The organism is Mycobacterium sp. 1274756.6 (assembly GCF_001668625.1).
Taxonomy (GTDB): Bacteria; Actinomycetota; Actinomycetes; order Mycobacteriales; family Mycobacteriaceae; genus Mycobacterium.
Genome location: NZ_LZLJ01000001.1, coordinates 1 through 57,448 on the forward strand (window position 1 = coordinate 1; position 57,448 = coordinate 57,448).

At 72.8% G+C, this 57,448-nt stretch carries 51 protein-coding genes, 1 tRNA gene, 2 pseudogenes and 2 riboswitches (1 of these 56 cut by a window edge); of the genes and pseudogenes, 15 read left to right on the top strand and 39 right to left on the bottom strand.

The window, feature by feature from the left end; genetic code table 11:
* The coding region (locus A5643_RS00005; protein WP_066850973.1) for a substrate-binding domain-containing protein at nt 1-1,798 on the top strand (1,798 nt) is incomplete at its 5' end.
* A 35-nt stretch (nt 1,799-1,833) separates the two neighbouring features.
* On the opposite strand, the gene gcvP is transcribed toward A5643_RS00005, so the two are convergent.
* The 12 genes from gcvP to A5643_RS00065 form a co-directional block, all read right to left on the bottom strand.
* Nucleotides 1,834-4,692, bottom strand: coding sequence for an aminomethyl-transferring glycine dehydrogenase (gene gcvP, locus A5643_RS00010; RefSeq protein WP_066850974.1), 2,859 nt, complete (start codon nt 4,690-4,692; stop codon nt 1,834-1,836).
* A gap of 37 nt (nt 4,693-4,729) precedes the next feature.
* Nucleotides 4,730-4,838: riboswitch (glycine riboswitch) on the bottom strand.
* 4 nt (nt 4,839-4,842) lie between these two features.
* Nucleotides 4,843-4,928: riboswitch (glycine riboswitch) on the bottom strand.
* Between the two features lie 33 nt (nt 4,929-4,961).
* Entirely contained in the window at nt 4,962-5,573 is a 612-nt protein-coding gene (locus A5643_RS00015) for a MerR family transcriptional regulator (protein WP_066850975.1), read from the bottom strand.
* 218 nt (nt 5,574-5,791) lie between these two features.
* Entirely contained in the window at nt 5,792-6,283 is a 492-nt protein-coding gene (locus A5643_RS00020; protein WP_066850976.1) for a bifunctional nuclease family protein, read from the bottom strand.
* Between the two features lie 58 nt (nt 6,284-6,341).
* Nucleotides 6,342-7,064 carry a transcriptional regulator FtsR gene (ftsR, locus tag A5643_RS00025; RefSeq protein WP_066850977.1) on the bottom strand — a complete coding sequence of 241 codons (723 nt, stop codon included), beginning with the start codon at nt 7,062-7,064 and terminating at the stop codon, nt 6,342-6,344.
* A complete protein-coding gene (garA, locus tag A5643_RS00030; RefSeq protein WP_066851019.1) occupies nt 7,065-7,535 on the bottom strand; it encodes a glycogen accumulation regulator GarA in 471 nt (156 codons plus the stop codon).
* A 196-nt stretch (nt 7,536-7,731) separates the two neighbouring features.
* The gene (gcvH, locus tag A5643_RS00035; protein WP_066850978.1) at nt 7,732-8,136 is read right to left on the bottom strand and encodes a glycine cleavage system protein GcvH; all 405 of its coding nucleotides are present in this window, start codon (nt 8,134-8,136) and stop codon (nt 7,732-7,734) included.
* Nucleotides 8,137-8,159: 23 nt separating this feature from the next.
* Entirely contained in the window at nt 8,160-8,918 is a 759-nt protein-coding gene (locus A5643_RS00040) for a DUF881 domain-containing protein (RefSeq protein WP_066850979.1), read from the bottom strand.
* Between the two features lie 7 nt (nt 8,919-8,925).
* Nucleotides 8,926-9,258 (bottom strand): small basic family protein, encoded by a 333-nt coding sequence (locus A5643_RS00045; protein ID WP_066850980.1) that lies wholly within the window; start codon nt 9,256-9,258, stop codon nt 8,926-8,928.
* Nucleotides 9,259-9,300: 42 nt separating this feature from the next.
* Nucleotides 9,301-10,200, bottom strand: a complete 900-nt coding sequence (locus A5643_RS00050; RefSeq protein WP_066850981.1) for a DUF881 domain-containing protein — start codon at nt 10,198-10,200, stop codon at nt 9,301-9,303.
* On the bottom strand, nt 10,193-10,780 hold the full coding sequence (locus A5643_RS00055) for a CDP-alcohol phosphatidyltransferase family protein (RefSeq protein ID WP_066850982.1): 588 nt from the start codon (nt 10,778-10,780) through the stop codon (nt 10,193-10,195). Before A5643_RS00055 ends, A5643_RS00050 begins: the two co-directional genes overlap by 8 nt.
* 11 nt (nt 10,781-10,791) lie before the next feature.
* Entirely contained in the window at nt 10,792-13,113 is a 2,322-nt protein-coding gene (gene secA2, locus A5643_RS00060) for an accessory Sec system translocase SecA2 (protein ID WP_066850983.1), read from the bottom strand.
* Nucleotides 13,114-13,163: 50 nt separating this feature from the next.
* Entirely contained in the window at nt 13,164-14,783 is a 1,620-nt protein-coding gene (locus A5643_RS00065) for an acetolactate synthase (RefSeq protein ID WP_066850984.1), read from the bottom strand.
* A 99-nt stretch (nt 14,784-14,882) separates the two neighbouring features.
* Between A5643_RS00065 and A5643_RS00070 the strand changes: the two genes are divergently transcribed.
* Nucleotides 14,883-16,796 carry an ABC transporter ATP-binding protein/permease gene (locus A5643_RS00070; protein WP_066850985.1) on the top strand — a complete coding sequence of 638 codons (1,914 nt, stop codon included), beginning with the start codon at nt 14,883-14,885 and terminating at the stop codon, nt 16,794-16,796.
* Nucleotides 16,797-16,802: 6 nt separating this feature from the next.
* On the opposite strand, the gene A5643_RS00075 is transcribed toward A5643_RS00070, so the two are convergent.
* The 5 genes and pseudogenes from A5643_RS00075 to A5643_RS00095 all read right to left on the bottom strand — a co-directional run bounded on the left by A5643_RS00075 (nt 16,803) and on the right by A5643_RS00095 (nt 21,657).
* On the bottom strand, nt 16,803-17,603 hold the full coding sequence (locus tag A5643_RS00075; protein WP_066850986.1) for a crotonase/enoyl-CoA hydratase family protein: 801 nt from the start codon (nt 17,601-17,603) through the stop codon (nt 16,803-16,805).
* A 12-nt stretch (nt 17,604-17,615) separates the two neighbouring features.
* Complete coding sequence (locus tag A5643_RS00080) at nt 17,616-19,073, bottom strand: FAD-binding protein (RefSeq protein WP_066850987.1); 1,458 nt, start codon at nt 19,071-19,073, stop codon at nt 17,616-17,618.
* Between the two features lie 98 nt (nt 19,074-19,171).
* Entirely contained in the window at nt 19,172-19,834 is a 663-nt protein-coding gene (locus A5643_RS00085; RefSeq protein ID WP_066851020.1) for an Rv1815 family serine proteinase, read from the bottom strand.
* Nucleotides 19,835-19,938: 104 nt separating this feature from the next.
* Nucleotides 19,939-20,813: pseudogene (locus A5643_RS00090) on the bottom strand (sterol desaturase family protein).
* 109 nt (nt 20,814-20,922) lie between these two features.
* The gene (locus tag A5643_RS00095) at nt 20,923-21,657 is read right to left on the bottom strand and encodes an MgtC/SapB family protein (RefSeq protein WP_066850988.1); all 735 of its coding nucleotides are present in this window, start codon (nt 21,655-21,657) and stop codon (nt 20,923-20,925) included.
* 132 nt (nt 21,658-21,789) lie between these two features.
* Here A5643_RS00095 and A5643_RS00100 point away from each other — a divergent pair, with 132 nt between their 5' ends.
* Nucleotides 21,790-22,209 carry a nuclear transport factor 2 family protein gene (locus tag A5643_RS00100; RefSeq protein ID WP_066850989.1) on the top strand — a complete coding sequence of 140 codons (420 nt, stop codon included), beginning with the start codon at nt 21,790-21,792 and terminating at the stop codon, nt 22,207-22,209.
* A 9-nt stretch (nt 22,210-22,218) separates the two neighbouring features.
* Here A5643_RS00100 and A5643_RS00105 read toward each other — a convergent pair whose 3' ends face one another.
* From A5643_RS00105 to A5643_RS00115, 3 genes are all read right to left on the bottom strand, one after another.
* Nucleotides 22,219-23,958 carry an ABC transporter ATP-binding protein gene (locus A5643_RS00105; protein ID WP_066851021.1) on the bottom strand — a complete coding sequence of 580 codons (1,740 nt, stop codon included), beginning with the start codon at nt 23,956-23,958 and terminating at the stop codon, nt 22,219-22,221.
* On the bottom strand, nt 23,955-26,561 hold the full coding sequence (locus tag A5643_RS00110) for an ABC transporter ATP-binding protein/permease (RefSeq protein WP_066850990.1): 2,607 nt from the start codon (nt 26,559-26,561) through the stop codon (nt 23,955-23,957). The genes A5643_RS00105 and A5643_RS00110 overlap by 4 nt, the downstream gene beginning before the upstream one ends.
* A 90-nt stretch (nt 26,562-26,651) precedes the next feature.
* A tRNA-Leu gene (locus tag A5643_RS00115) sits at nt 26,652-26,734 on the bottom strand.
* Between the two features lie 84 nt (nt 26,735-26,818).
* Between A5643_RS00115 and A5643_RS00120 the strand changes: the two genes are divergently transcribed.
* A complete protein-coding gene (locus A5643_RS00120) occupies nt 26,819-27,199 on the top strand; it encodes a hypothetical protein (protein WP_066850991.1) in 381 nt (126 codons plus the stop codon).
* Entirely contained in the window at nt 27,196-27,549 is a 354-nt protein-coding gene (locus tag A5643_RS00125; protein ID WP_066850992.1) for a DUF3817 domain-containing protein, read from the top strand. Before A5643_RS00120 ends, A5643_RS00125 begins: the two co-directional genes overlap by 4 nt.
* A gap of 11 nt (nt 27,550-27,560) precedes the next feature.
* On the opposite strand, the gene A5643_RS00130 is transcribed toward A5643_RS00125, so the two are convergent.
* The 11 genes from A5643_RS00130 to clpS form a co-directional block, all read right to left on the bottom strand.
* A complete protein-coding gene (locus A5643_RS00130) occupies nt 27,561-28,160 on the bottom strand; it encodes a non-canonical purine NTP pyrophosphatase (RefSeq protein ID WP_066850993.1) in 600 nt (199 codons plus the stop codon).
* Entirely contained in the window at nt 28,157-28,936 is a 780-nt protein-coding gene (gene rph / locus A5643_RS00135; protein ID WP_066850994.1) for a ribonuclease PH, read from the bottom strand. The genes A5643_RS00130 and rph overlap by 4 nt, the downstream gene beginning before the upstream one ends.
* Before the next feature lie 9 nt (nt 28,937-28,945).
* Complete coding sequence (locus A5643_RS00140; RefSeq protein ID WP_066850995.1) at nt 28,946-29,728, bottom strand: cyclic nucleotide-degrading phosphodiesterase; 783 nt, start codon at nt 29,726-29,728, stop codon at nt 28,946-28,948.
* Nucleotides 29,729-29,792: 64 nt separating this feature from the next.
* Nucleotides 29,793-30,623: a glutamate racemase gene (gene murI, locus A5643_RS00145; RefSeq protein ID WP_066850996.1), complete on the bottom strand. Its 831-nt coding sequence runs from the start codon at nt 30,621-30,623 to the stop codon at nt 29,793-29,795.
* Nucleotides 30,620-31,243 (bottom strand): rhomboid family intramembrane serine protease, encoded by a 624-nt coding sequence (locus A5643_RS00150; RefSeq protein ID WP_066850997.1) that lies wholly within the window; start codon nt 31,241-31,243, stop codon nt 30,620-30,622. The genes murI and A5643_RS00150 overlap by 4 nt, the downstream gene beginning before the upstream one ends.
* Entirely contained in the window at nt 31,234-32,205 is a 972-nt protein-coding gene (locus A5643_RS00155) for a cysteine synthase (RefSeq protein ID WP_066850998.1), read from the bottom strand. Before A5643_RS00155 ends, A5643_RS00150 begins: the two co-directional genes overlap by 10 nt.
* Complete coding sequence (locus A5643_RS00160) at nt 32,202-32,489, bottom strand: MoaD/ThiS family protein (protein ID WP_066850999.1); 288 nt, start codon at nt 32,487-32,489, stop codon at nt 32,202-32,204. Before A5643_RS00160 ends, A5643_RS00155 begins: the two co-directional genes overlap by 4 nt.
* Nucleotides 32,490-32,525: 36 nt before the next feature.
* A complete protein-coding gene (locus A5643_RS00165; RefSeq protein ID WP_066851000.1) occupies nt 32,526-32,939 on the bottom strand; it encodes a M67 family metallopeptidase in 414 nt (137 codons plus the stop codon).
* 17 nt (nt 32,940-32,956) lie between these two features.
* Nucleotides 32,957-33,985: a P1 family peptidase gene (locus A5643_RS00170; RefSeq protein WP_066851001.1), complete on the bottom strand. Its 1,029-nt coding sequence runs from the start codon at nt 33,983-33,985 to the stop codon at nt 32,957-32,959.
* Nucleotides 33,982-34,593 carry an oxidative stress transcriptional regulator AosR gene (aosR, locus tag A5643_RS00175; protein WP_066851002.1) on the bottom strand — a complete coding sequence of 204 codons (612 nt, stop codon included), beginning with the start codon at nt 34,591-34,593 and terminating at the stop codon, nt 33,982-33,984. Before aosR ends, A5643_RS00170 begins: the two co-directional genes overlap by 4 nt.
* A gap of 5 nt (nt 34,594-34,598) precedes the next feature.
* Complete coding sequence (clpS, locus tag A5643_RS00180) at nt 34,599-34,901, bottom strand: ATP-dependent Clp protease adapter ClpS (protein WP_066851003.1); 303 nt, start codon at nt 34,899-34,901, stop codon at nt 34,599-34,601.
* A gap of 17 nt (nt 34,902-34,918) precedes the next feature.
* Here clpS and A5643_RS00185 point away from each other — a divergent pair.
* A pseudogene (locus A5643_RS00185) lies at nt 34,919-36,260 on the top strand (nicotinate phosphoribosyltransferase); the annotation flags it as partial.
* On the top strand, nt 36,257-38,248 hold the full coding sequence (locus A5643_RS00190; protein ID WP_066851005.1) for an ATP-dependent DNA helicase: 1,992 nt from the start codon (nt 36,257-36,259) through the stop codon (nt 38,246-38,248). The pseudogene A5643_RS00185 and the gene A5643_RS00190, both read left to right, overlap by 4 nt.
* Here the strand turns inward: A5643_RS00190 and A5643_RS00195 are convergent.
* Nucleotides 38,235-40,811, bottom strand: coding sequence for a glycosyltransferase family 1 protein (locus A5643_RS00195; protein WP_066851006.1), 2,577 nt, complete (start codon nt 40,809-40,811; stop codon nt 38,235-38,237). The two genes, A5643_RS00190 and A5643_RS00195, sit on opposite strands and share 14 nt — an antisense overlap.
* Nucleotides 40,812-40,913: 102 nt before the next feature.
* Here A5643_RS00195 and A5643_RS00200 point away from each other — a divergent pair, with 102 nt between their 5' ends.
* Together A5643_RS00200 and glgB are read left to right on the top strand one after the other, a co-directional pair.
* On the top strand, nt 40,914-42,953 hold the full coding sequence (locus A5643_RS00200) for a maltotransferase domain-containing protein (RefSeq protein ID WP_066851007.1): 2,040 nt from the start codon (nt 40,914-40,916) through the stop codon (nt 42,951-42,953).
* An 8-nt stretch (nt 42,954-42,961) separates the two neighbouring features.
* A complete protein-coding gene (gene glgB, locus A5643_RS00205; RefSeq protein WP_066851008.1) occupies nt 42,962-45,169 on the top strand; it encodes a 1,4-alpha-glucan branching protein GlgB in 2,208 nt (735 codons plus the stop codon).
* A gap of 10 nt (nt 45,170-45,179) precedes the next feature.
* On the opposite strand, the gene A5643_RS00210 is transcribed toward glgB, so the two are convergent.
* Nucleotides 45,180-46,070, bottom strand: a complete 891-nt coding sequence (locus A5643_RS00210) for a tetratricopeptide repeat protein (RefSeq protein WP_082948619.1) — start codon at nt 46,068-46,070, stop codon at nt 45,180-45,182.
* 155 nt (nt 46,071-46,225) lie between these two features.
* Nucleotides 46,226-47,407 carry an acetyl-CoA C-acetyltransferase gene (locus tag A5643_RS00215; RefSeq protein ID WP_066851010.1) on the bottom strand — a complete coding sequence of 394 codons (1,182 nt, stop codon included), beginning with the start codon at nt 47,405-47,407 and terminating at the stop codon, nt 46,226-46,228.
* Nucleotides 47,408-47,487: 80 nt separating this feature from the next.
* Between A5643_RS00215 and mce the strand changes: the two genes are divergently transcribed.
* Nucleotides 47,488-47,955 (top strand): methylmalonyl-CoA epimerase, encoded by a 468-nt coding sequence (gene mce, locus A5643_RS00220; protein WP_066851011.1) that lies wholly within the window; start codon nt 47,488-47,490, stop codon nt 47,953-47,955.
* Nucleotides 47,956-48,006: 51 nt separating this feature from the next.
* On the opposite strand, the gene A5643_RS00225 is transcribed toward mce, so the two are convergent.
* Both A5643_RS00225 and nucS read right to left on the bottom strand, forming a co-directional pair.
* On the bottom strand, nt 48,007-48,282 hold the full coding sequence (locus A5643_RS00225) for an Rv1322 family protein (RefSeq protein WP_066851012.1): 276 nt from the start codon (nt 48,280-48,282) through the stop codon (nt 48,007-48,009).
* Between the two features lie 26 nt (nt 48,283-48,308).
* Nucleotides 48,309-48,980 (bottom strand): endonuclease NucS, encoded by a 672-nt coding sequence (nucS, locus tag A5643_RS00230; RefSeq protein ID WP_066851022.1) that lies wholly within the window; start codon nt 48,978-48,980, stop codon nt 48,309-48,311.
* A 49-nt stretch (nt 48,981-49,029) separates the two neighbouring features.
* Between nucS and A5643_RS00235 the strand changes: the two genes are divergently transcribed.
* Both A5643_RS00235 and A5643_RS00240 read left to right on the top strand, forming a co-directional pair.
* Nucleotides 49,030-50,637, top strand: a complete 1,608-nt coding sequence (locus A5643_RS00235) for an adenylate/guanylate cyclase domain-containing protein (protein WP_066851013.1) — start codon at nt 49,030-49,032, stop codon at nt 50,635-50,637.
* Between the two features lie 136 nt (nt 50,638-50,773).
* Nucleotides 50,774-51,586: a hypothetical protein gene (locus A5643_RS00240; RefSeq protein ID WP_066851014.1), complete on the top strand. Its 813-nt coding sequence runs from the start codon at nt 50,774-50,776 to the stop codon at nt 51,584-51,586.
* Nucleotides 51,587-51,601: 15 nt separating this feature from the next.
* On the opposite strand, the gene glsA is transcribed toward A5643_RS00240, so the two are convergent.
* Nucleotides 51,602-52,900, bottom strand: a complete 1,299-nt coding sequence (glsA, locus tag A5643_RS00245; protein ID WP_066851015.1) for a glutaminase A — start codon at nt 52,898-52,900, stop codon at nt 51,602-51,604.
* A gap of 95 nt (nt 52,901-52,995) precedes the next feature.
* Between glsA and A5643_RS00250 the strand changes: the two genes are divergently transcribed.
* Genes A5643_RS00250 through A5643_RS17925 form a run of 3 tightly spaced genes read left to right on the top strand, consistent with a single transcriptional unit; the run spans nt 52,996 to nt 55,168 of the window.
* Entirely contained in the window at nt 52,996-54,486 is a 1,491-nt protein-coding gene (locus tag A5643_RS00250; RefSeq protein WP_066851023.1) for a DNA-3-methyladenine glycosylase 2 family protein, read from the top strand.
* Nucleotides 54,483-54,974 (top strand): methylated-DNA--[protein]-cysteine S-methyltransferase, encoded by a 492-nt coding sequence (locus tag A5643_RS00255; RefSeq protein WP_066851016.1) that lies wholly within the window; start codon nt 54,483-54,485, stop codon nt 54,972-54,974. Before A5643_RS00250 ends, A5643_RS00255 begins: the two co-directional genes overlap by 4 nt.
* A gap of 32 nt (nt 54,975-55,006) precedes the next feature.
* A complete protein-coding gene (locus tag A5643_RS17925) occupies nt 55,007-55,168 on the top strand; it encodes a hypothetical protein (RefSeq protein WP_197497604.1) in 162 nt (53 codons plus the stop codon).
* On the opposite strand, the gene A5643_RS00260 is transcribed toward A5643_RS17925, so the two are convergent.
* On the bottom strand, nt 55,165-56,142 hold the full coding sequence (locus A5643_RS00260; RefSeq protein WP_066851017.1) for an SDR family NAD(P)-dependent oxidoreductase: 978 nt from the start codon (nt 56,140-56,142) through the stop codon (nt 55,165-55,167). The two genes, A5643_RS17925 and A5643_RS00260, sit on opposite strands and share 4 nt — an antisense overlap.
* A 29-nt stretch (nt 56,143-56,171) precedes the next feature.
* Nucleotides 56,172-57,448, bottom strand: partial view of a GMC oxidoreductase gene (locus A5643_RS00265; RefSeq protein WP_066851018.1) — the 3' portion only. 406 nt of this gene lie beyond the right edge of the window; only the last 1,277 of its 1,683 coding nucleotides appear in the window; its start codon lies beyond the right edge, outside the window; it ends in the stop codon at nt 56,172-56,174.

The window sequence follows — 57,448 nt, forward strand, 5'->3', positions numbered from 1 at the left end:
CCCCGGCGCGCCGGGACGGCGCGGATCGGCCTCGCCGCGCGCCGCCGCGGCGGCCCGGCTGGCCCGCGGCCGGCGCCGCATCGGCGAATGGAGCGGCGGGCACCGCAGCGAGGGCGGCCGCCGCGGGGTCAGCGTCGGGGTGATCGCCGCGCTGATCACCGTGATCGTGGTGGTCGCCGCGGTCATCCTGTGGAAGTTCTTCGGCGCGGTGCTCGCCGACCGCTCCGGCACCGCCGCGGCCCGCTGCGTCGACGGCGACGCCACCATCGGGGTGGTCGCCGACCCGTCGGTCGCCGACCAGATCCGCGGCTTCGCCGAGGAATTCAGCGGCTCCGGACGCCAGGTCGGCGACCGCTGCGTCACCGTGAACGTCGAATCGGCCGCCTCCGACGCGGTGATCAACGGGTTCATCGGCGGCTGGCCGGGTGATCTCGGGGAGCGGCCCGCCCTGTGGATCCCGGCCAGTTCGATCTCGGCGGCCCGGCTCAGCGCCGCCGTCGGCGCCGAGACGATCAGCGACAGCCGCTCGCTGGCGGTCTCGCCGGTGCTGCTGGCGATCCGCCCGGAGCTCAAACCCGCGCTCGCCGACCAGGACTGGGCGGCCCTGCCGCGGCTGCAGACCGCCCCCGACGCGTTGGACCGCACCCTGCCCGGCTGGGGCTCGCTGCGGCTGGCGCTGCCGGTGCGCGGCAACAGCGACGCCTCCTACCTGGCCGCCGAGGCGGTGGCCACCGCCGCCGCGCCGGCCGGGGAACCGGCCAGTGCGGGCACCGCGGCGGTGCGCACCCTGCTGGGCGCCCAACCGAAGCTGGCCGACGACTCGCTCACCGAGGCGATGAACGTGCTGCTGGACGCCGACGATCCGGCGGCCGCGCCGGTGCACGCGGTGGTCACCACCGAGCAGCAGGCCTTCGCCCGCGGCCAGGCCGGCACCGACCGCACCGGCACCCTGACCACCTGGCTGCCGCCGGGACCGGTCGCGGTGGCCGACTACCCCACCGTGCTGCTGGCCGGCAGCTGGCTGTCCAGCGAACAGGAGGCCGGGGCCAGCGAATTCGCCCGGTTCCTGCGCAAACCCGAACAGCTCGACCGGCTCGCCGAGGCCGGGTTCCGCGTGCCCGACACCGACCTGCCCGACAGCGACGTCACCGACTTCCCGGACCTGCCCGACACGCTGGCGGTCGGCGACGACTCTGCGCGCGCCACCATCGCCACCGTGCTCACCGCCCCGGCCAACGGCCCGGCGGTCACCGTGATGCTCGACGAGTCGATGAGCGAACAGGACGGCGCCAAGACCCGGCTGGCCAACGTCACCGCCGCCCTCGGCGCCGGGCTGCACGACCTGCCGCCGGACGCCACCGTGGGGCTGTGGCTCTTCGACGGGGTGGCGGGCCGCAGCGCGGTGGCGTCCGGGCCGCTGGAAACCCAGCTCGACACCCTCACCGCCCGGCTGGACGGGCTGAGCTCGCAATCCGGTGGCGCGGTGTCGTTCACCACGCTGCGGCTGGTCTACGACGCGGCGCTGGCCGACTACCGCGAGGGGCGCCCCAACTCGGTGCTGGTCATCACCACCGGTCCGCACACCGACCGGACCCTCGACGGGCCCGGCCTGCAGGACTACATCCGCGGTGCGGTGGACCCGGCGCGCCCGGTCGCGGTCAACGTGCTCGACCTCGGCGACGACTCCGACCGGGCCACCTGGGAGGCGGTCGCCCAGCTCAGCGGCGGCAGCTACCGGCACCTGGCCAGCTCCGACTCCCCGGAGCTGGCCACCGCGCTGGCCGCGCTGCTGGGCTGACCAACGCTCGGCTCAGCTGACCGCCGCCCGGCCGGTCAGCTGAACGCTTCGATCGGTGGGCAGGAGCAGACCAGGTTGCGGTCGCCGTAGGCGCCGTCGATGCGCCGCACCGGCGGCCACACCTTCGGCCGGTACTGCCGGCCCAGCGGATAGGCGGCCTGCTCGCGGGTGTAGGGGTGCGGCCACTCCTCGGCCACCAGGCACTCGGCGGTGTGCGGCGCCCCGCGCAGCGGGTTGTCGTCCACCGGCCACTCCCCCGACCCCACCCGGTCGATCTCGGCGCGGATCGCGATCATCGCCGCGCAGAACGCGTCCAGCTCGGCGAGGCTCTCGCTCTCGGTCGGCTCGACCATCAGTGTCCCGGCGACCGGGAAACTCATCGTCGGCGCGTGGAAACCGTAGTCCGCCAACCGTTTCGCGACATCGTCGACGGTGACGCCGGTCGCCTTGGTCAGCGGGCGCAGGTCCAGGATGCACTCGTGGGCCACCATGCCGTTGTTGCCGGTGTAGAGCACCGGGTAGTACTCGTCGAGCCGGCGGGCCAGGTAGTTGGCCGAGGCGATCGCGGTCAGCGAGGCCTTCCGCAGCCCGTCGGACCCCATCATCCGGATGTAGGCCCAGGTGATCGGCAGGATCGAGGCGGAGCCGAACGGCGCCGAGGACACCGCGGGCCCGCCGCCGAGCTCGTCGGCGTAGCGCCCGGCCGGGCCCAGCGGGTCGGCGGGCAGGAACTCCGCCAGGTGGGCGCGCACCGCCACCGGCCCCACCCCGGGCCCGCCCCCGCCGTGCGGGATGCAGAACGTCTTGTGCAGGTTGAGGTGGCTCACGTCGCCGCCGAAGCGGCCGGGCCGGGCCAGCCCGACCAGCGCGTTGAGGTTCGCCCCGTCGACGTAGACCTGGCCGCCGGCGTCGTGCACGGCCGCGCAGATCTCCTCGATGTCCTGCTCGTAGACGCCGTGGGTGGACGGGTAGGTGATCATCAGCGCGGCCAGCGACCCGGCGTGCTCGGCGATCTTGGCACGCAGGTCATCGAGGTCCACATCCCCGTTGTCGCGGCAGGCCACCACCACCACCCGCAACCCGGCCAGCGCGGCCGACGCCGCGTTGGTGCCGTGCGCGCTCGACGGGATGAGGCAGATGTCGCGGCGACCCTCCCCCCGCCCGGTCAGGTAGGCCTGGATGGCCAGCAGGCCGGCGTACTCGCCCTGCGAGCCGGCGTTGGGCTGCAGCGACACCGCGTCGTAGCCGGTCATCTGGGCCAGCCAGGTCGCCAGCTCGTCGATCAGCCGGCGCACCCCGGGGCTGTCGGCGGCCGGTGCGAACGGGTGCAGCCGGGCGAAGCCGGGCCAGGTGATCGGCTCCATCTCGGCGGCCGCGTTGAGTTTCATCGTGCAGGAGCCCAGCGGGATCATGCTGCGGTCCAACGCGATGTCCTTGTCGGCCAGCGTGCGCAGGTAGCGCATCATCGCGGTCTCGGTGCGGTAGTCGGTGAACGCCGGGTGGGTCAGGAACGGCGAGGTGCGCGCCACCGCCGCCAGCCGGTCGGCGGTGTCGGGTTCGGCCGGTTCGGCGCCGAAGGCGGCCAGCACCGCGGCGACGTGCGCGTCGGTGGTGGCCTCGTCGCAGGAGACCGAGACGTGGTCGGCGTCGACCCGCCACAGGTTGATGCCGTCGGCCTTGGCGGCGGCGACCACCGCGTCGGCCCGCCCGGGCACCCGGGCGAGCACCGTGTCGAAGAAGGCGTCGTGCACCACCGCGTCGCCGAGCCCGGCGGCCAGCGCCGCGGCGTGGCGGTGCACCCGCCGGGCGATCGCGGTGAGGCCGTCGGCGCCGTGGTAGCTGGCGTACATGGCCGCCACCACCGCCAGCAGCGCCTGCGCGGTGCAGATGTTGGAGGTGGCCCGGTCGCGGCGGATGTGCTGTTCGCGGGTCTGCAGCGACAACCGGTAGGCCGGGGTCCCGTCGGCGTCGACCGACACCCCCACCAGCCGGCCGGGCAACTGCCGGGCGTGGACCTGGTTGACCGCCAGGTAGCCGGCGTGCGGCCCGCCGAAGCCCATCGGCACCCCGAACCGCTGCGCGCTGCCGAACACCACGTCGGCGCCGAGCTCGCCGGGCGGGGTGATCAGCGTCAACGCCAGCAGGTCGGCGCCGACGGCGACCAGCGCCCCGCGCTCGTGCGCCGCCCCGATCAGTGACGACCAGTCGGTGACCCGGCCGCTGGCGCCGGGCAGCTGCACGATCACGCCGAAGAACTCGCCGTCGGGCAGCCCGTCACGCAGGTCGGCGGGCACGATCTCGATGCCCAGCGGGGCGGCGCGGGTCGCCAGCACCGTGCGGCTGTGGGCGAACAGGTCGGTGTCGACCACCAGGCGGTTGGTGTCCCCGCGCACCGCCCGGTGCATCAGGGTCATCGCCTCCGCGGCGGCGGTGGCCTCGTCGAGCATCGAGGCGTTGGCGATCTCGCACCCGGTCAGGTCGGCGACCATGGTCTGGAAGTTCAGCAGCGCCTCCAGCCGGCCCTGGCTGATCTCCGGTTGATACGGGGTGTAGGAGGTGTACCAGCCGGGGTTCTCCACGATGTTGCGGCGCAGCACCGGCGGGGTCAGCGTGTCGTAGTAGCCCTGCCCGATCATCGAGACCGCGACGGTGTTGGCGTCGGCCATCGCCGCCAGCTCGGCCAGCGCCTGCTCCTCGGTGGCCGCGGCGGGCAGCGCCTCCAGTCCGGGGGCGACCGGGCCGGCCGCGGTGTCGGTGAGCGGGTCGAGGATGCCGGCGGGCACGGCCAGGGCGGCCAGCTCCTCCAGCGAGTCCACGCCGATCACCTCGAGCATGGTGGCGAGGGCGGCGCGGTCGGGGCCGATGTGGCGGTCAGCGAAACGGAATTCGGTCAAGGCGGACTCTCCTGGGGTGGCAACCGGCGGTGGCGGGCCCTCTCCCTCTGTCCTCACCCGGGACCGGGCGCCTGAGAGATTCGGCGGGCAACGCCTTTCCCCATCGGCGGGCGGCCCGGGGGCCGCCACTTTCCAGAGGCATCGGGGCCGGCCGCGGTCCGGGGGCCTGAGAGGTTGACGGAGAGGTGTTGCTCCTTCGGCGTCCGTGGCTGGCGGCCACGGAACTCTCCCGCGTCGGCGCGATGCACGCCCAGCCTACCGAAGTGGGTTCAGCCGATCTTGCGGTCCCGGTTGCGCCGCCGGGAGGCCAGTTCGTCCTCGGGTGCGGCGATCGCCTCGCCGTCGGTGGCGCGTTCGCCCGGGAAGTCGGCGATCGCCCCGGTCAGTTCCCGCATCGCCCCGGCCACCGCGATGCCGAACACCCCCTGGCCGCCCTGCAGCAGGTCGACGACCTCCTCGGCGGAGGTGCACTCGTAGACCGTGGTGCCGTCGGAGAACAACGTGATGTTGGCCAGGTCGGACACGCCGCGCTGGCGCAGGTGGTCCACGGCGACCCGGATGTTGTGCAGCGAGATGCCGGTGTCGAGCAGCCGCTTGACGATCTTGAGGACCAGGATGTCCTTGAACGAGTACAGCCGCTGGCTGCCGGAGCCGGCGGCGCTGCGGATCGAGGGCACCACCAGCGAGGTGCGCGCCCAGTAGTCCAGCTGGCGGTAGGTGATGCCGGCGATCTGGCAGGCGCTGGGCCCGCGGTAGCCGATCAGCTCGTCGGGGATGGAGTCGTCGGGGAACAGTCCGCCCTGCACCGGGGCGCCCACGTCGGAACGATCAGCGAGGTGATCAGCAAGGTTGAGTTGTTCTTGACGTGGCTGTTCACCCACGGTGTGTCCTCTCGCTGATCACGCTCGGTCGCCGACCGGCGTCCTGCTCAAGTGCCTGTGAGCATACGCTTTTCGGCGGGCTGTCCGCTTGTCGTCGCTATGAAAGTATGGCCGCTGGACGCTGCGATCCCCGCTTTCCTCCGGGCGTGTCGCCGGTCCCGCCGCAGTTGAGACGCATCCGTGATGTTGGTGTCTCCGCCGGGAGTCTACCGGGGCTCTCAGGTGGCCTTGAAGTCGTCGGGCGAGACGCTGTCGAGGAATTCCTTGAACTTCTCCACCTCGTCCTCGCGCACCCCGCCCTCGGCCTCGGAGTCGTCGTCGGGGATCAGCAGGCCGGCCTCGTCGAGCACCGCCTCCTCCACGAAGATCGGCACCCCGGTGCGCAGCGCGATCGCCACCGAGTCCGACGGGCGGGCGGAGACCACCACGTCGTCGTCGAAGACCAGGTCGGCGTAGAACGTGCCCTCCTGCAGGTCGACGATGCGGACCTCGCGCAGGGAGTGGCCAAGGGCGACAAGCAGATCCCGGATCAGATCGTGGGTGAGCGGGCGGGCCGGCTCGACCCCCTGCTGCTCCAGGGCGATCGCCGCGGCCTCGGCCTGCCCGATCCAGATCGGCAGGTACCGATCCCCGCTGGCCTCCCGCAGCAACAGCACCGGCTGATTCTGGGGCTGCTCGACACGAATGCCGACGACGTGCACCTCACCCATCTGCGTCTGCCCTCCGCCCCTGTCGCGGTATCCAACTCGCTCCCCGGAAGTCTAGTCCTCAGGGGTGCAGCACGTCGCGTACCGCCGATTTGACCAGCGCCGTGTGCAACGTGATCGACAGCGCCGCCACCTCCCGGGCCAGCTCGTCGGCGCGGTCGCGGGCCCCGGCGGTGCCCGCCTTGACCATCGGTCCGGCGATCTGGGCGATCAGGTCGGACTGCCGGTCGGCCGCCGACCGGAACGCCCGCAGGTGCCGCGGCTCCACCCCGTAGTCGGCCAGCGCCCGCGCGCACTGCAAGATCGCCACCGCGTGCTCGTCGAAGAACCCCGCCGCCCCGGTGGTGATCACCCCGGCGTCCAGCAGCGAATCCAACAGGGCGGCATCGACGCCGGCGCGTTCGAGCAGGGTCTCGCGGCTCAACCGGGCCTGGGTGGGGGCCACCGCCGCGGGTGCGGTCTCCCCCGCCGCGACCAGCCGCGGACCGCCGTAGGGTGCCGCCGACGGCGGCAGCTGCCCGTCGGGTTGGGCGTCGAGCTGCGCCTTGATCACCTTCAGCGGCAGGTACTGGTCGCGCTGGGCGGCCAGGATGAACCGCAGCCGGGCGCAGTCGTAGGCGGTGAACCGCCGGTAGCCCGCCGCGGTGCGCGCCGGGGTGACCAGGCCTTCGGCCTCGAGGAACCGGATCTTGGAGATCGTGACGTCGGGGAACTCCGGACGCAGTTCCGCCAGCACCGACCCGATCGACATTCCGGCCGGCGCGGGCGACTCCGGTGCGGTCATCTAGCTGCCGGATTCCCCGCTGTCGTCGCTTTTGGGGCCGGTGAGGAACACCAGGCGGAACTTGCCGATCTGGACCTCATCGCCGTTGGAGAGCACCGCGGAGTCCACCGGCTCGCGGTTGACGTAGGTGCCGTTGAGGCTGCCGACGTCGACGACCTGGAACTCCTCGCCCTCCAGCCGGAACTCGGCGTGCCGGCGGCTGACGGTGACGTCGTCGAGGAAGATGTCGCTGTCGGGGTGCCGGCCCGAGGACGTGACCTGCTGGTCGAGCAGGAACCGCGACCCGGCGTTGGGGCCGCGCTTGACCACCAGCAGCGCCGAACCGGCCGGCAGCCCCTCGACCCCCGAGACGGCGCTGTCGGAGCCGACCTGCGCGGGGGCGTCGAGCTCGCTGAGGAAATCGGCACGGAACACCGAGGTCGTCTCCGCGGTGACGTCGTCGGAGTCCTGATTGCTGTCGTTCTCCGTCACCCGCTCCTCCTTCGTGGCTGCCTTCGCGCGCACGGCGCAGCGGAATCCCGCCGCTGGCGCCGCTGTGTTGACCGTACCGCGCCGCGGCCGACAATGGTGCCGGCACGGCCGGATCGGCGGCCACCCGATGTGGCCGTCGACGCGTCGCACCGTTGCGACACCCGCGCCGGGGCGGGCGAGTCAAACCCTAACAGTGTCACTGCTCGACGCTGGCCCGGTAGCCGTCGGCGTCGAGCAGCCCGCCGAGCGCCTGCTCGAGGGCGTCGGCGTCGGCCTGCAGGTCCACCAGCCAGCCCGCGCCGTAGGGGTCGGAGTTGACCAGCTGCGGGCTGCCGGTCAGATCCTCGTTGACCGCAACCACTTTCGCCGACACCGGCGCGAACAGATCCGACACCGACTTGGTCGACTCCACCTCGCCGAAGGACTCCCCGGCGGTGACGGCGTCGCCGACCGCCGGCAACTGGACGAAAACCACGTCGCCGAGCGCGGACTGCGCGAAGTCGGTGATGCCCACCCGCACGGTGTCCGCGCCGGTGCGGCGCACCCACTCGTGGTCGGTGGAGTACTGCAGATCGGTCGGGACGTCGCTGGCAGAGCTCACGGTGTTCCTGTTCTGTGTCGGGGTTACTTCACGGGCTGAGCGTATTGGCGCTGTTTCGGTTGCCGCAAGGCGGTCACCTCCAGGTAGTCCTGCTGCTGCATCGACATCGTGCCGCCCACCACCTCGATGCTGTCGGTCGCGCCGCCGGGGATGTTCATCGCCGCCGCCAGCGTCGGCGGATCCCCGATCGCCACAACCGAATACGGCGGGTTGAGGGTCTTGTCGTCGACGACCAGCGCGCCGGGCACCCCGACCACCCAGGTGTCGACGCCGACGCGCACCGCCTGCCGTTCGTCGCTGATCTGCATCGCCTCGGCGCCGGCGGCGCGCAGTTCGTTGATCACGTCCAACACGGTCTCCGGGGTCACCCCGGGGCCGGGGTCCTCGATGGTGATGGTCACCCCCGGGCCGGTGGCGGCGACCGTGCCGATCAGGATCGACAGCGCCGCCAGCCGCGACTGGGCCGCTTCGATCGCGGCCTGGTCGCCGCTGCCCGCCGCCTGCAGCGCGGTCAGGGTGCGCTGCAGGTCGGCCACCTCGGTGTTCAGCGCCGCCTCGCGCTGGCGCAGCGAATCCAGCAGCACCAGCAGATCGGCGGGCCGGGCGGTGTCGAGGGCGTCGCCGGTGTCGGTCTGGCGGACCTGGGTGGCGATCGCCACCCCGAGCATCACGCACAGCAGCACCGCCAGCGTCGCGAACACCGGCTGTCGGCGCCGACCGGCCGCGGCCGGCCCGGTGTCGTCGGGCAGTTCGTGGCGGCCGTGCTCGGTGGTGTCGCTCATCGCCTGCTCACGCCCCGAACAGCCGGCGCCGCAGCGCCGCGGCGTTGCCGAAGATGCGGATCCCGAGGACCACGATGATCGCGGTGGACAGTTGGGTGCCGACCCCGAGCTGGTCGCCGACGTAGACGATCAGCGCCGCGACCAACACGTTGAACACGAACGACACCACGAAGACCTTCGGGTCGAAGATCTGCTCGAGGTAGGCGCGCAGGCCGCCGAACACGGCGTCGAGGGCGGCGACCACCGCGATCGGCAGGTACGGCTGGACGGCCTCGGGCACCGAGGGCTGGAACACCAGGCCCAGCACGATGCCGAGGACAAGGGCGGCGATGCCGATCATGGGCGTCGGGGTCTCCTCTACTGGTTCGTGCGGCGGTGCCGGTCAGGGGCCGGCGGGGTGGGCGAAGGTCACGTCGCGGTTGGTGCCTGCGGGCAGGACCAGACCGTCCCCGGCGGAGACGGTGACCCCCACACCATAGGAGGCTTCCAGCAGCCGCAACCGGTACAGCCCCGGCGTGCGGTCGAAGGCGCTTTGCATCTCCCGCGGCCCGATCGCCAGGATCGTGTAGGGGCTGGCGATCGGGGTGTTGTCCACCAGGATCGCCCCGCCGGCCTGCCGGATGGTCACGTTGGGTCCCATCCGCACGCCGTCGACGGCGATCGCCTCGGCCCCGGCCGACCACAGCGAGTTGACCACCAGCTGCAGGTCGCGGTCCAAGATGATCTGGCGGCTGCCGGCCACCCGCTGCTTGGAGACGTCGGTGAGGTTCTTGCCGACGCCGGGGTCGGTGACCGTCACCGTCAGCCCGGGGCCGATCACCGCGCTGTCGGCGGCCGACAGCGCCAGCGCGTCGAGCCCGGCGAGCAGCCGCCTGCCCTCGGTGTCGTTGCGCAGCTGGCGCCGCTGCCGGTCGTTGACCTCGCTGGCCAGCGCGTCGCGGTCGGCGGCCAGCCCGTCGGTGGACGCCCGGGCGCCGCGCACGTTGTCGGCCAGCACCCGCTGCGCGGCGGTCATGCTGGGCGCGGTGGTGCGGGCCTGGGCGATCGCGGCGGCGAACACCACCGCGATCAGCAGCGCGGCCGCCGCCCGCCACGCCCACCGGGCGGCCGGGCGGTCGGGTTCGCCGTGCCGGCGGGCCGCGGCGGCCGCGTAGCCCGGGTCGAGGTGCTCCGACAGCAGCGAGCGCAGCAACGACGGCACCGGGAAGCGGGTGGCCCGGGTGGCGTCGTGGGCGCCGCCGACCGGGTCGTAGCCGCTGAGGGCGAAGAACGGTTCACTCATCGGCGACCCTGGGCAGCCGCCGCAGCGCCAGCACCGTCTGCGCCGCGTACAGCACGAACGTCCACAGGTACATGCCCAGGCCCCAGATCAGAAACGCCCAGCCGCAGGCCAGCACCACCCGGCCCCACAGCGCGTCGGACTGGCCGAGCAGGATCAGCGGGAACGCCGACATCAGCGCGAACGTGGCCGCCTTGCCCAGGTAGAGCACCGGCAGCGCGGTCACCCCGCGGGTGCGCAGCGCCGGCAGCGCGGCGGCCAGCAGCCCGTCGCGGGCCAGCAGCACCGCGATGATCCACCACGGCAGCAGCCCGTGCAGCCCGAACAGGATCGGCACCAGCACCATGTAGAGCCGGTCCACGGCGGGGTCGAGCAGCTCCCCGAGCCGCGAGTACTGGTCGAGCAGCCGGGCCAGTTTGCCGTCCAGCCAGTCGGTGGCCCCGCTGACCATCAGCACCACCGCGGCGGCGATCTCGGCGTGGGCCACCAGCAGCAGGTAGCCGAAGACCACGATCAGCACCAGCCGCACCCCGCTGAGCGCGTTGGGCACCGTGAGCACCCGATCCTGCGCGACCGGCTCCATAGGCAGCGACCCTAGCGGAACACCCCGGGCAGGCTCAGCGCGGCGAGCGTGTCGTCGGCCAGCGGGTTGTCGTGCACCATGTAGGTCCACGTCGAGGTGGGCCGGGCCAGCTTGGACAGGTCGATGCCGGGCTCCTCCTCGATCGCCGAGGACGTCTCGAACGTCTGCTGGGCCGCCTCGATCGCGTCGGCGGCCAGTGAGGTGAACGCGTCGACGGCCATCCGGTGGAACTCGTCGAGCGGGTTCTGCCGGCCCAGCGCCCGCAGGTGGATGCTCTCCCGGATGTCGGCCAGATAGGCCAGGTGGTCGGCCCAGCCCCGGTCCAGGTGGTAGAGCATGATCAGCCGGCAGATCCGGGTGAGCTGCTCCTCGGAGAGCCGCTCGGTGAGCTCCTCGTAGCGTTCGGGGGCCAGGTCGGCCAGCTCGGTGCGGGCGGTGTCGGTGGACAGCAGCGTGTTGCGCCGCGCCACGATGATGGCCCGCTGCTGGGCGGTGAGCTGGTTGTAGCGCCAGGTGTTGGCGTGCACGTCGAGCAGCCGGCCCTCGGCCACCCGCTGGGCGTGGTCGAGCATCGCGGCGGCCTTCTTGCCGACGATGCGGCCGTCCTCGTCGGTCTCCATCGGCAGCTTCGCCGGCTCCAGGTGGTCGGTGACCACGTCGTCCTCCCAGGACGCGAAGAACACCGACGAGCCGGGGTCGCCCTGGCGGCCGGCCCGGCCGCGCAGCTGGTTGTCCAGCCGCTCGGTGCGGTGCCGCCCGGTGCCCACCACGTGCAGCCCGCCCAGCTCGGCCACCGCGTCGTGGTCGGCCTCGTCGGAACCGCCCAGCCGGATGTCGGTGCCGCGGCCGGCCATCTGGGTCGACACCGTCACCCGGCCCAGCTTGCCGGCCTCGGCGATGATCGCGGCCTCCTCGGCGTCGTTCTTGGCGTTGAGCACCACCGCGGGCACCCCGGCCCGGACCAGCCGCTCGTGCAGCTCCTCCGACTCGGCGACGTCGTGGGTGCCGATCAGCACCGGCTGGCCGGTGGCGTGCACCTCCTTGATGTGCTCGAGGATCGCGTCGTGTTTGGCGGCGGCGGTGATGTACACCCGGTCCGATTCGTCCTCGCGGACGGTCGGGGTGTTCGGCGGGATCGGGGAGACGCCTAGCGAGTAGAACTGCCGCAGCTGCTCCCCGGCGGCCAGCGCGGTGCCGGTCATCCCGCACACGGTCGGATACCGGTTGATCAGCGCCTGCACCGTGATGGTGTCGAGCACCTCCCCGGTCTCGGTGGTCTCGATGCCCTCCTTGGCCTCCACGGCGGCCTGCAGGCCGTCCGGCCAGCGCTGCAACTGCGCGATCCGCCCACGCGAGGAGTTGATCAGCTGCACCTTGCCGTCCCGGACGATGTAGTGCACGTCGCGCTGCAGCAGCACATGGGCGTGCAGGGCCACGTTGACCTCGGTCAGGGTGCTGCCGACGTGCTCCTCGGAGTACAGGTCGATGCCGCCGAGCTTGGCCTCCAGCTTGCGGGCGCCGATATCGGTGAGGTGCACGTTGCGGTGGTCGGTGTCGGCGGCGTAGTCGACGCCGGGCTGGAGCCGGCCCACCCAGCGGATGATCTCGGCGCGGGGGGTCTCCTTGTGGGTGGTGCCGGCCAGCACCAGCGGCACCAGCGCCTCGTCGACCAGCACCGAGTCGGCCTCGTCGATGAGTGCCACGTCCGGTTTGGGTGAGACCAGGTCGTCGATGTCGGTGACCAGCTGGTCGCGCAGCAGGTCGAAGCCGACCTCGTTGACCGAGGCGTAGGTGATGTCGCGGCGGTAGGCCGCGCGGCGCTGCTCGGCGGTGGACTCGGCGTCGACCCAGCCCACGGTCAGCCCCATCGCCTCCAGCAGCGGGCCCATCCATTCGGCGTCGCGGCGGGCCAGGTAGTCGTTGATGGTGATGATGTGCACCCGGCGGCCGGCCAGCGCGTAGCCGGCGGCGGCGATCGCCCCGGACAGGGTCTTGCCCTCCCCGGTGGCCATCTCGACGACGTCGCCGGCGAGCATCCGCAGCGCCCCGAGCAGCTGCACGTCGAACGGGCGCAGCCCGGTGGCGCGTTCGGCGGCCTCCCGCGCGATCGCCAGGAACTGCGGGATGTCGTCGGAGTCGGCGAGATCCTTCAGGTTGAGCAGCGTCGCCGCCTTGGTGAGCTTCTCGTCGTCGAGGCCGGCGGCCTTGGCGTCGTAGTCGGCGGAGGCGCGCACCTGGCTCAGCGAATGGGACTGGTCCTTCTCGGTGGTCGCGCCGAGGAGCTTCCAGAACTTGCCGCTCAGCCGGCCGGTCTTGGTACTGGTTTTGGCCACCCGCTTACCGTACGCGGCGCGCCGAGCCGGGGTGCGCCCAGACGCGCTGCTCATCCCAGGTTGGACCGGCGCGGATAGGCCACCGCCGGGTCGGTGAGCACGTTGACCACCGCGGGCAGGCCGGCGGCGAACGCCCGCTGCAGCGCCGGCCGCAGCTCGGCGGGGCGGCGCACCAGCTCGCCGTGCCCGCCGAGCGCTTCGACCACCGTGTCGTAGCGGGTGCCCGGGCGCAGCTCGGCGACCACCGAGTAGCCGTAGAGCGCCTCCATCGGGTGCTTCTCCAGCCCCCAGATGCCGTTGTTGCCGAGCACCGCGACCACCTGCACGCCGTGGCGCACCAGGGTGTCCCATTCCATGCCGGAGAAACCGAACGCCCCGTCGCCCTGCAGCAGCACCACCTGCCGGTTTGGCCGGGCCAGTTTGGCGGCCAGCGCGTAGCCCGGCCCCGACCCCAGGCAGCCGAACGGGCCGCTGTCCAGCCAGGCGCCGGGCACCTGGCTGTCGATCAGCCGGCCGGCGTAGGAGCCGAAGTCACCGCCGTCGATGACGACGATCGCGTCGCGGTCCAGCAGCGGCGCCAGCTCGGCGTAGACCCGCATCGGGTGCAGCGGGGCCCGCTCGTCGGTCAGCTCGGCGCGCTCGGATTCCCGTGCCGCGGTTTCGGTTTCGCGCAGGGCGCCCGGCCAGTCCCGCGGCGCGGTGGCGCCGTCGGCGAGGGCGGTCAGTGTGGCCGGCAGGTCGCCGTAGAGGCCCGCGGCGACGGCGCGCGGCGGCGGCCGGTCGCCTTCGACCCGGTCGATGACGATCAGGGCGGTGTCGGCGCCGAACACCGCCCCGAACCCCAGCCGGAAATCCATCGGCACCCCGACCACCAGCGCCACGTCGGCCTCGGCCAGCGCCGTGGCCCGGGCCCGGGAGAACGCCAACGCGTGGTCGGCGGGCAGCACGCCGCGGGCCATGCCGTTGGCCAGCATCGGGATGCCGCGCCGCTCGGCCAGTTCCCGCAGCGCGCCCTCGGCATGTCCCCACCACACGTTGGTGCCGGCCATGATCACCGGGCGGCGCGCCCCGGCCAGCAGCTCCACCGCGCGCTGCAGCGCCGCGCCGTCGGGCTCGGGAGCGGCGGCCGGTGCGCTCAGCGCGCCCGGCCCGCCCGGGTCGGCGGCCTCCCCGAAGGCGTAATCGAGCGGGATGTCGAGGAAGCTCACCCCCGACGGCGGGCCCAGCGTCGCGCGCAGCGCGGTGTCGACGAGGCCGGGTACCGCCGCGCTGGAGTCCGCGGTGGCGGTGAAGCGGGCCAGCGGCGCCACGATCGGGACGTGGTCGATCTCCTGCAGCGAGCCCATCCCCCAGCGCCCGGCCGGGGCGCGCCCGCCGAGCACCAGCAGCGGGGAGCCGTTCTGGTCGGCCGCGGCGATCGCGCTCATCCCGTTGGTGACGCCGGGTCCGGCGGTCAGCGCGGCCACGCCGGGGTCGCGGGTGACCTTCGCCCAGCCCTCGGCGGCGAACGCGGCGGTCTGCTCGTGGCGGGTGTCGATCAGCCGGATGTCCTCGGCGCGGCAGCCGTCGTAGAAGGAGAACAGGTGGCCGCCGGAGAGGGTGAACACGGTGTCCAGGCCGGCGGCGCGCAGCCGGCGGGCGGCCAGCCGGCCGGCGTGCAGGGTATCCATCCGGGCAGCGTAGCCAGCCGCCGCGCAGCCGCGGGGCAGGTCGGCGGAGTAGCTTCTCGAGGTCACCCCGTTTGCCCCCGGTCGTGAGGAGATGTCCCGGTGGAACCGTTCAAACCGTCGATCGACTGGGGTCACGCCCTCCCGGATTCGCTGGCGTGGGTGGCGATGGCCTGGGGCATCACGGCGGTGTGTCTGCTGCTGGTGCTGGCGGGGCTGCGGACCTTCACCGGGTGGGGCCGGCAGTTCTGGCGGATCACCGGGGACTACTTCACCGGCCCGGGCAGCGTGGCGGTGTGGGCGAAGTTCGGGGTGCTGCTGCTGTCGGTGATCGTGGCGGTGCGGCTCAACGTGCTGTTCAGTTACCAGGGCAAGGACCTGTACTCCTCGCTGCAGACCGCGTTCGCCGCGGGCGGCGCCCACGACGACGCGGTCCGCCAGTCCGGCATCGACGGGTTCTGGCTGTCGATCACGGTGTTCAGCGTGATGGCGGTGCTGCACATCGCCCGGTTCATGCTCGACGTGTACCTGACCCAGCGGTTCATCGTCGCCTGGCGGGTGTGGCTGACCGACCGGCTGACCGCCAACTGGCTCGACGGGCGGGCCTACTACCGCAGCCGGTTCATCGACGCCAGCATCGACAACCCCGACCAGCGCATCCAGCAGGACATCGACGTGTTCACCGCCGGCATGGGCGCGATGCCCAACCAGCCGGCCAAGGGCACCGGCAACACCCTGTTGCTGGGCGCGGTCCAGTCGATCGTGTCGGTGGTCTCGTTCGCCGCGATCCTGTGGAACCTCTCGGGCACCCTGACGGTGGGCCCGATCGGGGTGCCGCGGGCGATGTTCTGGGTGGTGTTCGCCTATGTGCTGATCGCGTCGGTGGTCGCGTTCTGGATCGGCCGGCCGCTGATCCGGCTCAGCTTCCGCAACGAGTTGACCAACGCCGCGTTCCGCTACGCGCTGGTGCGGGTGCGCGACGCCGCCGAAGCGGTCGGCTTCTACCGCGGTGAGCGCGCCGAACGCAAGCAGTTGCGCGCCTACTTCACCCCGATCATCGACAACTACCTGCGGTATGTGAACCGCACCGTGGGCTGGTTCGGCTGGAACGTGTCGATGAGTCAGGCGATCGTGCCGCTGCCGTGGGTGATCCAGGCGCCGCGGCTGTTCTCCGGCCAGATCATGCTCGGCGACGTCGGCCAGACCGCCACGGCGTTCGGCAACATCCACGACTCGCTGTCGTTCTTCCGCAACGCCTACGACGACTTCGCCGGCTACCGGGCGGCCATCATCCGGCTCAACGGGCTGATCGACGCCGACGAGCGGGCCCGCGACCTGCCCGAGATCGCCACCGCCCCCACCACCGACGGCTCGATCGCCTTAGCCGGCGTCGAGGTGCGCAACCCGGCCGGCGACCCGCTGATCGACCGGCTGGATCTGCGGCTGGCCAGCGGCGAGGCGCTGGTGATCACCGGGCCGTCGGGCAGCGGCAAGACCACGCTGCTGCGCAGCCTGGCCCAGCTGTGGCCGTACGCCGCCGGGACGTTCTTTCGGCCCGGCGGCGAGGACGAGACCATGTTCTTGTCCCAGCTGCCCTATGTGCCGCTGGGCGATCTGCGGGCGGTGGTGAGCTACCCGCGCTCGGCGGGCGACGTCGGTGACGACGAGCTCGCCGCGGTGTTGGAGGCGGTGGCGCTGCCGCAGCTGGTGGCCCGGCTCGACGAGACCGCCGATTGGGTCAAGGTGCTCTCCCCCGGCGAGCAGCAGCGGGTCGCCTTCGCCCGGGTGCTGTTGACCCGGCCCAAGGCGGTGTTCCTCGACGAGGCCAGCTCCGCGCTCGACGAGGGCCTGGAGTACACGCTCTACCGGCTGCTGCGCACCCGGCTGCCGGAGACCGTGGTGGTCAGCGTCAGCCATCGCGGCACCGTCGAGCAGCATCACGATCGTCAGCTGGAGTTGCTCGGCGGCGGCGCGTGGCGCCTCGGGGACGTCGAGGAGCCGGCCGCGACGGTGTAGCGGCGCTCAGCGCACCCGCCGGTCGACGAAGCGCGGCGCCTCCCTGGCGAAGTTGGCGGCGCGCGCGATGCGGTGGTTGACCCCGCGCAACAGGCGCAGCTGGGACACGGTCTCGGTCCAGAACGCCCGGCGCGGCGAGGTGGTCCAGGTGTCCTGCAGCAGCCGTTTGGTCAACGCCAGCGCGTCCGGGGAGCGGGTCAGCAGTTGGGCGGCAAGGGCTTCGGCGTCCGAGTGGGGGTCGGCCGAGACCCCGGTGACCAGTCCGTAGCCGTGCGCGGTGCGCCCGTCGATGATCTCGGCGGTCATCGTCAGCCGTTTGGCGACGTCCATTCCGACCAGCTCGCGCAGGGTGACGGTGCCGGTCATGTCGGGCACCAGGCCCCACTTGCCTTCCATCACCGACAGTTCGCAGTCCGGCGTGGCGAACCGGAAGTCGGCGGCCAGCGCGAGTTGCAGCCCGCCGCCGAAGCAGTGGCCGTGCAGCACCGCGATCACCGGCACCGGCAGCTGACGCCAGGCCCAGCAGGCCCGCTGGAACAGGTTCGTGGTCTGGCCCGGGAGTTTCAGGCCGGCCAGCAGGAACTTGGCCGGTGTGGCCCCGACGGAGGCGAAGTCCAGCCCGGCGCAGAACGCGTTGCCCGCCCCGGTGAGGATCACCACCCGCACCGAGCGGTCGGCGGCCACCTGTTTCGCGGTGGCCACCAGCGCCGAAAGCATCGGCAGGTCCAGGCCGTTGTACTTCGCGGCGCGGTTGAGGGTCACCTGCGCGACGCCGTCGCGCACCGCCAGCACGACTCGATCGGTCATGTGGTCATCGTCTCATCGGGCCCGGCGTGCCGCGTGCGCCCCGGCCCGGCGGCCGAAGAACGACCCCTCCCCCAGCTGGGTGCCCGAGGCGTAGCCCTTGCCGTCCTGGGCGATGTTGGCCGCGCACGCCCCGACGGCGTACAGGCCCGGCACCACCGAGCCGTCGGCGCGGCGCACCTCGGCGTCCACGGTGGTCGACAGCCCGCCCAGGGTGAACCCGGCGTACATCGCCTTGCCCAGCGACAGGTCGAAGGCGCCCCACGGCCCGGTGTCCTGCGCGGCCAGGAACTCGGGCTGCTTGTGGAAGTCGGGGTCCTCGCCGCGGGCGGCGGAGGTGTTGTAGCGGTCCAGGGTGGCGACCAGGTTGCCGGTCGGGATGCCCAGGGCCGCTTCCATTTCCGGCACCGTCTCCCAGCCGTCGATCAGCGGCACCAGCGGCACCTGGGGTTTGCGCAGGTGCGCCTCGTCGACGATGAGGAACGCGGCGCTGTCGGGCTGGTCCATCACGAACCCGGAGGTGCGCGAATGGTAGGAGTCCTCGGCGACGAACCGCTGCCCCAGCTTGTTGACGATCACCCCGGTGAGCAGGATCGACGGCGGATACGCCGGCGCGGTGATGAACACCTGATCCATGTGCTCGGTGGCCCCGCCCACCGACATGCCCATCCGGATACCCAGGCCGTCGTCGTAGGTGTTGCCCAGCACGAACGGTTTCTCGGCGAGTTTGGGGGTGTGGGCGGCCACCATCTCCGGGTTCATCACGAAGCCGCCGGCGGCGATGATCACCGCACCGGCGCGGACGGTGCCGGTCTCGGCGAAGCGTTTCCAGCGCACCCCGGTCACCGCCCCGGTGTCGTCGGTGACCAAAGCGGTGGCCCCGGTCTCGTAGCGGATCTGCACGCCGAGCTCGTCGGCGCGTTTGAGCAGCAGGTCGATGACCATCTTGGCGCCCTCGGTGTCGCCGGGCGCGGGCACCTTGTGGCCGCGGGGGGCGGGCACCGCCTCGTGCAGAAACGGCCACACCTTCTCGTTGCCGGTGTACATCAGGCCCTCGGTGCCGGGCTGGATCACCGCCTTCTCCGGGTAGTAGCTGCGTTCGAACTGGAAGCCCAGCTCCTCGAGCCAGTCGAAGTGCTCGACGCTGCCGTCGCAGTACGCGCGGATCTTGGTGGGGTCGGGGTCGCGGGAGACCGCCACCAGGTACTTGTACATCTCCTCGGCGGAGTCGGGATGGCCGGTGGCCTGCTGGACCGCGGTGCCCCCGCCGAGGTAGAAGTGCCCGCCGGCCATCGCGGTGGTGCCGCCGGCCACCGGGGCCCGCTCCAGCACCAGCACCCGGGCGCCGGCGCCGGCCGCCGACACCGCCGCGCAGCCCCCGCCGATGCCGAAGCCGATCACCACCACGTCGACGTCGTCGGAGTAGGTCGCCACGTCGGCCGCCGGTACCGGGCTGGGGATCTCGGTGCTCACTGCTGCTCCTGGGGGATCTGGACGATTAGCTGGACAGGTGTCTGGGCAGGTGCATCCAACGGGAGCAGGATAACCCAGCCGCCCGGAACCCCCGGCGCTCAGGCGGGCGCGGTGTCCTGCCGGACCTGCTCGTTGGCGGCCTGCCAGGACACCGCCGCCGGAAAGTCGCCCCAGGTGCTGTTGAACAGCCCGACCATCCGCGCCACCCCGTCGGGCCCGATCACATACACCGGCCCGCCGGAGTCGCCCCGGCCGCTGACCACCCCGTTGGTCATGGTGAACCAGCCGTTGTTGACCCGCTCGACCTCCCCGCAGCTCTCCCCGGTGATGACCCCGAAGTGGCAGACCGGGGTGCCGGCCGCCAGCGGCGGGGTCGGCTCGGCGCGCAGCACCCGCCCGCCGGGCAGGATGTCGTTGACCGCGACGTCGGGCGCCAGCGCGATCACCTCGTAGTCGGCGATCACCTCGTCGGTGTTCACCGTCGCCCCGTCGGGGGTGTTGTCCCGGAACACCGCCAGCGTGCCCAGCGGCCGCCCGGCGGCGTCGGTGACCGGTCCGCTGCCCCGGCAGTGCCCGGCGGTGAAGGCGACCCGCGCCACCGTGTCGACGTAGCCCAGGGTGCACAGGTTGTTGTCCTGATGGATCGCCATGCCCGGGAACACCAGCACCGGATCCGACCAGGCGGGGGCGGGCAGGCTGACGGCGACCAGGGCGGCCGCGAGGGCCGTCGCGGCGACTCCACGTTGGACCAGGCGGCGCACCTTCGACTCCGATCCCTCGAGCCGGGTGGGAACCGGCGCGAACCAGGCCCGCAACGGGCGTTGCCGAGATTACCGCCGGACGGCCGCGAAACGTTACCGCCGGCTCAGGCCGGCACGTGGCGGGCGGCCGGATCCGCGGTGCGCGGCCGCCAGCCGGGCGGGCCGAAGACGTAGCCGAGCCGGTCGCGCAGCCGGCGCGCGCCCGCGACGTCGCGGGCCATCGCGACGTACTCGTGGGTCTGCAGCGTCCAGATGTTGAACGTGTCGACCTGGGTGGTCAGCCCGTAGTGCGGGCGGAACGTCTCGGGTTGAAAGGTGCCAGCAGCCGGTCCCAGATGATCAGGATGCCGCCGTAGTTCTTGTCCAGGTACGGCGCGTCCATGCCGTGGTGCACCCGGTGATGCGACGGCGTGTTGAACACGAACTCGATCGGGCGGGGCAGCCGGTCGATGCGCTCGGTGTGCACCCAGAACTGGTAGATCAGGCTCACCGAGAAGCTGGCGAACACCATCCACGGCGGAACACCCAACAGCGGCAACGGGATCCACATCAGGATCTCGCCGCTGTTGTTCCATTTCTGGCGCAGCGCGGTGGCGAAGTTGAAGTACCGGCTGGAGTGGTGGGCCTGGTGGGTGGCCCACACCAGCCGGACCCGGTGAGCCATCCGGTGATACAGGTAATAGAGCAGGTCCACCCCGAGCAGCGCGATCGCCCAGGTGTACCAGGCGGTCGCCGGCAGCTGCCACGGCGCGACGTAGGCGAACAGCGCCGCATAGCCCACCAGCGCCAGCGCTTTCCACGCCGTGGTGGTGGCGACCGACACCAGCCCCATCGAGATGCTGGCCCAGGCGTCGCGCTGCTGATAGCCGCCGGGTGCGGGCCGGCCGCCCTCGAGGTGCTCGAGTTTGCGGGCGGCCGCCCATTCCAGGACGAGCAGCAGCAGGAAGAACGGGATCGCGAAGAGCACCGGGTCGCGCATCGGGGCCGGCAGTCCCGACCACACGGCCGACCCGACCTCGGTGAACACGGACACCGGAAGACACCTCCGAGCAGCGGCCGCGAGCGCCGCTGGAGCCGAGCTTAGCCGCTCAATCCCGCTCGGCCAGACCGAAGGCCGCCGAACCGGCGCGCTCGTCGGCGTACCAGTGCACCGCCTCCACCCCCGACTGCAGCGACAGGTTGGCGACCAGGCGCTCCAGCCGGCCGGTGGCCTCGCCGTCGACCAGCAGCTGCGCGGTGAGCACGGTGTCGCCGTCGTCGTCGCGGCCGGTGCGCAGCCCGTGCAGCAGCAGGTCGTCGCCGCGCAGGTTGCGCACCAGCTGCGCGCGCAGCACCTGCTCGCGTTCGGGTTGGCAGACCACCTGCACCTGGTAGGGCCGCGGGTCGTGGTCCTCCTCGATGTGGTGGTCGCGGTCGATCAGCCGGCCCAGCGGCCGGCCCAGCAGGTGGGTGCCGACGACCGCGGCGGTGGCCACGCCCCCGAAGACCAGGTGCCCGCCGGCGGCGAGCACCCCCACCGCCGCCGAACACCACAGCGTCGCGGCGGTGTTGAGGCCGCGGACGTTGAACCCCTCCCGCAGGATCACCCCACCGCCGAGGAAGCCGACACCGGAGACCACGTAGGAGGCCACCCGGGTCGGGCTGCCGACGTCGTCGGCGGCCACCGAGTACAGCACGAACAGGGTGGCGCCCGCGGCGACCAGCGCGTTGGTGCGCAGGCCGGCCATCCGGGCCCGCCACTGCCGCTCCAGCCCGATCAGCGCCCCGCACCCCAACCCGACACCCAGGCGGATCGCGAAGTCGGCCAGGGTCAGTGTCTGCACGATGCGGCTCCTCCCGGTGGGCGTCTCCAGTCTGACCGATCCCGCCGCCGGCGTCTTGTTGACCCGGGTGGGGGCCCGTGTTAAGCAGGACCGCGCGACGCCCTCGGCGCGTCCGGTGAGAAAGGCGACGGTGTGGACCTGCAACGGATCGGCGACGAACTGGCGATCGCGGCGCTGCTGCACCGCTACGCGCGGGCGGTGGACACCCGCGACTGGGCGCTGTACCGCTCGGTGTTCACCGACGACGCCACCATCGACTACGTCTCGGCCGGGGCGATCGCCGGGGGCCGTGACGAGGTGGCCGACTGGCTGGCCGCCGCGACGGCCGCCATCCCGATGAGCCTGCACCACATCACCAACATCGAAGCCGAGGTGCACGGCGACACCGCGACGGTGCGGGCGATGTTCTACAACCCGATGCAGCTGCCCGGGCTGGACTCCCCCAGCTTCTTCGGCGGCTATTACCACCATGAGCTGGTGCGCACCGCCGACGGCTGGCGCAGCCGCGCGCTGCGCGAGGAGACCGTCTGGACGCAGAACCCGCCGGGCTGACCCGCCGCGCTAACCGGCGGCGATCTGCCAGCTCGCCGCGTCGTGCTGCTCCTGCCAGAACCGGGCGAACCGGCCCCCGGCGGCGAGCAGTTCGGCCGGGGCGCCGTCCTCGACGATGCGGCCGTCCTGCAGGAACAGCACCCGGTCGGCCTGGCGGATGCTGGCCAGCCGGTGGGCCACCACCACCCGGGTGCGCGGGCGGGGATCGGCGGTGAGCGCGGCGACCACGGCGGCCTCGTTCTCGGTGTCCAGCGCGCTGGTCGCCTCGTCGACCAGCAGCACCGGCGCCGGTTTGAGCAGGGCGCGCGCGATCGAGACCCGCTGACGCTCCCCGCCGGACAGTGCGGTACCGCCCTCCCCGACCGTCGAGTCCGCGCCGTCGGGCAGCCGGGCGGTGATCTCGTCGACCCGCGCCAGCCGCAGCGCGCGCTGGTAGTCGGTTTCCTCGGCGGTGGGGTCGCCGGCGCGCACGTTCGCCGCGATCGAGCCGTCGAACAGGTACGGGTGCTGGAACACCACGCTGGTCGCGGCGCGCCGGCTGTCCAGGTCCAGTGCGGCGGTGTCCACCGCGTCGAGCAGCACCCGGCCCGCGCCGGGCTGGTGCAGCCCGGCGATCAACGCCAGCACGGTGCTCTTGCCCGACCCGGACGGCCCGACGATCGCGGTGGTGGTGCCCGGCGCCAGCCGGAAGCTGATCCCGTCGAGCACCGGGGCGGGGGCGCCCGGGTAGCCGAAGGTGACGTCGTCGAACACCACCGCCGGGGCGGTGCCGGCCGCGGGCAGCGTGCCGGTGCCCGCCGCGGTGGCGGGCGCGGTGAGCACCGCCTCGATGCGCTCGAGGGTGGCGCGGGTGGAGCCCAGCGCCGGCCCCAGCTCGGCGATCGTGGTGAACGGCTCCAGGTAGCGCACGATCACCACGATCAGCGCGACCGCCTCGGCCACCCCGAGCGCGCCGGTGACGGTCAGCGCGGCGGCGGTGCCGGCCAGGATGATCAGCGCCAGCTGGTTGACCAGGCTGAACAGCAGCTGGCCCGGGATCTGCATGCGCAGCAGCCGCATCAGCGCGCCGTGTTGGGTGGCCACCGCCCGCCCCACCAGGCTGCGGGCCGGTTCGGCGCGCCGCGCCGCGCGCAGCGCCGGCTGGGTGCGGGCGAACTCGATGATCCGCTCGGTCAGTTCCGCGTTGGCGGTGTCGGCGGCGGCGTCGGCGGTGCGGGCCAGCCGCACCGAGGCGGCCAGCGCACCCAGCAGCAGCGGCACCCCGGCCAGCGCGGCCAGCGCCAGCGGCACCGAGATCGGCAGCAGCGCCACCGCGATCGCGGCGGGCAGCAGCGCCGCGGTCGCCAGCGGCGCCGCGAGGTAGACCAGCAGCCCCAGCAACTCCGGGCCGGTGGCGGCGATGGCCTGCCGGGCCGTCGCGGTGGTGTCGGCGGTGAACCAGTCCAGCCGGACGGCGGCCAGCCGGTCGGCGACCTTGTGCTGGGCCCGGTCCAGCACCGCGAACCCGAGGGCGAACCCGAGCCGGCCGGCCGCGGCGTCGATCACCCAGCCGGCCACGGTCGCGGCGGTGAGCCAGCCCAGCCAGCCCAGGGCGCGGGCGGGGGTGTCGGAGAACAGGGCGCCCAGCAGCGGAACCAGCAGCACCACCCCGCCGGCGCGCACCACCACCGACAGCGCGGTCAGCGCCAGGTAGCCGGCGAAGCGGCGGCGCTGGTCGGCGGGGATCAGCACCCGCAGCGTCGCGATCATCGGGCCGCCTCCGCGAGCCGGCCGGCCTGCCCGCTGCGCCACAGCCGCTGGTAGCGGCCCTCGGCGACGACCAGTTCGTCGTGGGTGCCGCGTTCGACGATGCGACCGTGGTCGAGCACCACGATCTGGTCGGCCCCGGTGATGGTGTGCAGCCGGTGGGCGATCACCAGCACGGTGCGGTTCTCGGTGAGCCGGGTCAGGGCCTGCTGCACCAGGTACTCCGATTCGGGGTCGGCGAAGGCGGTGGCCTCGTCGAGGATGAGCACCGGGGTGTCGGCGAGCAGGGCGCGGGCGATGGTGAGCCGCTGGCGTTCCCCACCGGACAGGGTGCTGTCGGCGTCGAGCACGGTGGCATAGCCGTCGGGCAGGGCCAGGATCCGGTCGTGGATCTGGGCGTCGCGGGCGGCGGCGTGGACCGCCTCGGCGGGGGCGTCGGGCACCGCCAGTGCGATGTTGTCGAAGACGCTGCCGCGCACCAGCTGGGTGTCCTGCAGCACGAACCCGACCTCGCGGTAGAGCTCGTCGGCGCTGCGGGTGCGGATGTCGCGCCCGCCCACCCGGATCGCCCCGGCGTCGACGTCGTGGAACCGGGCCAGCAGCGCCGCCAGCGTCGACTTGCCCGAGCCCGACGGCCCGACCAGGGCGGTCACCGTGCCGGGCGCCAACCGCAGGGTCACGTCGTGCAGCACCGGCACCCCGGGCCGGTAGCCGAAGCTCACCGCGTCGAACTCGACCGCCGCGTCGGGGGCGGCGCCGCCGGCGGAGACGCCGTCGGCGGGGGTGACGTCGAGTTCGGGCTCGTCGAAGGCGGTCTGCAGCCGGCGGGCCGCCAGCAGGCCGGCGCTGATCCCGCCGAGGCCGTAGCCGATGCCCAGCAGCCGGGTGCCGAACGTGGTGCCCAGCACCAGGAACGGCAGCACGGTGAGCGGGTCCATCCGGTCGGTGACCACCAGCAGGGTGCCCGCGGTGACGATCAGCCACAGGAAGGTCGACGGCCGGGTCGCCAGGTCCATCAGCGTCTTCTTGCCGGTCAGCGGCCGCTGCCAGCCGACCAGGAACTCCAGGTACTCGCCGAGGCGGGCCCGGAACGTGGAGGCGGCGGCGCCGCCGAACACCCGGATCACCGGCTGGGCGGCCAGGTAGGCGCCGGCTTCGGTGTTCATCGTCTCCGACCAGCGCTGCGCCTGGGTGATGCGGGAGCTGGACTGCACCGACATCACCGACATCAACACCAGGTAGACCAGCACCGGCGCCAGCAGCAGCAGCCCCAGCCGCCAGTCGACGACGAACAGGTAGCCCAGCACCGCCACCGGGGCGACCACCGCGGCGACCGCGTCCGGGATGGCGTGGGTGACCAGGTAGTGCAACGCCAGGGTGTCGTCGTTGACCAGTTGCTTGATCGAACCCGACCCGCGGGCGGTGAACCAGCCCAGCGGCACCCGGGCGAGCTTGCCCAGCAGCCGCTTTCGCACATCCCGGGCGAAGCGGGCGTCGACGACGTGCAGCCACAGCGTCAGCGCGGCCCCCAGCAGCGCGCCGCCGCCCAGCAGCGCCACCGCCGCGACCCCGACCGGCCACAGCCGCTCCGGCGGGTCGCCGGCCAGCAGCCGCCGGGCCAACTCCACCAGCAGCACGAACGGGGCCAGTTCGGTGAGGGTGATCACCGCCTGCAGCACCCCGGCGATCGCGATGGGCGTCCGCAGCGGGCGCAGCAGCCGCCCGGCCGCCTGCGCCTTCCAGGTGCCCGGCACCGGGGCCGGCGCGGCCCCGGCGGCGGGGGTCTCGGGGGTGACGGTGGGCGCCTCGGGCGCGTCGGCGGTTGCCGGGGTGGGTTCGGGGGCGGGTTCGGCGGTGGTCGAGCGCAACGTGCCCATGGCGCGTCCCGCGCTCCAGTAGGCGTGGGCGTGCACCTCGGATTTGGGGAACCCGAACGCGTCGCGCAGCCGGGCCCGGACATGTTTGAGGCTGCCGGCTTCCGCGGTGGCCCAGGCGTACCAGTTCGACCAATCCCGGGTCTCGAGCGCCTCGGCCAGCGTGGCGGGGCCGCGGCGGGCCACCCAGTGGGTGCGCAGCCGCGGATGCTCGGCCAGCGGGATCAGCGGGTCGTTGTCGTCGTGCTGCTCCAGGTAGAGCTCGACGGGGACGTCGTCGGGGACGGTGGCGATGATGCCGTTGATCCCGGGAATGGAGGCCGCGTCCCCGATCAGCAGGTAGCCGGCGGGCTGTTCGTCGGGGACCACGAACCGCGTCGAGCCCATCATCGACATCACCGCGATGGTGTCGCCGGGCGCGGCGGTGCGCGCCCAGCGCGACGCCGGCCCGGCCGGCTCGTGCACCAGCATGTCCACGGCGAACTCGCCGGTGGCCGGGTCGGCCTCGGTCAGGGTGTAGGCGCGCTGGAACTCGGTGGCCGACCCGTCCGGGTCGGGGAACCAGAACCGCAGCCAGGCCGCCGGCTCGGGGGCGGCGTCGTCGAACAGGGTCGGCGAGACCATCCGCACCCGCACGAAATGCGGGGTCTGCCATGCGGTTTCGACGACCGTGGCGTGGTGGTCGCGGGCCCCGAAGCCGCGCAGCACCATGCCCTGCAGGCCGCGCGCCATCAGCGCTGAACTCCGGCCACTGTGCACCACCCGTCTGGTCGTCGGTTTAGCTAAGGGTTACCTTACTCGACGGGGTGGCGGTCGCCGCGGTGCGGGCGGAGGGACTCGAACCCTCACGCTCAACGAGCACCGGCACCTAAAGCCGGCATGTCTGCCAATTCCATCACGCCCGCGAAGCTTGGAATCCTACCGCCTGGCGAACCGGCCCGGCCCGCCGCGCACGCGGGCCGGATACCCCCACGCGGTACGGTTTGGGTATGTCCACTACACGGCGTAGAAGACCGGCGCTGGTGCTGCTGGTCATCCTCGCCGCCACCGGCTGCCTGGCGCTGGGCTGGTGGCAGTGGACCCGGTTCGAGTCGGCGTCGGGCAGCTTCCAGAACCTCGGCTACGCCCTGCAGTGGCCGCTGTTCGCCGGGTTCTGCGTCTACGCCTACCGCAAATTCGTCCGCTACGAGGAGGAGCCGCCGGAGCTGCCCGCCGACCGCGGCGTCACCGAGGTCCCCGAGGGCCTGCTGCCGCCGCGCCCCGCCGCCGCGTCCGCCCCCGCCGACGATCCCGCCCTGGCCGAGTACAACGCCTACCTGGCCGAACTCAACCGCACCGACCCCGACAACGAGAACAGGACCCGCGCATGACCACCCCCGACCTGGCCCCACCCGCCGGCGCCGCGCCCGTGGAGAAGATCCGCACCGCCCTGCTCGGCTACCGGGTGCTGGCCTGGGCCACCGGTCTGTGGCTGATCGCGCTCTGCTACGAGATGGTGCTCAAGTACATCGTGCAGGTCGAGAACCCGCCGACCTGGATCGGCGTCGTGCACGGCTGGGTGTACTTCGTCTACCTGCTGTCCACGCTGAACCTGGCGACCAAGGTGCGCTGGCCGGTGGTCAAGACCCTCGGCATCCTGGTCTCGGGCACGATCCCGCTGCTGGGCATCATCGTCGAGCACTTCCAGACCAAGACGGTCAAGGCCCGCTTCGGGCTCTAGCCGCCCGCCGGTCAGGCCAGTTCGCGCAGCGCCGGCAGCAGCCGCGCCAGCGCCCGGCCGCGGTGCGAGGCCGCGTCCTTCTCCGCCGGGCTCAACTGCGCGGCGGTCAGCGCCGAACCCGCCGGCACGAACACCGGGTCGTAGCCGAAGCCGCCGTCGCCGCGCGGCTCGCGGGCGATCGACCCGGCCCACTCCCCGCGCACCACGGTCTCCCCGGCCGGCCCGACCAGCGCGCAGGCCGAGACGAACGCGGCGCCGCGACGCGCGTCGGGCACGTCGGACAGCTGGGCGAGCAGCAGCGCGGTGTTGGCCGCGTCGGCGCCGTGCCGGCCCGACCAGCGCGCCGACAACACCCCGGGCATCCCGCCCAGCGCCGCCACCGCCAGCCCGGAATCGTCGGCGACACAGGGCAGCCCGGTCGCGGCGTAGCCGTCGCGAGCCTTGACCAGCGCGTTCTCCTCGAAGGTCGGCGCGGTCTCGGGGGTCTCGGGAAACGGGGCCACCTCGTCGAGCCCGACCACCTCGATGCCGCGCAGCCCGGCGCCGTCGAGCACCCGGCGCAGCTCGGCCAGCTTCTTGGGGTTGCGGCTGGCCACCAGCAGCCGGGTCAGCTGCCGAACGCTTTCTTCGGCTCCGGCCCCTCGGGCAGCTCCCCGGGGTAGGGCCGCTCCAGCGCCTCGCGCTGCACCCGGAATAGGGTCTCGCAGCCGGCCAGCGCGGAGTCGAGCATCTTGTCCAGCGTGGACCGCGGGAACGTCGCCCCCTCCCCGGTGCCCTGGATCTCGACCAGGGTGCCGGTGTCGGTGGCGACGACGTTCATGTCCACCTCGGCGCGGACGTCCTCCTCATACGGCAGGTCCAGGCGCACTCGGCCGTCGACCACCCCGACGCTGACCGCGGCGATCGCGCAGGACAGCGGCCGCGGATCGGACAGCTTGCCCGCCGCCGACAGGTAGGTGACGGCGTCGGCCAGGGCGACATAGGCGCCGGTGATCGCCGCGGTGCGGGTGCCGCCGTCGGCCTGCAGCACGTCGCAGTCCACCGCGATGGTGTTCTCCCCCAGCGCGGCCAGGTCGATGCAGGCCCGCAGCGAGCGGCCCACCAGCCGGCTGATCTCCTGGGTGCGGCCGCCGACGCGGCCCTTCACCGACTCCCGGTCGCTGCGGGTGTGGGTGGCCGCGGGCAGCATGGCGTACTCGGCGGTGAGCCAGCCCAGCCCCGAGCCCTTGCGCCAGCGCGGCACCCCCTCGGTGACGCTGGCGGTGCACATCACCCGGGTCTGGCCGAACTCGATCAGCACCGACCCGGCCGGGTGGCCGGTGAAGCCGCGGGTGATCCGGACCGGGCGCAGCTCGTCGTCGAGGCGGCCGTCTTCGCGTGTGGACACCCGCCAACCCTAACCGGTGGCGGGCGCACCGATCTGGATGGTCTCGTCGCAGGACACCGCATGCACCGGCCCGTCGAACTCGGCCTTGGCCTCGTTGATGACGTCCTCGCGCGCCGTCCACGGCGGGATGTGGGTCAACAGCAGTTCCCCGACCCCGGCCGCCTTGGCGATCTGGCCGGCCTCGGTGCCCGACAGGTGCAGGTTGCGGGGCCGGTCGGGGCTGTGCGTCCACGACGCCTCGCACAGGAACACGTCGGCGTCGCGGGCCAGCTCGACCACCGAGTCGCAGATGCCGGTGTCGCCGCTGTAGACCAGCGAGGTGCCCGCCGGGTCGGTGAACCGCAGCCCGAACGAGTCGGTGGGGTGGCACACCGCCATCGGCAGCACGGTCAGCGAGCCGATCGTCACCGGCTCGCCGTCGCCCCACACCCGCACGTCGAAGATGTCGGAGAAGTCGTCGACCTCCCCGCCGTACGGCGACGACGCCGCCCCCAGCCGCAGCGCGGTGTCGCTGGGCCCGTACATCACCGCCCGACCCACCGGCGCCGCCGGGTGGAACCGCCGCCACACGAACAGTCCCGGCAGGTCCAGGCAGTGGTCGGCGTGCAGGTGTGAGAGCAACACGTCCACCGAGCCGGGATCGACATAGCGTTGCAGCGCGCCGAGCACGCCGCCGCCGAAATCAATGACCAGGGGCGGGGTGTCGGGAGCCCGCAGCAGATACCCCGATGCCGGCGATTCCGGACCGACGACACTGCCGGAACAGCCGAGCACGGTGAGTTGCACGGACACTACTGTGCCACGTTCGAGGCGATGATGGCCAAGCGATCGCCGAGACGCGCCGGTTTGCCCGGTTCTACCCTCGGCCGTGGCCCGGGGCCGGTTCCACCGCGGAGATCACCGGGCCCAGAAAGCGGGCCGCCAGCGCGGTGAACGCCGCCGGGTCGCCGGTCGCCTCGAACCGCCGCAGCGGCGGACGGGCCGCCGGCTCCGCCGGGTGCGGGCGCAGCAGGTCGGCCTCGGTGAGCACCCGTAGCAACTCCTTGGCGGTCTCCTCGGCGCTGGAGACCAGCGTCACCTGCTCGCCCATCACCAGCTGGATCAACCCCGACAGCAGCGGGTAGTGGGTGCAGCCCAACACCAGGGTGTCGACCCCGGCGCGCTGCAGCGGCTCCAGGTAGCCCTCCGCCAGCCCCAGCACCTGCCGGCCGCTGGTGACGCCGCGCTCGACGAAGTCGACGAAGCGCGGACAGGCCGCCGCGGTGATCTGCACGTCGCGGGCGGCGGCGAAGGCGTCCTGGTAGGCGTGGCTGGTGATGGTCGCGCTCGTGCCGATCACCCCGATGCGCCCGTTGCGGGTGGCCGCGACCGCCCGGCGCACCGCGGGCAGGATCACCTCGACCACCGGCACCGGGTAGCGCTCCCGGGCGTCGCGCAGGCACGCCGACGACGCCGAGTTGCAGGCGATCACCAGCGCCTTCACCCCGCGGTCGACCAGGTCGTCGCCGATGGCCAGGGCGTGGCCGCGGATCGCCGGGATGCTCAGCGGGCCGTACGGGCCGTTGCCGGTGTCGCCGACGTAGATGATGTCCTCGTCGGGCAACTGGTCGATGATCGCGCGGGCCACGGTCAGCCCGCCGACCCCGGAGTCGAACACCCCGATCGGGGCCAGCGCGTCCGGCTTCACGTCGGCCGCCGGGACAGCACCACCGCCGCCAGCACCCCGGCGACGGCCCCGCACAGGTGGCTCTGCCAGGACACCCCGCTGCAGCTGGTCAGCTCGGGCAGCGCGCCCAGCAGCACCCCGCCGTAGGCGAACAGCACCACCAACCCGGTGACGATGTCCGCGGCCCGGCGCACCAGCCAGCCGTACACGATGAGGAACGCCAGCCAGCCGAAGATCAGGCCGGACGCGCCGATGTGGATGCCGGCGAACCGGCAGCCGCCCAGATCCCCGATCAGCCAGGTGCCCAGCCCGCCGGCCAGCCAGATGATCGCGGTCGCCCACCAGAACCGGGCGCGGCCGCGCAGCGCCAGCAGAAACCCCAGCACCAGCAGCGGGCCGGTGTTGGCGATCAGGTGCGTCCAGCTGGCGTGCAGCAGCGGCGCGACCAGGATGCCCAGCAGCCCGTCGGTCTGCAGCGGGCGGATGCCGTAGCGGTCCAGCCGGTGCCCGAGCAGCTGGTCGACCAGCTCGATGAGGTAGAGCGTGGCCACGAAGCACAGCACGGTGGCCCCGCCGACCTGCCAGGCCGGGCGGGCCCCGCCCGGCCGCGGGGTGGCCGCCGGGCGCCCGGTTACGCCCACAGCTGGCCTTCCAGGGCCTCCTCGGCGTCGTCGATGCTGCCGCTGTAGGCGCCGGTCGACAGGTATTTCCAGCCGGCGTCGGCGACGACGAACGCGATGTCGGCCCGCTGCCCGGCCTTCAGTGCCTTGGCGCCCAGTCCCAGCGCCGCGTGCAGCACCGCGCCGGTGGAGATGCCGGCGAAGATGCCCTCGGCCTCGATGAGCTTGCGGGTGCGGCGCACCGCGTCGACGCTGCCGACCGAGAACCGGGTGGTGAGCACCTCCGGGTCATACAGTTCGGGCACGAACCCCTCGTCGATGTTGCGCAGCGCGTAGACGCCCTCGCCGTAGCGGGGCTCGGCGGCCACGATCGCCACGCCGGGCACCTGCTCGCGCAGGAACCGGCCGGTGCCCATCAGCGTGCCGGTGGTGCCCAGCCCGGCCACGAAATGGGTGATCTCGGGCAGGTCGGCGAGCAGCTCGGGGCCGGTGCCCTCGTAGTGCGAGGCGGTGTTGGCCGGGTTGCCGTACTGGTAGAGCATCACCCAGTCGGGGTGCTCGCCGGCCAGCCGCCGGGCGGTGGCCACCGCGGTGTTCGACCCGCCCTCGGCCGGGGAGTAGATGATCTCCGCGCCGTAGAGCTCGAGCAGCTGGCGCCGTTCGATCGAGGTGTTCTCCGGCATCACGCAGATCAGCCGGTAGCCCTTGAGCCGGGCCGCCATCGCCAGCGAGATGCCGGTGTTGCCGCTGGTGGGCTCCAGAATCGTCGCGCCCGGCGACAGCAGCCCGTCGGCCTCGGCCTCCTCGATCATCCGCAGCGCGGGGCGGTCCTTGATCGAACCGGTCGGGTTGCGGTCCTCCAGCTTCGCCCACAACCGCACGTGCGGGCCGTCGGGTCCGTCGTCCCAGCGCGGGGAGAGCCGCGGCAGCCCGACCAGCGGCGTGTTGCCCAGCGCCTCCAGCAGCGACTCGTGGCGGGTCATGCGCTCCCGCCCGCCACCGCGGGCAGGATCGTGACCGAGTCGCCGTCGGAGATCTCGGTGTCCAGGCCCCCGGAGAACCGCACGTCCTCGTCGTTGACGTAGATGTTGACGAACCGGTGCAGCTTGCCCGGCCGCTCCGGGTCGACCAGGCGGTCGGCGATGCCGGCGTAGTTGGCCTCCAGGTCGTCGATGACCGCCTGCAGGGTGGCGCCGCTGGCCGAGACACGCTTCTCACCGCCGGTGTGCGGGCGCAGGATGGTGGGAATCGACACGGTGACGCTCATCGGGGCCTCTCTGGTCGGGGTTCGGAACTTGCCAGGCTAATACTGCTGCACGACTTCGACCGGTTCCTCGGTCACCACCCCGTCACGGATGCGGTAGCTGCGCAGCTCGTGGTGCTCGGGGTCGCGGGTGGAGATCAGCACGTAGTGCGCCTCGGGTTCGGCGGCCAGCGCGACGTCGGTGCGGCTGGGGTAGGCCTCGGTGGCGGTGTGCGAGTGGTAGATGACCACCGGCTCCTCCCCCGCGTCCTCCATCGCCCGCCACACCCGCAGCTGCTCCTGGGAGTCGAACCGGTAGAAGGTCGGCGACCGCTCGGCGTTGAGCATCGCGATGTGCCGCTGCGGCCGGTCGGAGCCCTCCGGCCCGGCCAGCACCCCGCACGCCTCGTCGGGGTGGTCGGCGCGGGCGTGGCGGACCATCGCGTCGACCAGATCGGCCCGAATCACCAGCACGACAACACTCCTCGGTCTCAGCGCAACGCCCCGGGCAACACGTCCCGGTAGGTGGGTATTCCGGCGACCGGTTCGGCGGCGAGCACCCCGGCCAGCACCGCGCGGGCCAGGGTGTCGGCGGCGGCGGCCCCCACCACCGCGGCCGCCCCGGTCTCCGGGGACAGCCCGTCGGGGGTGTCCGGCGCCGACGGCACGGTCACCGCGCCGGTCGCCAACGTGAACACCGTATCGCCGTCGAGCGGGGTGTGGGCCGGTCGGATGGTGTGCGCCAGACCGTCCTGGGCGGCGATCGCGACCCGGCGGCAGCCCGCCGGGCTGAGCGCGGCGTCGGTGGCGACCACCGCGATCGTGGTGTTCAGCGACCCGAATTTGGGCTCCAGCGCGGCGAACGCGCCGACCTGCTCGGCCGGCGGCGGCGTCAGCCCGAACTCGGCGGTCAGATCCGCCGCCCACGGCAGGCCGGTGGCCGGGTCGGCGACGCTGCCGGCGCAGTTGACCACCACCACCGCGCCGACGGTGACCTCGACCTCGCCGATCGCAACGGTCGTGGCCGCGGTGCCCACCCCGCCCTTGAGCACCCCGGCGCGCGCCCCGACTCCGGCGCCGACGGTGCCGGACGGGCAGGTCGCGGTGGCCGCCGCGGCGGCGGCGTAGCCGAACTCCGCGGTCGGGCGGCGCCCCCAGTCCCCCACCGGCAGGTCGAAGATGACCGCCGCCGGCACGATCGGCACCAACCCGCCGTCGAGGCGCAGGCCGCGGTCGTGCTCTTCGAGCCAGGTCATCACCCCGTCGGCGGCGGCCAGCCCGTAGGCGCTGCCGCCGCTGAGCACCACCGCGTCGACGAAGCGCACGCTGTTGGCGGGGTCCAGCAGGTCGGTTTCGCGGGTGCCCGGCGCCCCGCCGCGGCAGTCGACCGCCCCGACGGTGCCGGGCGGGGCGAGGACGACGGTGGTGCCGCACGCCCAGCCGCGCCCGGGGGCGGCGTCGGCGTCGAGGCGCTGGAAATGACCCACCCGGATGCCGGCGACGTCGGTGATCGCGCTCACCGCTGCCCCATCAGCGCCAGCACCAGGTACTCCTGCATCCAGGTCAGCCACTGGTAGACGTCGAGGTGCCCGGCCATCGGATGGTCGGCGGGCAACCGCTCGGGACCGTGCGGGCCGACCCCGAGCATGGTGCCCAGCGCCAGCCGCAGGTCGTTGATCGCGGCGATCCAGGCGTTGGCGTCGTCCTCGGAGAGCTCGAAGCGGCCGCCCTGAAGCGGCAGCGTCGCCAGCACCCGCTGCGCCGCTTCACGTTTCGCGTCGATGATCTGCGGTTCGTGCAGGCTGCGCAGCGCCGCGTTGAGGCCCGCCGTCTCCGGGTCGTCGGTCTCGTCCGTGCCGTCCGCGGTGTGCTGCGGATCGCCCTCGGGCTCCCCGCGATGGAAGTCGGGCAGCAGCCGGCCCAGGGTCGCGTCGTCGGGCGCGGCGGAGTGGCCGGTCCGCATCCCGGTGATCTCCTCGAGCTCGTCGCGCGGCGCGGCGGCCTCCCGCTCGTCGAGCATCTCCACCAACGAACCCACCAGGTTCGCCAGCACCGCGGCCTCGCGGTTGTCCACCGCCGAGCGGAACCGCGGACCCGCGGCAGTGTCGACCCGCTTCCAGGTGCGCACGCCGCTCAGCGGTCCTGCTGCAGGGTGGCCCACAGGCCGGCGGCGTGCAGCTTGGTCACGTCGACCTCCATCTCCTCCCGGCTGCCCGCCGACACCACCGCCTTGCCCTCGTGGTGCACCTGCAGCATCAGCTTGGTGGCGTGCGGTTCGCTGTAGCCGAAGATCTTCTGGAAGACGTAGGTCACGTAGTTCATCAGGTTGACCGGGTCGTCCCACACGATGGTCACCCAGGGACTGGTCGGCGCGTCGACCGGGTCGTCGCGGCGCTGCTCGGTGGTGTCCGGCCTGGCCGGCGCTGACGCAGCCATGGCTCCCAGGATAGCGAGGCCCGCCACCGGCGCAGCCGATACCGTAGCGGTGTGACCGACTCGGCCGCCGCGGGCCTGCTCACCGACAAATACGAGCTGACCATGCTCGCTGCGGCGCTGGCCGACGGCACCGCCCGGCGGCGCACCACCTTCGAACTGTTCGCCCGGCGGCTGCCCTACGGGCGCCGCTACGGGGTGGTGGCCGGCACCGGGCGGCTGCTGGAGCTGTTGCCCCGGTTCCGGTTCGGCGAGCCGGAGCTCACCGCCCTGGCCGGCTTCCTCGACCCCGCCACCCTGGACTACCTGGCCGAGTTCCGGTTCCGCGGCGACATCGACGGCTACCCCGAGGGCGAGCTGTACTTCCCCGGCTCCCCGGTGCTGTCGGTGCACGGCAGTTTCGCCGAGGGCGTGGTGCTGGAGACCCTGGCGCTGTCGGTGTTCAACCACGACTGCGCGGTCGCCTCCGCCGCCGCCCGCATGGTGGTCGCGGCCGCGGGCCGCCCGCTGATCGAGATGGGCTCGCGGCGCACCCACGAGAAGGCGGCGGTCGCCGCCGCCCGCGCCGCCTACCTGGCCGGGTTCACCGCCAGCTCCAACCTGGCCGCCCACCGCCGCTACGCGATCCCGGCGGCGGGCACCAGCGCGCACTCGTTCACCCTGCTGCACACCGGCTGCCACGACGGCGCACCGGTGCCCGACGAACGGGCCGCGTTCCGCGCCCAGGTCGCCGCCCTGGGCACCGACACCACCCTGCTGGTCGACACCTACGACGTGACCGCCGGGATCGCCAACGCGGTCGGGGTGGCCGGCCCCGAGATCGGTGCCATCCGCATCGACTCCGGTGACCTGGGGGTGCTGGCCCGGCAGGCCCGCGACCAGCTCGACCGGCTCGGCGCCACCGCCACCCGCATCGTGGTCTCCGGCGACCTCGACGAGTACGCCATCGCCGAGCTGCGCGCCGACCCGGTCGACAGCTACGGCGTGGGCACCGCCCTGGTCACCGGCTCCGGCGCGCCGGCGGCCGGCATGGTCTACAAACTCGTCGAGGTCGACGGCGTCCCGGTGCAGAAACGCAGCACCCGCAAACGCTCCGAGGGCGGCCACAAACAGGGCACCCGGCTGGCGCGGGCCAGCGGCACCGTCACCGAGGAGATCGTGCACCCGGCCGGCCGCCCACCCGCCGCCGAGCACGCCCGCCCGCTGACCGTGCCGCTGGTGCGCGGCGGCGAGGCGGTGAGCGCCGCCACCCTCGCCAGCGCGCGGGACCGGGTGGCCGCCGGGCTGCGGTCGCTGCCCTGGGAGGGGCTCAAGCTCTCCGCCGGGGAGCCGGCGATCCCGACCGTGCGGACCGGCGGGTGAAGGTAGCGGACCTGCTGGCGACCGCGGTGGCAGCCGTCGGCGGCAGCCACCGGCCGGGCCAGCTCGCGATGGCCGAGGCGGTGGCCCACGCCGTCGACAGCGGCGAACACCTGGCGGTGCAGGCCGGCACCGGCACCGGCAAATCGCTGGCCTATCTGGTGCCCGCCATCGCCAGCGCGGTCACCCGGGACTCCCCGGTGGTGGTCTCCACGGCCACGATCGCTCTGCAACGTCAGCTGGTCGACCGGGACCTGCCCCGACTGGCCGAGGCGCTCGGTGAAGCGCTGCCCCGCCCACCGCGGTTCGCGCTGCTCAAGGGGCGACGGAACTACCTGTGCCTCAACAAGATCCACAACGGCGCCACCGACGAGGAGCTGCCGCAGGAGGAACTGTTCAACCCGGCCGCGGCCAGCGCGCTGGGCCGCGACGTGCAGCGGCTCACCGCCTGGGCGGAGACCACCGACACCGGCGACCGCGACGATCTGCGCCCCGGGGTGCCCGACCGGTCGTGGCGGCAGGTCAGCGTCGCCGCGCGGGAGTGCCTCGGCGCGGCCCGCTGCCCGCTGTCGGCCGACTGTTTCGCCGAGCACGCCCGGGCGCGGGCCGGCACCGCCGACATCGTCGTCACCAACCACGCGCTGCTGGCCATCGGCGCCCTCGGCGACCACGCCGTGCTGCCCGACCACCACCTGCTGGTCGTCGACGAGGCGCACGCGCTGGTCGACCGGGTCACCGCGGCGGCCACCGGCGAGCTCACCGCACCGGCGCTGACCGCCGCCACCCGCCGGGTGTCCCGGCTGATCGGCCCGGAGCCGCTGCAGCGGCTGGAGGCCGCCGCCACCACGTTCGCCTCGGTGCTCCACGACGTCGGCGGCGACCGGCCGGGCCGGATGGACTTCCTCGACGAGGAACTGGCCACCCACCTCGCGGCGCTGCGCGACGCCGCGGGCGCGGCCCGCGCGGCCATCGACACCGGACCGACCGACCCGCGGGCCGCCGCCGCCCGGATCGAGGCCGCGGCCGCGCTCGGCGAGATCGCCGAGGTCGCCGCGCGGGTGCTGGCCTCGTTCGAACCGGCGATCACCGAGCGCACCGACGTGGTCTGGGTCGACCCGGAGGAGACCCGCGGCGCGGTGCTGCGCATCGCCCCGCTGGCGGTGGCCGACACCCTGCGCACCCGGCTGTTCAGCCGCGCCACCACGGTGCTGACCTCGGCCACCCTGACCGTCGGCGGCTCGTTCGACGCGATGGCCCGCGGCTGGGGACTGGCCGGCGCGGAGGACGGCGCCGGCGCCGACGACGCCCCGCGCTGGGTCGGGGTGGACGTCGGCTCCCCGTTCGAGCACGCCAAAGCCGGCATCCTCTACCTGGCCGCCCACCTGCCCCCGCCCGGGCGGGAGGCCGGCGGCTCGGCCGAACAGCTCACCGAGATGGCCGAGCTGATCACCGCCGCCGGCGGGCGAACCCTGGGGCTGTTCTCCTCGATGCGGGCGGCGCGGGCGGCCGCCGACGCGCTGGCCGACCGGCTCGACACCCCGGTGCTCTGCCAGGGCGAGGACACCACCTCCGCGCTGGTGGAGAAGTTCGCCGCCGACGAGGCCACCTCGCTGTTCGGCACCCTGTCGCTGTGGCAGGGCGTCGACGTGCCCGGCCGGTCGCTGTCGCTGGTGCTCATCGACCGGATCCCGTTCCCCCGCCCCGACGACCCGCTGCTCAGCGCCCGGCAGCGCGCGGTCACCGCCCACGGCGGCAACGGCTTCCTCACCGTGGCCGCCGGGCACGCCGCGCTGCTGCTGGCCCAGGGCGCGGGCCGGCTGCTGCGCGGTGTCGAGGACCGCGGCGTGGTCGCCGTGCTCGACTCGCGGATGGCCACCGCCCGCTACGGCGGGTATCTGCGGGCCTCGCTGCCGCCGTTCTGGGTGAGCACCGACCCGGCCACGGTCAAGGCCGCCCTGACCCGGCTGCGCGACCCCGCTACGCCAGGGTGACCAGCCCCAACTCGGCGCTGTCGGCCAGCATCGGATGCTGCGGCAGCACCCGCACGGTGTAGCCGACCGGTCCGGCCAGCGGCAACGCGATGGTGGCGCGGAACGTCTCCTGGCCGTCCCCGCCGCCGACGTGGGTCATGGCCGTCGGCACCGGCTCCACCAGCACATCGCCGGCGTCGACGCGGCCCAGCACCGCCTGCACCTGCACCTGGTCCGGCGCTAGGCCGTCGAGGTGCACGGTGGCGGTCAGGGTCAGCTCCGCGCCCAGCACCGGGGTGTCGGGCAGGCCGGAGGCGTCCACATCGGTGATCGACAGCCGCGGCCAGGCCGCCTCGACCCGGCGGCGGTAGTCGGTGACGTCGCGGGCCGGCCCGAACTGCCCGTCGGCGCCGACGACGGCGCGCAGTGCGTGCGCCGCGGGGGTGTAGTAGTTCTCGACGTACTCCCGCACCATGCGGGAGGCCAGCACCTTCGGGCCCAGCGTCTGCAGGGTGTGGCGCACCATCTCGATCCAGCGCGCCGGCACACCGTTGCGGTCGCGGTCGTAGAACTTCGGCGTCACCGCCTGCTCCAGCAGGTCGTAGAGGGCGCCGGCCTCCAGGTCGTCGCGGCGCTCCTCCTCGGCGACCCCGTCGGCGGTGGGGATCTCCCAGCCGTTCTCACCGTCGAACCACTCGTCCCACCAGCCGTCGCGGATCGAGAGGTTCAACCCGCCGTTGAGGGCGCTTTTCATCCCCGAGGTGCCGCACGCCTCCAGCGGCCGCAGCGGGTTGTTCAGCCACACGTCGCAGCCCCAGTACAGCCGCCGCGCCATCGACATGTCGTAGTCGGGCAGGAACGCGATCCGGTGCCGCACCTCCGGGCGGTCGGCGAACTGCACCACCTGCTGGATGAGGGCCTTGCCGCCGTCGTCGGCCGGGTGGGACTTGCCCGCGACGATCAGCTGCACCGGGCGCTGCTCGTCGAGCAGCAGCCGCTCGAGCCGCTCGGCGTCGCGCAGCATCAACGTCAGCCGCTTGTAGGTCGGCACCCGGCGGGCGAACCCGATCGTGAGCACGTCAGGGTCGAACGCGGTCGCGATCCAGCCGAGCTCGGCCTCCGAGGCGCCGCGATCCAGCCACGACCGGCGCAGCCGCGCCCGGATGTCGGCCACCAGCTGGGCGCGCAGCTGCGAGCGGATCCACCACAGCTGGCCGGCGTCGACCTGCTGCAGCCGCTGCCACACCGCCGGTTCGCTCAGCGAGTCCGAGCCGGCCAGCTGACGGCCCAGCGTCAGCCACTGCGGGGCCGCCCAGGTCGGCGCGTGCACCCCGTTGGTGATCGAGCCGATCGGCACCTCGTCGCGGTCGAAGCCCGGCCACAGGTCGTTGAACATGGCCCGGCTGACCCGCCCGTGCAGCAGCGACACCCCGTTGGCGCGCTGCGCCAGCCGCAGCCCCAGGTGCGCCATGTTGAACATCGCCGGGTCGTCCTCAGCGCCCAGCGCCAGTACCCGCTCCGCGGGCACCCCGGGCAACATCGCGTTGTCGCCGGCGTCGGTGAAATAGCGCTGCACCAGCTCCACCGGGAATCGGTCGATGCCGGCGGGCACCGGGGTGTGGGTGGTGAACAGGGTCGAGGCGCGCACCACGGTCAGGGCGCTGTCGAAGTCCAGCCCGGACTCGGTGACCAGCTCCCGGATGCGCTCCAGGCCCAGGAACCCGGCGTGGCCCTCGTTCATGTGGAACACCTCCGGGGCGGGCAGGCCCGTCAGCGCGGTGTAGGCGCGCACCGCGCGGGTCCCGCCGACCCCGGCCAGGATCTCCTGGCGGATCCGGTGCTCCTGGTCGCCGCCGTAGAGCCGGTCGGTGACCCCGCGCAGCACGTGCGGGTTCTCCGGTATGTCGGAGTCCAACAGCAGCAGCGGCACCCGGCCGACCTGGGCCACCCACACCCGGGCGCGCAGCCGGGCGGTGTCGGGCAGCGCCACCTCGACCAGCACCGGGGCGCCGGTGGCGCCGGTGAGCAGCCGCAGCGGCAGCCCTTGGGGGTCCAGCGGCGGGTAGGTCTCGCGCTGCCAGCCGTCGGCGGTCAGCGACTGCCGGAAGTACCCCGACCGGTAGTACAGCCCCACCCCGATCAGCGGCACCCCCAGATCCGAAGCGGATTTGAGGTGGTCACCGGCGAGGATGCCCAGCCCGCCGGAGTAGTTCGGCAGCACCTCGGCCACCCCGAACTCCATCGAGAAGTAGGCGATCCCGGCCGGCAGGGCGGCGCCGGCCTGCTGTTGCTGCTGGTACCACAGCGGCCGGCTCAGGTAGTCGCGCAGGTCGGCGGCGATCGCGTCGAGCCGGGCGGTGAACGCCTGGTCGGTGGCCAATTCGTCCAGCCGGCCCGGCTTCACCGAGCCCAGCAGCGCCACCGGGTCGTGCCCGCAGCGCTCCCACAGCTCCGGGTCGATCGCCGCGAACAGGTCCTTGGTCGGCTTCTCCCACGACCAGCGCAGGTTTACCGAGAGCTCATCGAGGGCAGCCAGCCGGTCAGGCAGGTGGGCACGGACACTGAATCGGCGCAGGGCTTTCACGCGTCGTTAGCTTACTGACGACAGGCGGCCCGGACAGGACACTACGGTGTGAGGAGACGCACGCGTCGCGGCGCGGCGACGGAAAACGGACGGAGGACGCCGGTGGCCGGTCGAGTCGAGATCGACGACGTGCGGCCGATCGTCTCCTGCGGCCGCTACCCCGCCAAGGCGGTGACCGGCGAGGTGGTGCCGGTGCGGGCCAGCGTCTGGGCCGACGGCCACGCCACCGTCGCCGCCACCCTGGTGGTGCGCTACCCCGGGCAGCGCTACCCGCGCCCGGGCGCCGATCCCACCCGGTCGACCGCCGAGAGCGAACAGTGCCTGCCGATGACCCCGGGCGACGAACCGTTCGTCCAGCACGGCGAATTCCGGCCCGACCGCACCGGGCTGTGGTCGTTCCGGGTGGAGGGCTGGCGCGACCCGATCGCCACCTGGCGTCACGACGTGACCGCCAAACTGGACGCCGGGCAGGGCGAAACCGATCTGGCCAACGACCTGTGGGCCGGGGCGGAGCTGTTCGAGCGGGCCGCGGCCGCGGTGCCGCGCCGGCTGCGCGCCGCGTTGAGCGCGGCCGCCGAGGCGCTGCGCTCGCCCGGCGAGCCGGCCGCGCGCGCCGCGCCGGCGCTGAGCGAGGCCGTCGCCGACCTGCTGCACCGTCACCCGCTGCGCGAACTGGTCACCGCCGGACCCGAACTGAGCGTGTGGGTGGACCGGCCGCTGGCCGGCTTCGGCGCCTGGTACGAGATGTTTCCGCGCTCCACCGGCGGCTGGGACGCCGACGGCGTGCCGGTGCACGGCACCTTCGCCACCGCCGCGGCCGCCCTGCCGCGGATCGCCGCGATGGGCTTCGACATCGTCTACCTGCCGCCGATCCACCCGATCGGCAAGGTGAACCGCAAGGGCCCCAACAACTCCCGCACCGCCCGGCCCGGCGACGTCGGCTCGCCGTGGGCGATCGGCAGCGACGAGGGCGGCCACGACGCGGTCCACCCCGACCTGGGCACCCTCGCCGACTTCGACGCGTTCGTCGCCGCCGCGACCGAGCTGGACCTGCAGGTGGCGCTGGACCTGGCGTTGCAGTGCGCCCCGGACCACCCGTGGGTCGGTGCGCACCGCGAGTGGTTCACCGAACAGCCCGACGGCACCATCGCCTACGCGGAGAACCCGCCGAAGAAGTACCAGGACATCTATCCGCTGAACTTCGACCGGGATCCGGCCGGACTGTTCGCCGAGGTGCTGCGGGTGGTGCGGCACTGGATCGGCCACGGCGTGCGCATCTTCCGGGTCGACAACCCGCACACCAAACCGCCGGACTTCTGGGCGGCGCTGATCGCGGAGGTCAAAGCCACCGACCCCGACGTGCTGTTCCTCTCCGAGGCGTTCACCCCGCCGGCGCGCCAGTACGGGCTGGCCAAACTCGGGTTCACCCAGTCCTACAGCTACTTCACCTGGCGTACCGGCAAGAGCGAGCTCATCGAGTTCGCCGCGGAGATCGCCCGGTTCGCCGACTTCCGGCGGCCGAACCTGTTCGTCAACACCCCCGACATCCTGCACGCCAGCCTGCAGCACGGCGGGCCGGGGATGTTCGCGATCCGCGCCGTGCTGGCCGCCACCCTCGGCCCGGCGTGGGGGGTCTACTCCGGCTTCGAGCTGTTCGAGGACCGCGCCGTGGCCGAGGGCAGCGAGGAGTACCTGGACTCGGAGAAATACCAGCTGCGTCCCCGCGACTTCGCCGCCGCCCGCGAGGCGGGCCGCTCACTCGAGCCGTTTTTGGCCCGGCTCAACGAGATCCGGCGCAACCACCCGGCGTTGCAGCAGCTGCGCACGATCGCCTTCCACCACATCGACAACGACGCCCTGCTGGCCTACAGCAAGTTCGACCCGGCCACCGGCGACACCGTGCTGGTGGTGGTGACGCTGAACCCGTTCGGACCCGAGCAGGGCACGCTGTGGCTGGACATGGGCGCGCTGGGCCGCGCCTCCGACGAGCAGTTCTGGGTGCACGAGGAGGTCACCGGCGAGGACTACTACTGGGGCGCGGCCAACTACGTGCGGCTGGATCCCGGGCACGCGGTGGCTCACATCGTGCGGATGCCGTCGGTGCCCGAGCCGGCCCGATCACGACTGGCCCGACGGAGCTGAGGCGCACGATGACCACAACCTCCGCACTGACCCCCGACCCGCGCGAGCTGGCGCGCCTGCTCGACGGTGTGCACCACGACCCGCACGCGGTGCTCGGCGCCCACGAAATCGGTGGGCAGACCGTGATCCGGGTGCTGCGCCCGCACGCCGAGCGCGTCGCCGTGCTCGTCGGCGGTGACCGCTTCGAGCTGGCGCACCTGGACTCCGGGCTGTTCGCCGTCGCACTGCCGTTCACCGGGCTGCTGGACTACCGGCTGGTCGTGCGCTATCCGGGCGACACCGCCGAGTCCGCCCCGGTCGCCGACGCCTACCGGTTCCTGCCCACGCTCGGCGAGATCGACCTGCACCTGTTCAACGAGGGCCGCCACGAACGGCTCTGGGAGGTGCTCGGCGCGCACCCGCGCTCCTACACCACCGCCGACGGCACCGTCGACGGGGTGGCGTTCGCGGTGTGGGCGCCCAACGCCCGCGGGGTGAGCCTGATCGGCGACTTCGACGGCTGGTCGGGACGGCTGGCGCCGCTGCGGGCGCTGGGCTCCTCCGGGGTGTGGGAGCTGTTCTGGCCGGGCTTCCCCGCCGACGGGCTCTACAAGTTCCGGGTGCACGGCGCCGACGGCAGCGTCGTCGACCGGGCCGACCCGTTCGCGTTCGCCACCGAGGTCCCGCCGCAGACCGCCTCCCGGGTCACCGCCAGCAGTTACCGCTGGCGCGACGAGGAGTGGATGGCCCGGCGCGCCCGCACCGACCCGGTCACCGCCGCGATGAGCGTCTACGAGGTCCACCTGGGCTCGTGGCGGCCGGGCCTGGACTACCGGCAGTTGGCCCGCGAACTCACCGACTACGTGGTGGCCCACGGCTTCACCCATGTGGAGTTGCTGCCGGTCGCCGAGCACCCGTTCGGCGGCTCGTGGGGATACCAGGTGACCTCCTACTACGCGCCCACCGCCCGGTTCGGCAGCCCCGACGAGTTCCGCGCGCTGGTCGACGCGCTGCACCGCGCCGGCATCGGGGTGCTGGTGGACTGGGTGCCCGCGCACTTCCCCAAGGACGCCTGGGCGCTGGGCCGGTTCGACGGCACCGCGCTGTACGAGCACGCCGACCCCCGTCGCGGGGAACAACTCGACTGGGGCACTTACGTTTTCGACTTCGGCCGGCCGGAGGTGCGTAACTTCCTGGTCGCCAACGCGCTGTACTGGTTACAGGAGTTCCACGTCGACGGGCTGCGGGTGGACGCGGTGGCCTCCATGCTGTACCTGGACTACTCCCGCCCGGCCGGGGGCTGGACGCCCAACATCCACGGCGGCCGGGAGAACCTCGAGGCGGTGCAGTTCCTGCAGGAGATGAACGCCACCGTGCACAAGCTGGTGCCCGGGGCGGTGACCATCGCCGAGGAGTCGACGTCCTGGCCGGGGGTGACCCGCACCACCGACCTGGGCGGGCTGGGCTTCTCGATGAAATGGAACATGGGCTGGATGCACGACACCCTGGACTATCTGGGCCACGACCCGGTGCACCGCAGCTACCACCACCACGAGATGACGTTCTCGATGCTCTACGCCTACAGCGAGAACTTCGTGCTGCCGATCAGCCACGACGAGGTGGTGCACGGCAAGGGCACGCTGTGGAGCCGGATGCCCGGCGACGACCACGCCAAGGCCGCCGGGGTGCGCACCCTGCTGGCCTACCAGTGGTCGCATCCCGGCAAGCAGCTGCTGTTCATGGGCCAGGAGTTCGGCCAGCGCGCCGAATGGTCCGAGCAGCGCGGCGTGGACTGGTTCCAGCTCGACGCCGACCGGGAGCCCGACGGCTACTCCGCGGGGATCCTGCGCCTGGTCGACGATCTCAACGCCGGCTATCGCGCCCGCCCCGCGCTGTGGAGCCGGGACACCGACCCGGCCGGCTACTCCTGGATCGACGCCAACGACTCCGCCAACAACGTGCTCAGTTTCCTGCGCTACGGCGCCGACGGGTCGGTGCTGGCCTGCGTGTTCAACTTCGCCGGCACCGAGCACAGCTCCTACCGGCTGGGCCTGCCGCACCCCGGCTGCTGGCGCGAGGTGCTCAACACCGATGCCGTCGACTATCGCGGCGGCGGGATCGGCAACCTGGGGGCGGTGCGGGCCGAGGAGACCCCGTGGCACGGCCGGCCCGCCTCGGCGGTGATGGTGCTGCCCCCGCTGTCGGCGCTGTGGCTGGAGCCGGCGCCGACGCGCTGAGCCGGCTGGGTCAGTACAGCGCGTTGGCCAGGTTGCGCCGCGCGCTGATCACCACCGGATCGGCCGGGTCGAACAGCTCGAACAGCTCGACCAGCCGGGCGCGCACGCTGGCCCGGTCGTCCCCGGCGGTGCGGCGCACCAGCGCGATCAGCCGGTCGAAGGCGCCGGCGGCGTCCTGATGGAGCAGTTGGACGTCAGCGGCGGCCAGCGCCGCCTCGATGTCGTCGGGGGCGGCGTCGGCGACGACGACCGCGTCGGGGGCCCGCCCGCTGGCGCGCTGCACGAACGCGATCTGGCGCACCGCGCCCTTGGCCTCGTCGTGGGCCGGGTTCTCGTCCAGGATGGCTTGGTAGGCCTGCCGGGCGGCGTCGAAGTCGCCGGCGTCGAGGTGCTCGCGGGCGCGCGCCACCGCCGGATCCACCGGCGGCTCCTCGGCCGCGGGCTCGCCGGGCACCCCGTCGAGCTTGCCGGCGACCGCCTGCAGCAACGAATCCAGCCAGCCGCGCAGCTCCTCGGCCGGCTGGACGCCCTGGAACCCGGTGAGCGGCTGCCCGGCGCCGATCGCCAGGACGGTCGGCACTGCCTCCGCCCCGAAGCTCTGGGCCAGCCGCGGCTCGGCGTCGACGTTGACCGACGCCAGCGCCCACCGGCCCGCGGCGGACTCGGCCAGCGCGGCCAGGGTCTGGCCCAACTCGACGCAGGCCGCGCTGCGCGGCGACCACAGCAGCACCACCACCGGGACCTGGTTGGACCGGGCCAGCACCTCCTGCTGGAAGTTGGCCTCGGTGATCTCGGTGCCGACGCCGGCGGGGGCCTCGCCGGACTGCGGACGCTGCTTGAGGGCGGACAGGTCGACCGCCCCGGCCATCGCGGGGGAAATCGGAGGTTGCGGACGGGTCACGGCTTCAAGTCTGACACATCGGCGCGACCGCGCTCGGGGGCCGCCGGACCGGCCGTGGAACACCCCGCCCGCCGGATTATGAGCAACATCACAACACCGGTTTGCGGGCCCGGTCAGCAAACTCGGCCGGCCGGGCGCCGCGGTGCGGGACCGGGTCAGCCGGCCCGCAGGATCAGCGCGTCGCCCTGCCCGCCGGCACCGCAGAGCGCGGCCACCGCGTAGTCCCCGCCGCGCCGCTTGAGCTCCAGGGCGGCGTGCAGGGTGATGCGGGCGCCGGACATGCCGATCGGGTGGCCGATCGCGATCGCGCCGCCGCTGCGGTTGACGATCTCGGGGTCCACGCCGAGCTCGCGGGTGGAGGCCAGCGCGACCGCGGCGAACGCCTCGTTGATCTCGACCACGTCGAGCCGGTCGACGCCGATGCCCTCCCGCGCGAGCGCCTTGTTGATCGCGTTGGCCGGCTGGGACTGCAGGGTGGAGTCCGGGCCGGCCACCACGCCGTGCGCGCCGATCTCGGCCAGCCACTCCAGCCCGAGTTCTTCGGCCTTCGCCTTGCTCATCACCACCACCGCGGCCGCGCCGTCGGAGATCTGTGAGGAGGACCCGGCGGTGATGGTGCCGTCCTTGCGGAACGCCGGCTTCAGCCCGGCCAGCGACTCGGCGGTGGTGTTGGCCCGGATCCCCTCGTCCTCGGTGAACTCCACCGGATCGCCCTTGCGCTGCGGGATCTGGACGGGCACGACCTCGTCGGCGAAGACGCCGTCCTTCCACGCCGCCGCGGCCTTCTGGTGCGAGCCGGCGGCGAACTCGTCCTGCTCGGCGCGGGTGAACTGATCGACGTCGTTGCGCTGCTCGGTCAGACCGCCCATCGGCTGGTCGGTGAACACGTCGTGCAGCCCGTCGTAGGCCAGGTGGTCGCGCACCGTCACGTCGCCGTACTTGTAGCCGGCCCGGCTGCCGATCAGCAGGTGCGGAGCCTGCGACATGGACTCCTGGCCGCCGGCCACCACCACGTCGAACTCCCCGGCCCGGATCAGCTGGTCGGCCAGCGCGATGGAGTCGATCCCCGACAGGCACATCTTGTTGATGGTCAGCGCGGGCACGTCCCAGCCGATGCCCGCGGCCACCGCCGCCTGCCGGGCCGGCATCTGCCCGGCGCCGGCGGTGAGCACCTGGCCCATGATCACGTACTCGACCAGCGCGGCCGGCACCTTGGCCTTCTCCAGCGCGCCGGCGATCGCGAGCGCGCCCAGGTCGGAGCCGGAGAAACCGGCCAGCGAACCCATCAGCCGACCGACCGGCGTGCGTGCGCCAGCAACGATCACCGACGTCGTCATAGCTACCTCCAGGGAATGGATCGGGGTGAAACCGTGGGGTTCCCGCGGCACGGTCATCCCCGCCAGGTTACCGTTATGTTATGACCACCGAACAGGTTGATGCCCGCCCGGTCCTCGCCAGCGCGCTGGTGACCGCCATCGACCACGTCGGCATCGCGGTGCCCGACCTGGAGGCCGCCAAGAAGTGGTACCACGACCACCTCGGCATGATCGTGCTGCACGAGGAGGTCAACGACGAGCAGGGCATCGTCGAGGCGATGCTCGCGGTGCGCGGCGCCCCGGTCGGCAGTGTGCAGATCCAGCTGATGGCGCCCATCGACGACTCCTCGACGATCGCGAAGTTCCTGGACAAGCGCGGCCCCGGCCTGCAGCAGCTGGCCTACCGGGTCAGCGACATCGACACGCTCAGCGAACGGCTCGACGAGCAGGGTGTGCGGTTGCTCTACGACGCCCCGCGCCGCGGCACCGCGAACTCGCGGATCAACTTCATCCACCCCAAGGACGCCGGCGGGGTGCTGGTCGAGCTGGTCGAACCCGCCGGGCACTGAACCCGCCCGGCACTGGACCCGCCCGGCACTTAAGCCGACCGGGACGGCCGGCTAGGACCACCGCCGGGTCGGGCCGCGGTTGGCGCGGTTGGCCCAGCACGGCGTGTGCCAGTGCCGCCGGTCATCCAAACCGCTCTCCCCCGCATCGCTGGGCCAGGCCACCACGTGCGCGGTGCCGGAGCGGATCTCGTGGTCGCAGCCCGGGCAGCGGTAGGTTTTGACCGCCCGCGCCGCGGGCACCGGCCGCACCCGGTAGGGACGCCCGTCGGGTCCGGTCTCCTCCGGCGCCGGAAGCGGCGGCGGCCGGCGGGGACGTCGACGGGGCATCCCGCCAGTCTAAGAGGTGGTCGGCTTCAGAACAGTCGGTATTCGTTGCTGTCCATGCCGCGCATGGTGTCGTAATCCAGTGTCAGGCAACGGATGCCGCGATCCTCGGCCAGGGTGCGGGCCTGCGGTTTGATCTGCTGGGCGGCGAACACACCGCGCACCGGGGCGAGCAGGCTGTCCCGGTTGAGCAGCTCCAGATACCGGGTCAGCTGCTCGACTCCGTCGATCTCCCCGCGGCGCTTGACCTCCACGGCCACCGAACCGCCCTGCGGGTCGCGGCAGAGCAGGTCCACCGGCCCGATCGCGGTCATATACTCCCGGCGCACCAGCGTGTAGCCCTCCCCGAGCAACCCGACGTGCTCGGCGAGCAGCTCCTGCAGATGCGCCTCGACACCGTCTTTGACCAGGCCCGGGTCCACACCGAGGTGATGCTCCGAGTCGTGCTCGATCTCCTCGATGGTGATCCGCAGCTGCTCGCCGGCCTTGTTCTCCACCACCCAGACCGTCGCGTCGTCGACGGTCTCCTCGGTCAGCCGGCACGGCGGGCTCATCCAGTTCAGCGGCTTGTAGGCCCGGTCGTCGGCGTGGATGCTCACCGAGCCGTCGGCCTTGATCAGCAGCAGCCGCCGCGCGGACGGCAGGTGCGAGGTGAGCCGGCCCAGATAGTCGACGGTGCACGAGGCGATCACGAGGCGCACCCGGTCCACCCTAGGGGGGCCGCGGCGCCGACCCATAGGCTGGTCCACGATGAGCGGTAATTCACGCATGGCGCAGCGCCTGGGCCGACTGCTGGAGAAGCTCACCCGGCAGAGCAGCCGGGTCTCCAACACCCCGGAGTTCGGCTCCTGGCTGCTCGGCAACGTCACCGAGAGCCAGACCCGCCGCCGGGTGCGCATCCAGGGCATCCTGACCGTGTTCATCGTCGCCGCGAACCTGCTGGGGATCGGCGTGGCGCTGCTGCTGGTCGGCTTCGTCTTCCCGGTGCCCAGCGTGTTCGCCGACGCGCCGAAGTGGCTGACGTTCGCGGTGGCGCCGGCCTACGTCGGCTTCGCGCTGGTCTCCGGCACCTTCTGGATCACCTGGCGCACCGTCCAGCGGCTGCGCTGGGCGATCGAGGAACGCGTGCCCGACCGCGCCGACCAGCACGACATCGCCGCGGCGCCGTGGCGGGTGGCGCGCAGCGCCCTGGCGTTGTGGCTGCTGGGCACGGCGCTGCTGACGACGCTCTACGGCTGGGTCAACACCCTGTTCATCCCGCAGGTGCTGTTCTCGATCCTGTTCAGCGGCGTGGTGGTGGCCACCGCCTGCTACCTGCTCACCGAGTTCGCGCTGCGCCCGGTGGCCGCCGAGGCGCTGGCGGCCGGCCCGCCGCGCGGCCGCTTCGCCACCCGCATCATGGACCGCACCATGATGGTGTGGCTGCTGGGCTCGGGGGTGCCGGTGGTGGGCACGGCGCTGACGGCCTGGTTCGTGCTGCTGTTGCACAACCTGAACAAGACCCAGTTCGCCTGGGCGGTCATCCTGCTCTCCGGGATCGCGCTGGTGATCGGCTCGGTGCTGATGTGGATCCTGGCGTGGCTGACCGCGACCCCGGTGCGGGCGGTGAGCACCGCGATGCGCCGGGTCGAGCAGGGCGACCTGGACGCCACCGTCGTGGTGTTCGACGGCACCGAACTGGGGGAACTGCAGCGCGGGTTCAACGCCATGGTCAGCGGCCTGCGGGAGCGCGAACGGCTGCGTGACCTGTTCGGCAGGCATGTGGGCCGGGAGGTGGCCGCGGCCGCGGCCCGCGCCGAACTGCCCGAACTCGGCGGTGAAGAGCGCCACATCGCGGTGGTGTTCGTCGACATCATCGGGTCGACCGAGCTGATCACCAGCCGTCCGGCCACCGAGGTGGTCACGCTGCTCAACCGGTTCTTCAGTGTGGTCGTCGACGAGGTGGACCGGCACCACGGTCTGGTGAACAAATTCGAGGGCGACGCCACCCTGGCCGTCTTCGGGGCGCCGGTCGCCCTCGACCGGCCTGAGGAGAACGCGCTGGCCGCCGCCCGCGCCATCCTGCACCGGCTGCGCGCCGAGGTGCCGGCCTGCCAGGCCGGGATCGGGGTGGCTTCCGGCCAGGCGGTGGCCGGCAACATCGGTGCGCGGGAACGCTTCGAGTACACCGTGATCGGCGAGCCGGTCAACGAGGCGGCCCGGCTGTGCGAGCTGGCCAAGACGGTGCCGTGCCGGCTGCTGGCGAGCGCGTCGACGGTGGCCGCCGCCGGCCAGCGGGAGCAGGCGCACTGGTCGGCCGGTGACACGGTGACGCTGCGCGGCTACGACGCGCCGATCCAGCTCGCCACGCCCTGTTAGCGCTGCCCGGTCAGCCAGGCCTCGGCCGCGGTCAGCGCCTCGCCCAGCGATCGGTAGGTGGCCGCTCGCAGCGGTCAATCCGTGCGCAGCACGTTACGGTGATCGCGCATCGATCGCCGACAGGACGGATGGGGCCGTGCGATATTCGCTACAGCCGGTCAGCTCAGAGCAGGCCGCGGCGGCCAGGGCGGCCGCGGTCAAGCCGGCCGCTGCGGCGTCCACCGTTGCGTTCCTCACACTGATCGTGGCCGCGGTGGCTGTGGTGGCGCTGTGGAACGTGGCCAACGACGGTAAGCCGATGATCGGGTCGGGCTGGTTGGTGCTGCTGGTCATCGCCGTCGCCGTGAGCGGATTGGCTGGCTGGGCCAGCGGCATCCTGGGAAAGCGGGTGAACTACCGGATCACGAAGCGGTTCGGGGCGCTGGGTCAGTTGGTGGCGGCGCCGGTGGGGTTGCTCTGCGGCTTTGCGGTGTTGGCCGGGTTCGGCGCATTCTTGGCACCGGCGATGGAGGCGTTGCCGGGTAAGGACATGATCGCGTTCGCGGTGCTGGGCGTCAGTATGGCCGTCTTCATCACGCCGATCGTTTTCGTGATGGTCAAGTCCATCCTCTTCGAGGGCAACGACAACCATGTCGGTGGAGTCAAGTGGGACAGCATCGCCGGGATCATCTACACCGCCGGCCGCGAACCCGGCACTCTCGAGATCGGTCTGCGGGTGCGCCCGGGCGTCGAGCCGGAATCGATTCTCGGCAAACCGGCCACCCCGCACCCGGTCCGGCCCGGTCAGGTGCTGACCGATCTGCCGTTCCGGTTCGTGGTGCCCCAGCGCCGGTTCCACCTCGATGGGATGAAGTGGCTGCTGAACCAATCCGGCCGAACCGATATCGCGCTGATCGAACGCACGCCCACCGGTGAGCGGCTGATCGGGTACGCCAACTCCTGGCGGTAGACACGCCCTGCTGAGCTACTCGTCGGCGGCGACCCGCCGGGTGGCCAGCCAGCTGTGCGCCGCGGCGACCGCCTCCTCGACGGTGTCGTAGACCGCGGCGCGGTGCGCGGAGTCCCGCGCCAGGACCACGCCGTCCGGGTCGACGAGGAACCCGTGTTTGCCCACCGTCTGCAGGGTCGCGGCCAGCCCGGCCAGCAGGGTGCGGGCCGCGTCGTTGATGTCGTCGACGCGGGAGACGTCGAAGATCGCCGCGGTGTACTCCTCGTGCTGGCGCTGGGCGGTGCGCGTCACCTGCTCGGCGCCGGCGAACAGCAGGTCACCGTGCACCTCGTAGACCCGCACGCCGTCGCCGACGTCGGAGACCGACCGCAGCGTCGAGCGCGACTCGCGGGTGACGTTGAGGAAGTGCAGGCCCAGCTGCGCCGAGAGGCTGCGGCACACCCGCACCCCGCGCACGCTGTTGCCCTTCGGGCCCAGCCGCGGCGAGTACACCCCGATGCCCAACTGGCCGGGCAGCACCGCCACGATGCCGCCGCCCACGCCGCTCTTGGCGGGCATGCCGACCGCACTGACCCAGTCTCCCGCCGCGTCGTACATCCCGCAGGTCAGCATGACGCTGAGCGTGCGGCGCACCACCGCCGGATCGATCACCCGCCGCCCGGTCAGCGGGTTGAGCCCGGTGCGCGCCAGGGTGGCGCCCATTCGGGCCAGGTCGGTGCTGGTGACCTTCAGCGCGCACTGCCGGTAGTAGACGTCGAGCACCTCGTCGGGGTCGCCGTCGAGCACCCCGAAGCTGTCCAGCATGTAGGCGATGGCCCGGTTGCGGCTGCCCGCGGTGCGCTCGGACTGATACACCGCCTCGTCGACCTCCAGCGGGCGGCCGGCGCAGGCGGAGAAGAAATCCCGGATCAGCGCGAAGCGCGCGTCGGGGGTGGCGGCCGGGATCAGCGAGATCGCGGTGATCGCCCCGGCGTTGATCATCGGGTTCTTCGGCGCCTTGGTCTCGTCGTCGACGCTGATCTCGTTGAACGCCTCCCCGGAGGGCTCCACCCCGATGCGGGCGTCCACCGCGGGCGCGCCGATCTTCTGCAGCGCCAGCGCATAGGTGAACGGTTTGGAGACCGACTGGATGGTGAACTCGGTGTCGGCGTCGCCGCAGCGGTAGACGTAGCCGTCCGAGGAGGACAGCGCCAGCCCGAAACCGGTCGGGTCGACCGCGGCGAGCTCGGGGATGTAGTCGGCCAGCGCGCCGTCGGTGAGCGACTCGTGTTCGGCCAGAATCCGGTCGAGGTAGGTCTGCACCAGATCGGTCACGGTCGGGAAGCTTATCCGGCCGCGACCGCCCGCCGCGGACTGTGATGTCGGATTCCCGCTAGTGCCGGGGCGGCGGCCGTGCCAGTGTGGAGGACGTGCACGACGACTTCGACCGCTGCTACCGGGCGGTGCGGTCCCGCGACACCCGGTTCGACGGCTGGTTCGTCACCGCGGTGCGCACCACCGGCGTGTACTGCCGGCCCAGCTGCCCGGCGCCGTCGCCCCGGGCGGACAACGTCGGCTTCTACCCCACCGCCGCCGCCGCGCAGCGCGCCGGGTTCCGGCCCTGCAAGCGCTGCCGGCCCGACGCCGCGCCGGGCTCGCCGCAGTGGAACTCGCGCGGCGACGTCGTGGCCCGCGCGATGCGGCTCATCGCCGACGGCACCGTGGAGCGCGACGGCGTCGACGGGCTGGCCGCCCGGCTCGGCTACACCCCACGTCATCTGCAGCGGCTGTTGCGCAGCGAGGTGGGGGCCGGTCCGCTCGGGTTGGCCCGCGCCCAGCGCACCCAGACCGCCCGGGTGTTGATCGAGACCACCGAGTTGCCGTTGGCCGACGTCGCCTTCGCCGCCGGGTTCGCCAGCATCCGTCAGTTCAACGACACGGTGCGCGAGGTCTGCCGGGCGACCCCGTCGGCGCTGCGCGCGTCGGCGCGGCGGTCCGGCCGGGCCCCGGTGGCCGCGGCCACCGAGACTTTGGCGATCCGGCTGGCGGTGCGCGCGCCGTTCGCCTATACCGGGGTGTTCGGGCACCTGGCCGCCGCCGCGGTACCCGGCTGCGAGGAGGTCCGCGACGGCTGGTTCCGCCGCAGCCTGCGGCTGCCGCACGGTGCCGGGACCGTGGCCCTGCGACCGGCCGCCGACCACGTCGCCTGCCGGTTGCGGGTCGCGGATTTCCGCGACGTCGCCACCGCGATCGCGCGCTGCCGGCGGCTGCTGGACCTCGACGCCGACCCGCAGGCCGTGGTCGGCGATCTCGGCCGGGACCCGCAGCTGGCCGCGTTGGTCGGCGCCGCACCCGGCCAGCGCATCCCGCGCACCGTCGACGAGGCCGAGCTGGCGATCCGGGTGGTGCTGGGCCAGCAGGTGTCGATGAAAGCCGCCCGCACCCACACCGCCCGGTTGGTCGCCGACTACGGCCGGCGCCTCGACGACCCGGACGGCGCGCTCACCCACACCTTTCCCGCCGTCGACGAGCTGGCCGGCATCGACCCGGACCGGCTGGCGCTGCCCGGCGCGCGCCGGCACACCGTGCGGGCGCTGATCGCCGCCCTCGCCGACGGCAGCGTGGTGCTCGACGCCGGCTGCGACTGGCAGCGGGCCCGCCTGCGGCTGCTGGAGCTGCCCGGCATCGGCCCGTGGTCCGCGGAGATCATCGCGATGCGCGGCCTGGGCGATCCGGACGCCTTCCCGGCCACCGACCTGGGGGTCCGGGTCGCGGCGCGCAAACTCGGATTACCCGACGCCCCCCGCGCGTTGACCCAACGCAGCATGGCGTGGCGGCCCTGGCGCTCCTACGCCACCCAGCACCTGTGGACCGCATTGGACCACTCCGTCAACCAATGGCCCCCTGAGGAGGTCGCGTGATCCGTTACCGCACGATCGACAGCCCGATCGGTCCGCTCACCCTGGCCGGCACCGGTGACACACTGCAGCACCTGCGCATGGTCGACCAGACCCACGAACCCGACCGCGCGGCCTGGGTGCGTGCCGACGACGCGTTCGGCGCCGTCGTCGAGCAGCTCACCGCCTACTTCGCCGGTGAGCTCACCACCTTCGATGTGCAGATCGGCTTGGCGGGCACCGAGTTTCAGCGGCGGGTCTGGGCGGCGTTGCAGGCCATCCCGTACGGCCGGACGGTCACCTACGGTCAGATCGCCGCGCAGATCGGCGCGCCGGCCGCCTCGCGGGCCGTCGGGTTGGCCAACGGCCACAACCCGATCTCGATCATCGTGCCGTGTCACCGGGTGGTCGGGGCCAACGGCGCGCTGACCGGCTACGGCGGCGGCCTCGAACGGAAACGGTTCCTGCTGGAGCTGGAGCGCGAACGTGAGCAGGAGGCGCTGTTCGGCTGAACCGGACCCGCTCAGCTGGCACGATGGGAGCCGTGACCACCACCGTCATCGTCGTGATCCTGGTGCTGGTCGCCGTCGGCATCATCAGCGACCAGCTGTTCCGGTTGCGTGACTGGCTCAAACGAACCCAGCCGCCGCCCGGTGAGGAGCCGGGCGCCGAGGGTGGTCCCGAGCACCGGCCGCCGGTGGATTAGCCCTCCAGCGACGCGACCGTGTCGGCGATCGTGGTCGCGGCGTCGCGGTAGGCGATGTGCAGCTCCCGTTCGCTCGGGGTGTCGTCGGAGGCCGGCATCTGGGTGTAGTACTGCATGCCGGCCGCGGTGAACGGGGTGCGCACCGGCAGGAACTCCTCGGCGCGGTCCATGACCGTGCCCAGGGTGCGCAGCGCGATGTCGGGGATCGGCAGGGTGAACATCGCGATCCCGGCCGCATCGCCGAGCATGGTGGCCAGCTCGGCGGCGGGCACCCGCTGGCCGCCGGCCATGTAGCGGCGCGGCCCACGCCCCGGCTCGAGCAGCGCGGCGTGCAGCGCGGCCAGGTCGCGGGCGTCGACGATCAGCCAGGCGGCCCCACGGCCGGGGATCACCCGCATCTGCAGCGCCGCCCGCACCCCCTCGCCGGCCTCTCCGTACTGGTCGCCGACCGGCGGGCCCAGCACCATGCCCGGGTAGGTGATGTTGACCGGCGCGCCGGCGTCCTGCAGCCCGCGCGCGTAGATCTCCACCTGGGCCTTGGACTGGCCGTAGCCGTCGCTGCCGCCGACGACCGGCAGGTCCGCGGAGAGGGTGTTCAGATCGGGGCGGAACAGGGCGGTGAAGCTGGAGACGTGCACGATCGGGTCGAGTCCCAGCTCGACGGCCTGACCGAGCACGTTCTGCGCGCCACCCATGTTGGTCTGCAACATGTGCGCGGTCTCCCGCGGGTCGGTGGCCACCAACGCGGCGCTGTGCACCAGGGCGTCGCAACCCGCCATCGCCGCGCGCACCGCCGCGCGGTCGGTGATGTCGGCGACGGCGTAGTCGGAGACATCCACGCCGAGCCGGGCGACCGTGGTCTCCAGCTTGGCCGGCGTGCGCACCAGAAATCGCACGTCATGGCCGGCGTCGGCGATGGCTTTGGCGGTCCAGCCGCCCACGAATCCGGTTCCACCGGTCAGCAATACCCGCATAGTTGTCGATTGTGCCTCAGTCGGCGCGCTCAGGCGGGAGTCAGTGGCAGTCGCAGCGCCCCGGGTGCGCTCGCCGGCACGGTCGGACGGCGGGGCTGCACCGGGGTGATGCGGCGGTAGGGCGCGCCGAGTGCCGGGCGCGGGTCGGGGTCGCCGTTGTTGGGCCAGAACGCCATCGCCCGCTCGGCCTGCGCGGTGATCGTGAACGACGGGTTGACCCCGAGGTTGGCGGTGATCGCCGAGCCGTCGGCGACGTGCAGGCCGGGATGGCCGTAGACCCGCTGGTAGGGGTCGATGACCCCGGTGTCCGGGGAGTCGCCGATCGGGCAGCCGCCGATGAAGTGGGCGGTCAGCGGGATGTTGAGCGCATCGAGGTAGGTGCCGCCGGCGTACCCGTCGACCTTCTCCGCCATCCGCCGGGCGATGTCGTGCGCGATCGGTATCCAGTCTGGGTTCGGTTCTCCGACACCCTGTTTGGTGGTCATCCGCCGGCCGAGCAAGCCCCGTTTGAGGTAGGTGGTCAGCGAGTTGTCCAGCGACTGCATCACCAGGATGATGATCGAATGCTCCGAGGCGCGGCGCGGGAACAGGCTGCGGAAGAATAGCCACGGATGCGCCGCGATGGCCCACAGCAGCCGGGCGAACCGCCACGGCCCGCCGTCGACGAGGTGGGTGCCCATCATCGACAGCAGGTTGGAGCCCTTGCCGTAGCGGCACACCTCCACGTGGGTGTTGGCCTCGGGGTGGATCGAGGAGGTGATCGCCACGCCTTGGGCGAAGTCGTCGCGATCGGGGGCGAGCACCACCGGCACCTCCTCGGAGTTGGTGCGGGTCAATTCCCCCAACCGGGCGGACAGGTGCGGCAGCGAGCCGCTGTCGCGCAGTTTGTGCAGCAGGCGCTGGGTGCCCAGCGAGGCCGCGGCGAAGACCACCTGGCGGGCGGTGAAGTCCCGTCGGCGTTTGGCGAACCACCGGCCGGTGCGCACCGTGGAAACCAGGTAGCCCTCGCCGTCCGGTCGCGGCCGCACGTCGGTCACCATGGTCAGCGGATGGATCTGGGCGCCGGCGTGCTCGGCCAGGTACAGGTAGTTGGTCTCGGTGGTGTTCTTGGCGTTGTGCGGGCAGCCGGTGAAGCACTGTGCGCAGCCGATGCACCCGGCGCGGGCCGGGCCGGCGCCGCCGAAGAACGGGTCGTCGACGGTCTTGCCGGGCTCGTCGCCGAAGAACACCCCCACGTCGGTCGGGTGATAGGTGTCCTCGACCCCCAGGTCGCGGGCCACCGCCAGCAGGATCTCGTCGGCCGGGG

Excerpts from the sequence above, each read along its gene's own strand:
- A5643_RS00050 (WP_066850981.1), bottom strand. The coding sequence starts at position 10,200 with ATGAGTGAACCGTTCTTCGCCCTCAGCGGCTACGACCCGGTCGGCGGC.
- A5643_RS00020 (WP_066850976.1), bottom strand. The coding sequence starts at position 6,283 with ATGGGTGAGGTGCACGTCGTCGGCATTCGTGTCGAGCAGCCCCAGAAT.
- glgB (WP_066851008.1), top strand. The coding sequence starts at position 42,962 with ATGACCACAACCTCCGCACTGACCCCCGACCCGCGCGAGCTGGCGCGC.
- A5643_RS00215 (WP_066851010.1), bottom strand. The coding sequence starts at position 47,407 with ATGACGACGTCGGTGATCGTTGCTGGCGCACGCACGCCGGTCGGTCGG.
- A5643_RS00125 (WP_066850992.1), top strand. The coding sequence starts at position 27,196 with ATGACCACCCCCGACCTGGCCCCACCCGCCGGCGCCGCGCCCGTGGAG.
- A5643_RS00055 (WP_066850982.1), bottom strand. The coding sequence starts at position 10,780 with ATGGAGCCGGTCGCGCAGGATCGGGTGCTCACGGTGCCCAACGCGCTC.
- ftsR (WP_066850977.1), bottom strand. The coding sequence starts at position 7,064 with ATGACCGCACCGGAGTCGCCCGCGCCGGCCGGAATGTCGATCGGGTCG.
- A5643_RS00105 (WP_066851021.1), bottom strand. The coding sequence starts at position 23,958 with ATGATCGCGACGCTGCGGGTGCTGATCCCCGCCGACCAGCGCCGCCGC.
- A5643_RS00040 (WP_066850979.1), bottom strand. The coding sequence starts at position 8,918 with ATGAGCGACACCACCGAGCACGGCCGCCACGAACTGCCCGACGACACC.
- mce (WP_066851011.1), top strand. The coding sequence starts at position 47,488 with ATGACCACCGAACAGGTTGATGCCCGCCCGGTCCTCGCCAGCGCGCTG.
- A5643_RS00120 (WP_066850991.1), top strand. The coding sequence starts at position 26,819 with ATGTCCACTACACGGCGTAGAAGACCGGCGCTGGTGCTGCTGGTCATC.
- A5643_RS00075 (WP_066850986.1), bottom strand. The coding sequence starts at position 17,603 with ATGACCGATCGAGTCGTGCTGGCGGTGCGCGACGGCGTCGCGCAGGTG.
- A5643_RS00235 (WP_066851013.1), top strand. The coding sequence starts at position 49,030 with ATGAGCGGTAATTCACGCATGGCGCAGCGCCTGGGCCGACTGCTGGAG.
- A5643_RS00160 (WP_066850999.1), bottom strand. The coding sequence starts at position 32,489 with ATGAGCGTCACCGTGTCGATTCCCACCATCCTGCGCCCGCACACCGGC.
- A5643_RS00260 (WP_066851017.1), bottom strand. The coding sequence starts at position 56,142 with ATGCGGGTATTGCTGACCGGTGGAACCGGATTCGTGGGCGGCTGGACC.
- A5643_RS00110 (WP_066850990.1), bottom strand. The coding sequence starts at position 26,561 with ATGGCGCGCGGCCTGCAGGGCATGGTGCTGCGCGGCTTCGGGGCCCGC.
- A5643_RS00045 (WP_066850980.1), bottom strand. The coding sequence starts at position 9,258 with ATGATCGGCATCGCCGCCCTTGTCCTCGGCATCGTGCTGGGCCTGGTG.
- clpS (WP_066851003.1), bottom strand. The coding sequence starts at position 34,901 with ATGGCTGCGTCAGCGCCGGCCAGGCCGGACACCACCGAGCAGCGCCGC.
- A5643_RS00155 (WP_066850998.1), bottom strand. The coding sequence starts at position 32,205 with ATGACCCGCCACGAGTCGCTGCTGGAGGCGCTGGGCAACACGCCGCTG.
- A5643_RS00065 (WP_066850984.1), bottom strand. The coding sequence starts at position 14,783 with ATGGATACCCTGCACGCCGGCCGGCTGGCCGCCCGCCGGCTGCGCGCC.
- A5643_RS00225 (WP_066851012.1), bottom strand. The coding sequence starts at position 48,282 with ATGCCCCGTCGACGTCCCCGCCGGCCGCCGCCGCTTCCGGCGCCGGAG.